Origin of the sequence: Wocania arenilitoris, assembly GCF_021728535.1 — a bacterium.
Lineage (GTDB): Bacteria > Bacteroidota > Bacteroidia > Flavobacteriales > Flavobacteriaceae > Wocania_A > Wocania_A arenilitoris.
Genome location: NZ_JAKKDU010000011.1, coordinates 1 through 57,671, shown reverse-complemented (window position 1 = coordinate 57,671; position 57,671 = coordinate 1). Strand labels below are relative to the sequence as shown.

The following is a 57,671-nucleotide window of genomic DNA, read 5'->3' as shown; positions in this document are numbered from 1 at the left end:
CCATGGCTCTAGAGGACCAGGAGCAAGGTTGTACGCCAAAGGTATGAAAATTGCTGAACGATTTAGAAAGGATTTATCGCCAGATACTATGAAACAAAATGCATGGATTCCTTTTGAAACCGAAGAAGGCAAATCGTATTGGGAAGCTTTGCAAGTCATTAGAAAATGGACAAAAACTAACCATCAGGTTTTGCATAATTCGGTTGCTGAAGCTTTAGAAATCGATATTGAAAACCGATACTGGAACGAACATAATTTTGTTTTTAAAGATGGTGATTTATTTTACCATGCCAAAGGTGCAACACCTTTAGACGCTAAGTTTATGCCAGATATTACGGGTCCAAGATTGATTCCTTTAAACATGAGCGAGCCTGTGCTGATTGTTGAAGGTGTAACTACAAAAACCAATTTAGGTTTTGCACCTCATGGTGCTGGCAGAAATGTGAGTAGAACACAACATAGAAAAAGCAAAACAGGAACTATTATGCAAATTTTTAAAGAAGAAACTAGAGGTTTAGATGTTCGGTTTTTCTCAAAGGAAATTGATATTACCGAATTACCAAGTGCTTATAAAAATGCACAAACCGTTAGAAACCAAATGGAAGAATATGGCTTAGGAAAAGTTATTGATGAGGTTATGCCCTACGGTTGTATTATGGCTGGCGATTGGCAAAAAAATGCACCTTGGAAAATTAGAAGAGAAAAAAGAAAAAGGAAATGAAAACTCAAGAATTAAATAGCGTCATTCAAAACATAAATAATGAATACTCTACTGATGAGGCTTATATTGGTTTCTTTTATGGTGAAGAAAATGAATTTTCTAGCTATGTTAAAGCAAATAAAGAAGGTTTAATGCTTTATGCAAATTAACTTCTTCAAATTAGTTCGAAATTAGAAGATAGAGAATTAAATAAACAAGCTGTTTTTGAAATATCGTATGATATAGATTTAAAACATTCTGATTTTCAATTCTCTCATGTTGAAGTTTTAAATAAACCTAAAAGTAAACTTGAAGAGCCAAAAAAACATAAGCAGACTTTTAGCGAAAAAATAGGATGCGTGTTTGCTATAACTATAGCCTTATTTGCAGTATTTTCTTTAGTAGTTGGAGTTATTCATGTTCTTGGTTGGCTCTTTTAAAATACATTTTAAAAGCGAGAAGCAGGCTAACAAAATTTAGCCTGCTTTTTTATTTTAAAACACTTCAATTATTATAAAATCCTGTCCTCTAAAAACGACCTCATCTCCAACACTTTTCCCGATTAACAACTTTCCCATTGGTGTATTTGGAGAAATTGCATAAAATTTATTGTTGTCAACTTCTAATTCCCCTGCACTAATGGCCAAATAGTAATTGGCCTTTGTAGTATAAACTACACTTCCTAAACCTATGTTCTTAGACGATTTAGAAATGTCTATTTTAATTAGCGCTTCTTTAATTTTAGAGATTTCAGAAAGCTGATTACCCGCTTTTTCACGTTCTAATTGTAACATAGCACGACCCGTTTCGTGCTTATCCCCTGCGCTACTCTTGGTTTCAGATTGTAAGGATTCTTGAATTTCGTTTATAGTATTTTGAATGGTTTGAAAACGATTATCAACAAACTCAACACATTGGATATATAATTTTTCTTTTAAGGACATAATTAATGTGTTTCCTGCCTACTCAGGAATTAAATCCGCTAATTCTTTACCTACCAAACTTCCGATAGCCACTCCCATGCCGCCAAGCCTTACGCCACAAAACACATTATTTGATACTTGCTTTACAATAGCTTTTTTCTTGCTCCCTGTACCCATTATTCCGCTCCATCTATAGTCGACTTCAAAAGGTATTTCTGGTAAAATTATAGTTTTTAAAAGAGTTTCTAATTTATTTTGAATTAATTGAGTTTCACCAAACTCCGTTGTCTCCTCGGTTTGAAAATCCAGATTTCTCCCACCACCCAATAAAATTCTATTATCAATATTTCTAAAATAATAATAGCCTTTATCTAAATGAAATGTCCCTTTAATATGCAAATTATTTATGGGTTTCGTTATTAATACTTGCGCACGTGCTGGTTTTACTTGTTCTTTAATTAATTGTGATGCAAATCCATTAGTTGTTATTAGTAGTTTAGACGTTGAAAAGTCAAAGTGATTGGTTTTTATCTTTACTGAATCTGAATCTTCAGAAAACGCTTCAACAGTAATACTATTCAATATTTTTATGCCATTTTTCAACACTAAATGCGTTAATGACGCCATCATTTTTCCAGTGTCAATTTGACCTTCAAACTGATTAAAAATATACTGGCTTTGTATATTTTTAAAATTAAAGACATTGCTTTTTAAACTGAACACTTCATCATTAAAAATAAGTTTTAGTAAATTGTTAATACTTTCTTTTTTTGAAAGGCAATCTTCAAATAACTCTGAATCTGCTTTTGTAAATAGTTCAAATCCTCCACACTGTTTATAATCAATATTTGCATCGCCTAAAGTCTGTCGTAAAAGTTTTAACCCATCTATCCTATTTTTTACTAATGCAACAACCTCATCTTCCGAATGGGTTTTTAAATCGTCTAATATTTCGCTTAAACTTCCAAAACATGCAAAACCCGCATTTTTGGTACTAGCGCCTTGAGGAAGTATCCCTTTTTCTAAAATAAGAATATGGGCTTTTGGAAAACGTTTTTTTAGCTGTAATGCGCAATTTAAACCCACAATGCCACTACCAACAATCGTATAATCTACATGTGCTAGCCACGATTTAATTTCCCAATACGATAAGTTCAAAATATTATTTCTTTTCCTGCTCTAAAGCTTGTTTTAGGGCTTCTAATTTTTCAGTATTAATTTCTGCTAAATTATGTTGTTGCGCCCTGTCTTCTTTTAAATTATAAAGTTGATATATTGTGTCTCTTCCAGATTCAATATTTACCCATTTGTTTACAATTCCCCCTCCTTTGTGTGGAGGAATTAAAGCCCAATCACCCTCTCTATATGCCATAATATTATTTTGACCCAGAATAAGTCCATTTCTCCCTTTTGAAGATTTTCCTAAAAAGGCATCTAATATATTTTTGCTATCTGGTGTCATATTGTTCTGGTCTGTTAAAGCTGCAAACGATGCTGTAAAATCCATTTGAGACACCAAAGCGTCTGACACTCCCGGTTTTATGGTGCCTTTCCATCTAATCATAAAAGGCACATGTGTGCCTGCGTCAAAAAGACTATATTTTCCTCCTCGAAGTCCACCTCTAGGAGTATGCTTCCCTATTTTGGTAACAGCATCATCTTTATAGCCGTCATCTAAAACGGGCCCATTATCGCTTGAAAATATAACAATTGTATTTTCTGAAAGTCCTAACTTATCTAACTCATCTAAAAACTGTCCAACAGCCCAATCTGCTTCAACAATAACATCGCCTCTAGGTCCCAAGCCTGATTTACCTACAAAGCGAGGATGTGGTATTCTGGGAACATGTGGTTGGTGCAAGGCATAAAATAAGAAAAAAGGATTGTCTTTATTTTTGTTGATGTATTTAATGGACTCTCTTAAAAAATCATCATTCATATCTTCATCAGTAAATAAAGCTGATTTTCCGCCTTTCATATAACCAATTCTTGAAATTCCATTATGAATACTCATATCATGTCCATGGCTTGGGTGTACTTTTAATAACTCTGGATTTTCTCTGCCTGTTGGCTCGCCATCAAAATTCTTTTGATAACTCACAAAAATGGAATCTTCTTTTGTTAAACCAACAACCTTATGGTTCTCAACATACACTGATGGCACTCTATCATTAGTAGAAGCCATAATGTAGGCGTAATCAAAACCAATTTCTAATGGGCCAGGTGCAATTTTACCATTCCAATCCATATTTTCATCTCCTAATCCCAAATGCCATTTCCCAACAACTCCTGTTTTATAACCTGCACTTTGCAACATTGATGGTAGTGTTTGCTTTCCTAACTCAAAAAGTAACGGTGCATTTCCTGGTAATACCTGTGCTCTTTTTGTTCTAAAAGGATATGTGCCAGATAGTAAAGAATACCTACTTGGTGTACAGGTTGGTGAAGTAGCATAACCATTTGTAAATTTTATTCCTTCATTAGCTATCCTATCTATATTTGGTGTTAATAATTCTGTAGAGCCATAACTACTTACATCGCCAAAACCTAAATCATCTGCATAAATAATAACAATGTTAGGGTGATTTTTCTTTATGTTTTTTTCAGAATCTTTTTTAGAATCATCTTTACAGCGTATAAAAACAATTAAAAAAATTAAACATAAAATTTTGCTAGATACCTTCATACTGCTAAGTGTTTTTAAATTCTAAGTTAAAAAAAACTCCGAAAAGTATTTTTCGGAGTTTTTAATTATTCTTCTATTTGCTTTTCTAATACGAAATCTTCCATAAATTTAGTGGTGTAATTTCCTGCTAAATAATCTGGGTGCTCCATAAGCTGTCTGTGAAAAGGTATGGTTGTTTTTATACCTTCAATTACAAACTCATCTAAAGCACGTTTCATTTTATTAATCGCCTCTTCTCTGGTTTGCGCTGTTGTAATTAACTTGGCAATCATAGAATCGTAGTTTGGCGGAATTGAATAACCTGCATAAACATGTGTGTCTAAACGAACACCATGGCCTCCAGGAGCATGTAACGTTGTTATTTTTCCTGGTGATGGGCGAAAACCGTTAAACGGATCTTCAGCATTAATTCTACATTCTATTGAATGTAAATTTGGTGTATAATTTTTTCCTGAAATAGGAACACCGGCGGCTACAAGAATTTGCTCGCGAATTAAGTCGAAATCAATAACCTGTTCGGTAATAGGATGCTCTACTTGTATACGTGTATTCATTTCCATAAAGTAGAAATTACGGTGTTTGTCAACCAAAAATTCTACCGTTCCCGCGCCTTCGTATTTAATGTATTCTGCTGCTTTTACTGCTGCTTCTCCCATTTTTTTACGCAATGCGCTTGTCATAAATGGCGAAGGGACTTCTTCGGTTAATTTTTGATGACGACGTTGCACAGAGCAATCTCTTTCAGAAAGATGGCAAGCTCTTCCTGTTGAATCGCCTACTACTTGAATTTCTATATGCCTTGGTTCTTCAATAAGCTTTTCCATGTACATATCGTCATTTCCAAAAGCTGCTTTGCTTTCTTGTCTTGCAGAATCCCATGCGTTTTTAAGATCTACTGGTTTCCAAACGGCACGCATGCCTTTACCTCCACCACCGGCAGTAGCTTTAAGCATAACAGGATAACCTACTTCTACAGCTAATTTTTCGCATTCTTCAAAATCAGCTATAATACCTTCACTTCCAGGTACACAAGGTACACCAGCAGCTTTCATCGTTGCTTTTGCAGTTGCCTTATCCCCCATTTTAGAAATCATTTCTTCAGAAGCCCCAATGAATTTTATTCCATGCTCTTCACAAATTTTAGAAAATTTAGCATTTTCAGACAAAAATCCATATCCTGGGTGAATTGCATCAGCATTAGTAATTTCTGCAGCAGCAATAACATTTGACATTTTTAAATAAGATTCGCTACTTGCTGGTGGACCAATACAAACGGCTTCATCAGCAAATTTAACGTGTAAACTGTCGGCATCAGCTGTCGAATAAACCGCAACGGTTTTAATGCCCATTTCTTTACAGGTTCTAATAACACGTAATGCTATTTCTCCTCTATTGGCAATCAGTATTTTTTTAAACATAACTTATAAACATTTAAAATTTCAAATTCCAAATTTCAATAAAATTGAAACTGTTTTTTGGAATTTTAAATTTGGTTATGATGGATCTACTAAAAATAAAGGTTGGTCGAATTCTACTGGTGAAGAATCGTCAACTAATATCTTAACTACTTTTCCTGAAACTTCAGATTCTATTTCATTGAAAAGTTTCATTGCCTCAATAATACAAAGTACATCGCCCTCTGCAATGGTTTGTCCTACCTCAACAAATAATGGTTTATCTGGAGATGGTTTTCTGTAAAACGTTCCTATTATTGGAGATTTTATAGTAATATATTTTGAATCGTCACTTGCTGGTGTAGCTAATTCTTGAGCAGGTGCCGCTGGTTGAGCAGCAGCTGATTGTGCCACTTGGGGTGCTTGAGGAATTTGAGGTATTTGAGGTACAGCAGGAACTTGATGTACTATTGTAGTGTCTGAATCTGATCCTGTTTTGATGGTAATTTTAACATCATCCATCTCCAATTTAACCTCGCTAGCACCAGATTTGGCAACAAACTTAATTAAGTTTTGAATCTCTTTAATATCCATATTTTACTTATTATTAGTGGTTAGTTTTATGAATTATATGCCCATTTTAAATAAATTGAGCCCCAATTAAATCCGCCTCCAAAAGCGGCAAATATCAAATTATCGCCTTTTTTTAATTGCGATTCGTAATCATTTAATAGCAAAGGTAAGGTTGCTGATGTTGTATTGCCATACTTGTGTATGTTCATCATTACCTTTTCTTCTTCTAAATTAATTCTGTTGGCGGTAGCATCAATAATACGTTTGTTTGCCTGATGAGCCACTAACCAATCAACGTCATTTTTGGTTAAGTTATTTCGTTCTAATATTTTTACCGTGGCATCTGCCATATTAAAAACTGCATTTTTGAATACAGTTCTCCCTTCTTGAAATGCACAATGTGCCCCTTTTTCTATAGCTTCAAAAGTTATTGGGTATGATGACCCCCCATAAGTAGCTTGTAAAAACGCTCTACCTGTTCCGTCGCTCCTTAAGTATTCATCTTGAAGCCCTAAATTTTCCTCATTTGGTTCAAATAAAACAGCACCCGCTCCATCTCCAAAAATAATACACGTTGCTCTATCTTTATAATTAATTATAGACGACATTTTATCTGCTCCTATTAAAAGCACATTTTTATAGCGTCCAGATTCAATGTAACCAGCAGCTACAGACATACCAAAAAGAAAACTTGAACACGCAGCATCCATATCAAATGAAAAGGCATTTACAGCTCCTATTTCTGAAGCCGTAAAAGCCGCTGTTGAAGCTGCTTTCATGTCTGGTGTTGCAGTAGCAACTATAACAAGTTCAATATCTTTTGGGTCTATACCTCTTTTTTTAATAAGATCTTTAGCTGCGTTTATGGCCAAAAAAGAAGTGCCTTTGCCTTCGCCTTTCAGTATGCGGCGTTCTTTTATTCCTGTTCTAGTGGTTATCCACTCATCGTTTGTATCAACCATTGTTTCAAGAATTTGATTGGTTAATACATATTCTGGCACATATGCGCCTACAGCTGTAATTGCCGCTGAGGTTTTACTCATAACTTTATAGTTAATTTGACCAAAAAAACATTAAAATTGGACAAAAACATTAAAAATTTCGTGAAAACTACTAAATTTTGGTGTAATAATACACAAAATTATTGTTTTTGTGATTTAGAAAAACAATATCATAAAAAAACGCTCAATGTGAGCGTTTTATATTATGTGTGCATAATTTATGCTACGTTTTCTACTTCTTCTGAGTTATCAATTAAAACTTGACCTCTGTAGTATAATTTTCCTTCATGCCAATGCGCTCTGTGATATAGGTGAGCCTCTCCAGTTGTTGGGCATGTAGCAATCTGTGGCGCAGTTGCTTTGTAATGTGTTCTTCTCTTATCTCTTCTTGTTTTTGAGATTTTTCTTTTAGGATGTGCCATTTTTTATTTTATTTATCCGTTAATAGTTTCTTTAATGTATTCCACCGAGGGTCAATTTCCTCGTTAGTATCTTTGTTTTCTTTAAGCTTTGGACTTAATTCTTCTAGTTTTTCAAGTATTTCTGAATTTAATGTGCCATCTTCAATTCCAGGATGTACACGCTTAATTGGTACTGCCAATACAATTAATTCGTAAATGTATTGTTGAATATTAATTTCGTAAGTTCCATGAGGAACAATAAGAATATCAATATTTTCATCATTGTATTCCTCACCAAACTTAACCACTAAATCAAACTCATTCTTAATGGTTTGATTAAAGGGCTCGTTTGTTAAATCGCAATTAATATTTACATAACCCGAAGTTTTAAAATGTAATTCTAGTAGTGTTGTTTTCTTTTCTAATTCAACATCAACTTGAATCTTTACATTATTAAACTCCTCATACTCAAAATGCTCAAAGAACGCTTGTTCAATTTTATATTCAAAATGATGTTTTCCTATCTTTAACCCTACAAATGGAATTGTAAACTCTTTCAACGGCTTCATTATCACATCTATTTTGAGCCTGCAAATATATAACTTTTTTGTTTATGCAACCTTACTTATAAACATTTTTTTGCTCAGTTTTTTTTGGCGCTTTTTTTAATGGATTTGAGGTAATCTGCTCATAATCAGATCTATTTTTAAAAATCTGTATCGCTGTAAAAACAGCTTCTTTAAAAGAGTTTTCGTCTGCTTTACCTTGTCCGGCAATTTCAAATGCCGTACCATGATCTGGAGAGGTTCTTACTTTATTTAATCCAGCGGTATAATTTACGCCTTGACCAAAAGATAATGTTTTAAAAGGAATTAAGCCTTGGTCATGGTAAGAAGCTATAATGGCATCGAAGTTTTTATAGTTATTAGAGCCAAAAAAACTATCTGCAGCATAGGGTCCGTAAACCAATTTCCCTTCTTCTTTAATTTTTTTTAGTGTTGGTCTTAAAACTGCATCGTCTTCATTTCCAATAACACCATTATCGCCAGTATGTGGGTTAATGCCTAAAACAGCAATTTTAGGTTTTCTTATTTTAAAATCTTTCTCAAGAGATTTATAAACTGTATTTACTTTCTCTATTATTAATTCTTCCGTAATATGCTCAACAATGTCTTTTACTGGCACGTGATCTGTTAAAAGCCCCACTCTTAAAGCATCATTTACCATAAACATAAGGCTATCTCCTTCTAGCTCTTGAGCTAAAAAATCGGTATGCCCAGGAAAATTAAAAGATTCTGATTGGATGTTATGTTTATTTATTGGCGCAGTCACCAAAACATCAATATTACTGTTTTTTAAAGCTTTAGTCGCCGTTTGAAGTGATTTTATTGCATATTCTCCAATTTTAACATCTTCTTTACCAAATTCAATTTTTACTGGCTCGTTCCAACAATTAAACACATTAACTTTTCCGTGAGCTAATTGTTTAATATTATTAATATTATTAAAGTGAATTGCCGACTTAAAATGTGTTTTTAAAAAAACAATTGTTTTAGCTGAAGCAAAAATTACTGGTGTGCAGAAATCTAAAATTCTATGGTCTTCAAACGTTTTTAAAACTATTTCGCCACCTATTCCATTTAAATCTCCAATAGATATACCTACAATTATATTTTCTGCTTTCTTCATAAAAAAGACAACTTTTGTTTGTAATTTTGATGTTGCAAATTTAACCAAATAAACAGATAAAAATATGTTTACAGGAATTATTGAAGATGTTGGTGTTGTTACTGATTTAAAGAAGGAATTAAATAATCTACATATTTCAATTCAAAGTATGATTACTGCTGAGTTAAAAATTGACCAAAGTGTTTCGCATAATGGCGTTTGCTTAACCGTTGTTGAGATTAATAATGATGAATATACGGTTACCGCTATTAATGAAACTTTAGAGAAAACTAATTTGGAAACCTTAAAAATTAACGATAAAGTAAATCTTGAACGCGCCATGAAACTTGGTGATAGACTTGATGGACATATTGTTCAAGGCCATGTAGACCAAACTGCTGTTTGCACAAATATTAAAGAAGAAAATGGCAGTTGGATATTTACTTTTAATTACGACTCTAAACTAAATAATATCACTATTGAAAAAGGGTCTATAACCATTAATGGCACTAGCTTAACAGTTGTAAATTCTAAAAAGGAAAGTTTTAGTGTTGCTATAATACCATACACTTACGAGCACACAAATTTTAACACTTTTAAAATTGGTACGGTTGTAAATTTAGAATTTGATGTTTTAGGAAAATACGTTACTAAGCTCCTAGAAATGAACTTGTTTAGAAAATAATACTACCTTTTAATTAACTTTTTTGCTCCATAAAATATGGCAAAACAGACACCAGCAAGTATTCCGCCATCAATGGGGGTACCAGGTGGTGGTGGTGGTCCTGGAGGCGGAGGCCCACTTCCCTGAGCAACACACACAAAACTTATTAATACAAATAAGATTGAGGCAAATATTCTTTTATTTTGTATTGTCATTGGTACGCAAATGTATAAAAAAAGCAAGTTAGCAAAACAAATATACTCTTTTTTGCAAAAAAACCATCTGTGAAATGCTAAAAAATCCGATTAAATGCAATTTTAATAAGCAACTAATAGGTAAAATAACGTGCTTTTTATTATAAAATTATATGAGCTAAAAATGATCCCTCAATTTTTCTCTTTACAAAACAAATATATATAATTTAAAAGGAAAACAAAATTATATATAGGTTTGGTTAGCAGAATATTATAAATTAAAAAGAAGTCGTCTAAAAAGTAATTTTTAGGCGATTTTCTTTTTGATTATTTTTAGCTTATTGTTTTAGTTTTCAATATTTATTACGATTCCCTTTTAAATAAATATCAAATTAAAGGAAGTTCTATACAAAACAATCTTTTAAAAACAATAAATACGTATGCCGATAGTACTAAATTAAAAGTGGTTAGCTTTTTAGAGCCTCATGTATTTGCCAATAACTGTCTAACTATAAAAACGCATCAATTTACTGTTCAAGTAGATTACAATACCATTCTAAAACTTATACATCTTCTGGAGCAACAAAATAAGTTTGGAGAAATTATTAACCTATATTTTGAAAAGAAAAAAAACTTTAAAACAGGTAAGTATTACTTGCAAGCTCATGTATTGTTGAGGAGTTTTGGATAATTTTTTTAAACAAGGTTTGAGCATATATTTGAGCTCTACAAAAAAAGCCTTGAGTAATCGCGTGATTATCAAGGCTTTACAGTCTCTAAAAGTGGTCCCACCTGGGCTCGAACCAGGGACTTTCTGATTATGAGTCAGATACTCTAACCAACTGAGTTATAGGACCGAAATTGGAGTGCAATATTACTACTTATTTTAATTGTTAGCAAGAAAAATTATCTCTTTATCTCTTGGCATAACTCAATTAAAACACCATTTGAAGATTTAGGGTGTAAAAAAGCTACTAACTTGTTGTCTGCACCATTTTTTGGTGTTTCGTTTAATACTTTAAAACCTTCTTTTTTTAGACGTTTAATTTCGGTTTGTATATCATCTACATCGAAAGCAATATGATGAATACCCTCCCCTTTTTTCGCAATAAATTTAGTGATAGGGCTGTCATCATTTGTGCCTTCTAGTAATTCAATCTTATTTTCGCCTATTTTAAAAAAAGATGTTTTTACTCCTTCGCTAGCAACTTCTTCTACTTTATAATGTGCTTTTCCAAATAGCTTAGAGAACAATTCGCTAGATTTTTCAAGGCTTTTTACAGCAATACCTATATGTTCAATTTTATTCATTGTTGTTGTTTGTGTCATTTCCTAGAAGAAGAAAATCTTATTATTAAATCTAAATTTTATTTCAAAATACGAAAATCACTTATAAAAGCAAGATAATCTTTAAATATCTGTTATTTTTACAACCTAATAGTAATTTATTCTGTGGAACAAGAAAGTCAAAGACAAAAAAAAATAGCATCAGTTTTACAACGCGATTTAGTTGATGTTTTACAACGTGCTGCTACGCAAGGTGGCATGCAAGGTGTTTTAATTTCGGTTACCAAAGTAAAGGTTACTGTAGACCTTTCTGTAGCTAAAGTGTATTTGAGTATTTTCCCTAATAACAAAGCTAAAGAGCTCGTTGAAGGTATAAAATCTAATACGGCTTTAATTCGTCATGAATTGGCTCAACGCACCAAAAAACAATTAAGGCGCATGCCGCAATTGGAGTTTTTTATAGATGATTCTTTAGAGTATATCGATCTAATAGATAAATCTTTAAAAGATGGAGACAACCCAATAAAAGATCCTTCTTTTCTTGAAAAAAGAAAAAAATCTTAGTTTTTAAAAAGAACCTAACACGGTATATTTACTCCTCTATTTTTAGAGTAAAGCTCATTTTTCTTTTTATATTTAAAGGCATGAATGTTTCACTATATATAGCACAACGTTATTTACGCTCAAAAAGCAGTAACAATGCCATTAACATTATTAGTATTATTGCCATTATAGGTATTATTTTAGGTGCTGCTTCGTTGTTTATAGTGCTTTCTGGTTTTGCAGGTTTAAAAGATTTTACTTTACAATTCTCTACAATTGTCGACCCCGATTTAAAAGCTGAAACGGCTACAGGAAAGTCTTTTGTTATTACTGGAGAGGAGCTTAATAAACTAAATGATTTAGATGATGTTGCTGTGTTTTCAAAAGTTATTGAAGAACGTGTTATTGTAGCTTCAAACGATAAAAACTATTTCGCAACCATAAAAGGTGTTGATGCTAATTTTAAAAACGTTGTTGCAATAGATTCGATTATTAGCCAAGGTAGTTGGCTCGATCAAAAAACCAATCAAATTGTAGTGGGTTGGGGCATTTCAAACAATTTGTCTTTTGGTGTTTTAGATTATGCCAAAGCTATAAACCTATATGTACCAAAACCTGGAAGAGGTCAAATAACCTCTGCTAAAAATGCCTTTAAGACAGTTAACGCCATTAATGTTGGCGTGTTTGATATTAATGAAAACTTAAACGACACCTATGTTTTTGCTTCTATAGATTTAGCACAAAATCTTTTAAACTATAAGCCTAATCAAGTGTCGTCAATAGAGTTTAAATTAAGCAATGGTGCTGATGAGATTGAAGCAAAACAAAACATTCAAGCCATTTTAGGCGATAAGGTTGTTATAAAAAACCGTGCGCAACTAAACGATGCTTTATACAAAATGCTAAATAGCGAAAACCTAGCAGTATATTTAATATTTACACTCGTTTTAATCATTGCCCTATTTAACGTTATTGGTTCCATAATCATGATGATTTTAGATAAAAAGAAATCACTCAACACGCTTTTTAATTTAGGTGCTACCATAAAAGATATTCGCAAAATATTCTTTTTTCAAGGTGCTTTAATGTCGGTTTTAGGCGGACTCGTTGGTTTAGGTTTAGCATTAATAGTTTTAGTGCTTCAAAACATGTTCGATTTAGTTATGATAACACCATCCTTAGCTTATCCTGTAACCATAAAAACTAAAAACTTTTTTATAGTACTAATAACCATTTCTGTTTTAGGCATTCTAGCATCAAAAATAGCATCAGCACGTATTACAAAATCACTAGTACAAGCACAATAATTAAAAAAAAATTAATCCGTGAAAATTAATATAATTCGTGTCTTGTAAAAAACCTACTCCGTAAACTCATACCCAGCAAACTTATCCAATACCTCATCAAAAGCTGCAAATACATCTTTAGAATCATCGCTAGTTACCATTTTCATGCGGTATTCTTTAAAGTGCGGAATCCCTTTAAAGTAATTGGTATAATGACGACGCGTTTCAAAAACGCCTAAAATTTCGCCTTTCCAATCAATCGACATTTGTAAATGACGTCGCGCAGCTTCTACACGTTCTTCAAGCGATATAGGTGCTAAATGCTCGCCTGTTTTAAAATAGTGCTTTACTTGTTTAAAAAACCAGGGATTACCAATACTAGCACGACCAATCATGGCGCCATCTAATCCGTAAGTATCGCGCATTTCCATGGCACGTTCTGGACTTGTAATATCGCCATTCCCAAACACAGGAATATGCATTCTTGGGTTGTTTTTAACTTCGGCAATAGGTTTCCAATTAGCATCCCCTTTATACATTTGAGCACGCGTGCGCCCATGAATAGCAATGGCTTTACAGCCTACATCCTGCAAACGTTCAGCAACCTCAACAATTTTTATAGAGTCATGATCCCAACCCAAACGTGTTTTTACGGTAATGGGTAAATTGGTGCGTTTTACCATTTCAGCAGTCAACTTTTCCATTAAACAGATATCTTTTAAAATACCTGCGCCAGCACCTTTACTCACTACTTTTTTTACAGGGCATCCAAAATTAATATCAATAATATCGGGGTTGGATTTTTCAACAATATCAATGGTTTGCAACATACTGTCAAGATTTGCTCCAAAAATTTGAATACCAACTGGTCGTTCTTTTTCATAAATATCTAACTTCATAACGCTTTTGGCTGCGTTACGAATTAAGCCTTCGCTACTTACAAACTCGGTATAAACAACATCAGCACCTTGCTCTTTGCATAACGCACGAAATGGTGGGTCGCTAACATCTTCCATTGGCGCTAAAAGCAATGGGAAATCTGGGAGTTCTATGTTGTCTATTTTAACCATTATATTTTATATTGGTGTCAAAATTAAGGCTTTTTATTAAAAAGACCTTTCTGGTTCATAAATCTCAGTCCTCTGATTAAAAAAACATCTATATTTGCACATTCCATCAAGGATATATAGAATACTTTATGAAGAATATCAGAAACTTTTGCATTATTGCACATATTGATCACGGTAAGAGCACGCTTGCAGACCGCTTATTAGATTTTACGGGTTCAGTAACTGCCAGAGAGCAACAAGATCAGCTATTAGACAGTATGGATTTAGAGCGCGAACGTGGAATTACAATCAAGTCGCATGCTATTCAAATGGATTATGAATATGAAGGAGAAAAATACATTCTAAATTTAATTGATACTCCTGGTCATGTAGATTTTTCATATGAAGTATCTCGTTCTATAGCTGCGTGCGAAGGCGCTTTATTAATTGTAGATGCAGCACAAAGCATACAGGCACAAACTATTTCTAATTTATACTTAGCTTTAGAAAACGATTTAGAAATTATTCCCGTATTAAATAAAGTCGATTTACCAAGTGCTAACCCAGAGGAAGTAACTGATGATATTGTAGATTTATTAGGTTGCGACCCAGAAGAAGTCATTCATGCAAGTGGGAAAACAGGTTTTGGTGTCGATAATATTTTAGCAGCCATTATTGATCGTGTCCCTGCCCCAAAAGGTGATCCAAATGCACCTTTGCAAGCCTTAATTTTTGATTCCGTTTACAATACTTTTCGTGGTATAGAAACTTATTTTAGAGTGTTTAATGGCGAAATTAAAAAAGGGCAGCACATTAAGTTTGTCGCTACAAATAAAGATTACTATGCTGATGAAGTAGGAACTTTAAAACTTAACCAAGTAGCAAAACAAAGTGTAAAAACTGGCGACGTTGGCTATTTAATTACAGGAATTAAAACGGCTAAAGAAGTAAAAGTAGGTGATACCATTACCGATTTTGCGAAACCAACAACCAATATTATTGAAGGTTTTGAAGATGTAAAACCTATGGTATTTGCAGGTATTTATCCTGTTGATACTGAAGATTATGAGGAACTTCGGGCTTCTATGGAAAAATTACAACTTAATGATGCCTCTTTGGTATTTCAGCCAGAAAGTTCTGCGGCATTAGGTTTTGGTTTCCGTTGTGGGTTTTTAGGTATGCTTCACATGGAAATTATACAAGAACGCTTAGAGCGTGAGTTTGATATGACTGTGATTACTACCGTTCCCAATGTTTCTTACCATGCATTTACCAATAAAAATCCAGATGAGATCATTGTTGTAAACAATCCTTCTGATTTGCCCGAACCTTCTACGTTAAATCGTGTAGAGGAACCTTTTATTAAGGCAACTATTATTACAAAATCAGACTTTGTTGGTAATGTTATGTCGTTATGTATTGAAAAACGTGGGCTCATTGTAAACCAAACCTATTTGACTACAGAACGGGTTGAATTAACTTTTGAAATGCCATTAGCAGAAATCGTTTTTGATTTTTATGACAGATTGAAAACCGTTTCTAAAGGCTATGCCTCTTTTGATTATCACCCAATTGGGATGAAACCTTCAAAATTGGTGCGTTTAGATATTTTATTAAATGCGCAATCTGTCGATGCTTTATCTGCACTAATTCATGCTGAAAATGCACAACATATTGGGCGTAAAATGTGTGAGAAATTAAAGGAACTCATCCCGCGCCAGCAATTTGATATTCCAATACAAGCTGCTATTGGAGCCAAAATTATCTCTAGAGAAACCGTTAAAGCCTTACGTAAAGACGTAACAGCTAAGTGTTATGGTGGTGATATTTCGCGTAAGCGTAAACTTCTGGAAAAACAGAAAAAAGGTAAAAAGCGTATGCGACAAGTGGGTAATGTAGAGATACCTCAACAGGCGTTTATGGCTGTTTTAAAGTTAAATGATTAAAACGCCTATTTAAAAAATTAAAATTATATAAGACTTTGATTATTAATATCTTATTTTTTTAAGTTTTAATAATTAGATATTCAAAATTATATTTTTGCTTAAAAACATGCTTTTCCAATAGACATTAATACAATATTTTTGTAAGTTTATAATCGCACGCCCAATTTCGTTTTAAATAAAACTTGCTAAAACAAGCAAAATTTATATAATTACATCTTAAGTAATCATTTTATGAAAGCACTTTTTTTTACTAGAGAATTTCCACCTTATGTTTATGGTGGCGCTGGAGTTCATGTTGAATATTTGGCTGCTGAATTAGCAAAATTAATCCATGTAGATGTTAGGTGTTTTGGCGACCAAGATTCTAAAAATGACACCTTAAACGTTAAAGGTTTCCCTTTTGAAGATGGTGTTTTTAAAAATGCTGATGATAAGTTAAAATCTGTTTTTAAAACATTAAGCACATCGCTTCATATGAACACGAATGCTATTGATGCCGATGTTGTACATTGCCATACATGGTATGCTCATTTTGCTGGCATTATTTCAAAATTATGCTATGGCACGCCTTTAGTAATAACAACGCATTCGTTGGAGCCCTTGCGCCCATGGAAACGCGAGCAGTTAGGTAGAGGTTATGATGCGTCTTCTTGGGTTGAAAAAACGGCTATTGAAATGGCAGATGCTCTTATTGCTGTATCAGAAGAAACTAAAGAAGATGTTTTAAAACATTTTAATGTGGATGAAGATAAAGTTAAAGTTATCTATAATGGTATCAATCTTCAAGAGTATGTGGTTACTAACGAAACATCAACTTTAGATGAATATGGTATAGATAAAACAAAACCCTATGTACTTTTTGTAGGCAGAATTACTAGGCAAAAAGGTATTATTCATTTAGTAAACGCCATAAAATATATAGATGCTGATACACAAATAGTACTTTGCGCTGGTGCACCAGATACGCCAGAGATAGGTAAAGAAATGGAAGATGCTGTTAATGAAGTTAAAAAAACTAGAGATAATATCATTTGGATTGACAAAATGCTTGACAAAAAAGAGGTTATTCAATTATACTCTCATGCTGATGTATTTTGTTGCCCTTCTATTTATGAGCCTTTTGGAATTATAAATATTGAGGCCATGGCTTGTAATACTGCGGTGGTTGCAAGTGCTGTTGGCGGTATAAAAGAAGTTGTGGTGCAAAATGAAACAGGGGTTTTAATTCCTTTAGAACAACAAGATGCCGCTCCTTTTGAGCCTGTGAATCCAGATAAATTTTCAAGAGATTTAGCTAACGGAATTAATACCGTTATAAGTAACGATGAGTTAAGAAACGCCATGGCGGTAAACGGACGAAAACGTGTTGAAGAACATTTTGATTGGGTAGCTATTGCTAAACAAGTTGAGGCGCTCTACAAATCTTTAATATAATATCAACTAATCACTATAAACAACTATTATGATAAATAACAAAGTTTTATCGATTATTTTAGGAGGCGGACAAGGCTCAAGATTATATCCATTAACAGAGAAAAGATCTAAACCAGCAGTTCCTATTGCTGGAAAATATAGATTGGTTGACATCCCTATTTCAAACTGTATTAATGCAGATATAAAACGCATATATGTGTTAACCCAGTTTAATTCTGCATCATTAAATCGCCATATAAAAAACACCTATCATTTTAGTTTTTTTAGCTCTGCTTTTGTAGACGTTTTGGCTGCTGAGCAAACCCCAGATAACAAAGGGTGGTTTCAAGGTACTGCAGATGCTGTTCGCCAAAGCATGCATCATTTTATGAGACACGATTTTGAGTATGCCTTAATCCTTTCGGGCGATCAATTGTATCAAATGGATTATGATGCCATGATACAAGCCCATGAAGAAAGTGGTGCAAAAATATCAATTGCCACCATTCCAGTTAACAAAAAAGACGCTACTAGTTTTGGAATTTTAAAATCTGATGACAACAATGTAATTACCTCTTTTATTGAAAAACCTGATGCTAGTTTATTACCAGATTGGACATCAGAGGTAAGCGACGAAATGAAAGGCCAAGGCAGAAATTATCTAGCCTCAATGGGTATATACATTTTTAATAAGGATTTGCTTATTGAATTGATGAAAGACAAATCGACCATAGATTTTGGCAAAGAGATTATTCCAAAAAGCATAGACAAACACAAAACCCTAAGTTATCAATATGAAGGATATTGGACAGATATAGGAAATATAGATTCTTTTTTTGAAGCCAACATTGGTTTAACTGCCGATATTCCAGATTTTAATCTTTACGACAAAAAGAAGCGCATCTACACACATGCCCGAATGTTACCAACTTCAAAAATAGCTGGAACCATGTTAGAAAAAGCAGTTATAGCCGAGGGATGTATTATAAGCGCTGCTAAAATAGAGCAATCTGTTATCGGCATTCGCTCTAGAATTGGAGACGAATCTACTGTTATTAATACCTATATGATGGGGTCTGATCATTATGAAACTCTTGAACAAATTAATAATGATAACATAGAAATTCTTATGGGTATTGGTCAACGTTGCTTTATTAAAAATGCCATTATAGATAAAAATTGTCGCATTGGTGACGATGTTAGAATTAATGGCGGAAAACACCTTAAAGACAAAGAAACCGACATGTATGTTATTAAAGACGGCATAGTTGTCTTAAAAAAAGGCGCTATTATTCCAAAAGGTTATGTTATTTAACCATTTTATGAGACTAACTTATTAAAAACCAGGTGTTTTATCAAGGTTTACGATACTTTTTCTAGTAAAGTCATTACTTTATTCACTAATTTTGTGCACCTTTTAAACCATACATTATAATGCAAAACCAAAGGAGAGTTGTTATAGATTATGTGTCGCCTAAAATTAATAATGGCGAGTTTTTCATTAAAAGAATAATTAATGAAGTAGTAAATATTGAAGCTCATATTCTAGCAGATGGGCACGATGTTCTTGCTGCATCAATACTTTACAAACACAAAAAGGCAAAAAAATGGAGCGAAACTCGCCTTTATTTAGATGCAAACAACGAGTGGAAAGGGTCTTTTACAGTTGAAAAACAAGGGTTTTATACCTATAAAGTTGAAGCTTGGGTAGATTATGCTCTTAACTGGCAACATGGTATTGAAAGAAAAATAGAAGATGGTCAGCATGTAAAATCTGAATTATTAGAAGGTATTGAACATCTTAAAGCTATAAAAAGTAGTGTTGATAAAAATGATTCGTTTTATTTTGATTACCTCATCAATATTTTTGCTAATGAAGAAAACTATGATGAAGCAATAAATGAAGCGCAAAGCGAAAGGTTACATGATATTTTTACTAAGTACCCTCAAAAAATATTAGCAAACACATCTGACGAATATAAAGTTTATGTAGATAGAAAAAAAGCGCGTTTTAGTACGTGGTACGAGTTTTTTCCGCGCTCAGCTTCAGAACACAAAGGTGTTCATGGTACGTTTAAAGATTGCGAACGTTTATTGCCAAGAATTGAAAAAATGGGCTTCGACACCTTATACTTACCTCCTATTCATCCCATTGGAGAAGTAAACCGAAAAGGTAAAAATAACACCACCGAAGCTTTTGATGGCGATGTAGGTTCTACCTGGGGTATTGGCTCAAAATTTGGCGGGCATAAAGACATTCATCCAGAACTAGGAACTATTGATGATTTTAAAGCACTAATCCAAAAAGCAAAAGCACATAATATTGAAATTGCTATGGATTATGCCTTACAAGCAGCTCCCGATCATCCTTGGGTAAAAGAGCACCCAACATGGTTTAAATGGCGTCCAGATGGCACTGTTCAATATGCTGAAAACCCCCCAAAAAAGTATCAAGATATTTTACCTATTTATTGGGAAACGAAAGATTATAAAGCCCTTTGGCAAGAGTGCTTAGATATTCTCTTATATTGGATAGATTGCGGAATACATGTGTTTAGGGTAGATAACCCGCACACCAAACCCTTCTACTTTTGGCATTGGATTATAGAAAATGTAAAAGCTAAACACCCCGATGTTATATTTTTAGCCGAGGCATTTACTGCCCCAAAAGTAATGCAACAATTGGCAAAACAAGGCTATACACAATCTTATACCTATTTTACCTGGAGAAATTCTAAACAAGAACTTACAGAATACGTTGAAGAATTAACCAAAGGAGAATCTCGAGAATATATGCAGCCTAATTTTTGGCCAAATACTCCAGATATTAACCCTTTTCATTTACAAGGCGCAAACGAATCTAAACACATACAACGTTATGTTTTAGCGGCTACTTTAAGTTCTAGTATTGGAATTTACGGTCCAGTTTACGAATATATGTTAAGCGATGCCTTACTTGGGCGCGAAGAATATAACAACTCTGAAAAATTCCAATTTACCCACTATGATTGGATTATTGAAAACAAACTTATCACTGTTATTTCAAAAATCAATCACATAAGACATCAAAACGAAGCCCTTCAACAAACAAACAACATTAAGTTTTGTTACATCGAAAACAATAATTTATTAGCATTTTATAAATGGAATGATGCCAAGACAAATCAACTTTTAATCATTATAAGTTTAGACGATTATGGCATGCAACAAGGCACTGTTCAAGTTCCGTTGCAAGATTTAGGAATTGATGGTAATCAACAATTTCAAGTTAAAGATTTAATAACTAATAGTAGTTATAATTGGCAAGGCGAGTGGAATTTTGTTGAATTGCATCCAACCTTACCGTTTCATATTTTTAAAATAAATAAATAACTCTTACATGGCACAAGTAAAACCTTATAGCTTATTTACAGATTTTGATATTAACTTGTTTAAAAGCGGAAAACATTACAGACTTTATGAAAAATTTGGATCGCATATTGTAACGGTTGATGGAATTGAAGGCACGTATTTTGCTGTTTGGGCACCATCGGCAAAACAAGTTTCTGTTGTTGGTGATTTTAATTATTGGATAGAAGGCGAGCATCAATTAAATGTGCGTTGGGATTCTAGTGGTATTTGGGAAGGCTTTATTCCTATGGTAGGAAAAGGCACCACATATAAATATAAAATACAAAGTAATAATAACGATATAAAAACTGAAAAGGCAGATCCTTATGCAAGGCGTTGTGAACATCCACCAAGTACAGCATCCATTGTTTGGGACGATAATTACACGTGGAAAGACAAGGCTTGGATGAAAAACCGTAAAAAAAGTAATGCTTTAGATGCACCATACTCAGTTTACGAAGTCCATTTAGGATCATGGAAAAAACATGTTGAAGAAAACCGCTTTATGTCTTACTATGAATTGGCTGATGATTTAGTAAACTACGTAAAAGACATGAACTTTACCCATGTAGAGCTTATGCCAATTATGGAATATCCTTACGATCCGTCATGGGGATATCAATTAACAGGTTATTTTGCACCTACATCTCGTTTTGGCTACCCAGAAGAGTTTAAATATTTAGTTGATAAATTACACCAAAATGGTGTTGGTATTATTTTAGATTGGGTACCATCTCACTTTCCTGAAGACGCACATGGCCTTGGTTTTTTTGATGGCTCAAATCTATATGAGCATCCCGACAAACGAAAAGGCTATCACCCAGATTGGAAAAGTTTAATTTTTAATTACGAAAGAAACGAGGTTAGATCCTTTTTAATAAGTAACGCTGTTTTTTGGTTGGAACAATACCATGCCGATGGGTTGAGAGTTGATGCTGTGGCTTCCATGTTGTTTTTAGACTACTCGAGAGAAGATGGCGAATGGGAGCCTAATATTCATGGAGGCAGAGAAAACCTAGCCGTAATTGACTTCTTAAAAGAGTTGAATGAAGAGGTATATAAATCGTTTCCAGATGTTCAAACTATTGCAGAAGAATCAACCGCATTCCCTATGGTTTCTAAACCAACTTTTATTGGCGGTTTAGGGTTTGGAATGAAATGGATGATGGGTTGGATGCACGATACCTTAGAGTATTTTGGCAAAGACCCTATATACAGAAAATATCATCAAAACGATATTACGTTTAGTTTAGCTTATGCTTTTACCGAAAACTTTATGCTACCGCTTTCACACGACGAAGTTGTATATGGTAAAAACTCTATTTTAGGCAGAATGCCTGGTGATGAGTGGCAACGTTTTGCTAACCTGCGTCTATTATATGGTTATATGTTTACACATCCGGGAACAAAACTCCTGTTTATGGGTAGCGAATTTGGGCAATACAACGAATGGGATTTTCAAGGAAGTTTGGATTGGAATTTATTAGAATTTAATCCACATAAAAATATTCAAAACTATTATAAAGCACTTAATAAACTTTATAAAACCACCCCTGCACTATACGAAAAAGGATTTAGTAGCGAGGGGTTTGAATGGATAAGTTTTGACGATCATGAAAACTGTGTTATATCATACATCAGAAAAGGATACGAAGCAGAAAACGATATTATTGTCGTGTGCAATTTTACTCCATCTGTTAAAGAAAATTACAAAATAGGCGTTCCTATAAAATCGAAAATTAAAGAAATATTTAATAGTGATGCTAAAGCGTTTGGTGGTAGTGGTATAGGCAACCCAAGACAAATTACCGCTAAAAAAGAAGCATGGAATGGTAAAGCATATTCAGCAGAAATTACACTTTCTCCTCTTAGCGTTTCTGTTTTTAAATTTAAAAAACAATAATCTACTTGCATAAAATGTAATTAATAGCTCTATTACTTATGTTTTGCGCAAATAAACCTGTGTTTTTTTGTTAAAAAAATGTAACAAAAATTTAATGGTTTTAGTACTTTGGTCAATTAAATAAATTGCTGATTATACATGATTTTAAATACACAATTAGAATATAAAGGAGACTTATTTCCTGCTAATATAACAAACTATAAAAAAGATGTAGATGTACTGCATTTTTCAACCACAAATAACGTTATTCTTCAACTTACTGTTTTAAGAGATAGTGTGTTACGGTTTAGATATACTACCATTGGTAAATTTGATAATGATTTTTCTTATGCTATTGATGAAAACGCAAGCAGAGGTTATAATCATTTAGAAATAACTGATGATAAAGAAAAGTATATTGTTACAACATCAAAATTAATCTGTCATATTTATAAAGCCGATTTAAGAAAATCAATCTTTGATGCTATAGATAATGCCCTTATTTGTGAAGACGAAAAAGGCTTCCATTGGGAAGAAAGTTACGAGTTGGGTGGCGACATTGTTAAAATGAGTAAAGCTTCGCAGAACGGAGAAAGTTATTATGGTTTAGGAGACAAACCAAGTCATTTAAATTTAAAAGGAAAACGTTTTGAAAATTGGGCAACCGACTCTTATGCATATGGCAAAGATACAGATCCTATTTACAAAGCCATTCCGTTTTATACAGGTTTACACAACAATAAATCTTACGGCATTTTTTTTGATAATTCCTTTAAAACCTATTTCGATTTTTGTCACGAACGCAGAAATGTTACCAGTTTTTGGGCACAGGGTGGAGAAATGAATTATTACTTCATTTATGGGCCTAAAATGCAAGATGTTGTTACTAGTTATACAGATTTAACTGGTACTCCTGAGTTGCCACCACTTTGGGCATTGGGCTACCACCAATGTAAGTGGAGTTATTATCCTGAATCAAACGTTAAAGAAGTCACTGCAAAATTTAGAGAGCTACAAATTCCTTGTGATGCTATTTATTTAGACATCGACTATATGGAAGGGTTTCGTTGCTTTACATGGAGCAAAGATTATTTTCCAGACCCAAAACGTATGGTTAAAGAACTTGCCGATGACGGATTTAAAACCGTGGTAATTATTGACCCAGGAATTAAAATTGATAATGAATACAGTGTTTTTAAAGACGCTTTAGATAAAGATTATTTTTGTAAACGTGCCGATGGCCCTTACATGAAGGGTAAAGTATGGCCTGGAGAATGTTATTTTCCAGATTTTACAAGAGCCGAAGTACGTAAATGGTGGGCAGGGTTATTTAAAGAGCTTATTGAAGATGTTGGTGTAAAAGGTGTTTGGAACGATATGAACGAACCTGCTGTAATGGATGTTCCTGGTAAAACATTTCCTAATGATGTAAGGCATGATTACGATGGAAACCCTTGTAGCCACCGAAAAGCACATAATATTTACGGTATGCAAATGGCGCGTGCTACTTACCATGGATTAAAAAAATTCAATTATCCAAAACGCCCATTCGTAATTACACGATCGGCATACTCTGGTACGCAGCGCTATACCTCAACTTGGATGGGAGATAACGTAGCTACTTGGGAACACTTACAAATAGCTAATATTCAAGCACAACGTTTAGCTTTATCTGGATTCTCATTTGCTGGATCTGATATTGGTGGATTTGCAGAACAACCAAATGGCGAATTGTACGCACGCTGGATTCAACTTGGTGTTTTTCACCCATTTTGTAGAACACACTCCTCTGGGGACCATGGCGATCAAGAACCTTGGGCGTTTGATGAAGAAATAACAGATATTGTTCGAAAATTCATTGAAATTAGATACCAATTACTACCGTACTTATACACCTCATTTCATCAATATTCTCAAGACAATGTGCCAATGCTAAAATCGTTAGTATTATTTGATCAAGAAGACACTCAAACACACTACAGAACAGATGAGTTTATATGTGGTAACCAGCTTTTAATTTGCCCAATAAACGAGCCAAATGCCAAAGGAAGACGCATGTACATTCCTAAAGGCGATTGGTTTAATTTCTGGACTAACGAGCTAATTTCAGGAGGTAAAGAAACTTGGGTAGATGCCGATATTGATAGTATGCCCATTTTTGTAAAAGCAGGGGCTATAATTCCTAAATACCCTATACAACAATATGTTGGCGAAAAAACAATTGACGAATTAACTCTTGATGTTTACTATAAACAAGGTAAAGAAGACTCTGAACTTTATGAAGATGCTGATGATGGTTACGATTACACCAAAGGACGCTATAGTTTAAAGAAATTTAATCTAGCTGGAACCAGTGATAAATTAATCATTAGAATTCATAAAAGAGGAAAGTATATTACTTCTTATGATACATTCAAAATTAATTTAATAGGATTGCCTTTTAAGGTAAAGTCTATAAAAGTTGATAACGAATATGTCGATTTAAAAGATGTTAAGTTTAATGGTAATAACTCGCTTGTTGTTTCAAAAGAGTTCACAAATCTTCAAATAAAAGGATAGAAAATGCTTAAAAATTTTAATAAAAACCTCATTTTAATAATTCCAATGAGGTTTTTTTATGTTTTAGTAATATTAAAATGGCTTTCCTAAATACACCAACTGAAACCCTTCATTAATAGTATCAATCTCTAAATTATAAGACGATATAATGTGTAGTTCTCCTTCATTATCTTTAATAAATAAAGGGATTATATCTTTATCGGCATTACTTATCTTAATTAAGCTTTCATAATGTTCTTTATCTTTTAAATCAATCTCTTGTATTGATGGGTGTCTTCGTGTTAATTCGGTTAAAGCATTAAAATCATCCGTATGCGAAAACAAACCTTCTCTTGGATTGTTGTTTTCATCTAACATTTCGTTTGTTGTAACCAACCTAAATGACCCGTTTTCACCAAACTGCTTACTAAATTTATCAATAGCATATTTATTAATACTAGAGTTCCCTGTTAATGCCATTAAGTAGCCAACATCATTTAATTCAATATTATCCATTAATGTGTCTGAATAAATATTAGTAGTTATAGCTTCTAACCCTAATTCTTTTGCTTTTGTAATATTTCTTTCGTTGCTGTCAATAAGCACAACATGTCTTCCGTTTGCTTCAAGGTAATGCCCCAAAAGCCGAGAAATTTTTGACGCACCAATAATTAAAATGCCTTCAGATTTTGTTAAAAATACACCAACTATTTTAGCAAATAAACGAGCTGTGGTAGCGTTTAACAAAACAGTTCCTAAAACAATCATAAACACCAAAGGTGTAATATATTCTGCGCCTTCAACACCTTGTTTTAAGAGCTTGCTACCAAATAAAGATGCAATTCCAGCAGCAACAATTCCTCGTGGCCCAACCCAACTAATAAACAGTTTTTCATTAATCTTTAAGTTTGATCCAAGCGTGCTTAAAAAAACCGCCAATGGCCTAATAACAAATACAACAATAGTAAAAAGAATAGCTGTTTTCCAGGTGTAAAGCAGCATTAAATCTTCAATGTTAATATTTGCTGCTAACAGGATGAATAAAATAGAAATTAATAAGACGCTTAAAGACTCTTTAAAATAAAGCAACTCTTTTAAGTTTTCTAATTTACTGTTACCCAATACCATACCCATAACCACAACAGCTAAAAGTCCAGATTCGTGTGCAAAAATCTCAGATTCAACAAAAACCAGTAATACCGTTGATAGTGATACTACATTTAATAAATAATGAGGAATAAGCTTTTTATTAATTACAAAGGCTAAAGCGTGTGCAAAAGTAAATCCAAAGGTTGTGCCAAAGAGGATAATTTTACCGAACTCCATTAATGCGGTTTTAGTAAAACCACTGTCGCCGCCAACACTAATAAACTCAAATACTAATACAGCCACTAAAGCGCCTATAGGATCTATTAAAATACCTTCCCACTTTAGTACTGCAGAAACATCTTTTTTAAGGGGGATATTTCTCAATATTGGCGTTATTACAGTTGGTCCAGTAACAATAATAAGTCCAGAAAATAAAAAGGAAAGTTCCCAACTTAAATCAAAAATAAAATGAGCCAATATACCTGCTCCAAAAAAAGTAATCGCAGAACCCAAAGTAATTAATTTAGTAATTACAGGGCCTACATTTTTTATTTCTGAGCGTTTTAAAGTTAAACCGCCTTCAAAAAGAATTATGCTTATAGCGAGCGACACAAAATAATATAATCCTTCGCCTGGGAAAAGCCCTTTTTCTCCATTCCAAATAGGCTCAATCCATTTCGCGCCATCGTCACTTAAATATTCTGCGGCAATAGGGCCAACAAATAATCCTATTAAAATTAAGGGTAAAATAGCAGGGATTTTAAATTTCCATGCTACCCATTGTGCTAATATTCCTAAAATAATAATCCCTGCTAATTCTAACATAAAGTTTTTTTAAAACACTAATTTAAGTAAAACAGATGATTCCATGTTTTTAAAAAATACTATCTTTCAAGTTTTGTGTAAATTTTTATAAAAATTGTGTCTTTAAAACCCTTTAAAAGTATTGGTATTGGTGTAGCTTACTCGCCCAACTTAAAAGCAAACATCTTTGAGGCTGCGAGGTTATGTGTTTTTTTTGGTTCAAAACTATTTTTAATTCATGTTGGCGAAAAATCTGAAGATAAAATAGCAATGCTTAAAGTTATTCTTAAAAGTTTTGAAAAAGACAACTTAGAATACGAGGTTGTTTTTAAAACGGGAAAGCCTGTTGATGTTATTTTATCGACTACTGAAGAAAAAAAAATAGATCTTTTAATTCTTGGAGCAGTACAACGCGAACGTTTTTTAAAATACTATGTGGGCTCAATTGCTCGAAAAATTACACGACAAGCAAAATGCTCTGTTTTATTATTAATTAAGCCTTCGGTTGAGCGTTTACCTTGTGAGCATATTGTAGTTAACGGTTTAAAAGATCCAAAAACTGAGCAAACCATTAAAGTGGCTTTTTATGTTGCAAAAAAGCTGAAATCTGAAAAGATTACTATTGTTGAAGAAATTAAGCAAGATCAAATTTCTGTAAAAGTAGATGATGATAAATCCTTAAGACGAGCTAATATTATTAAAGAACGTATTAGACTTAGAGAAAATTCAAGAATAAATGAAATTATAAGTCATATACCAGATGCATACACTAAAAATAAAACTATAAAGCTACAGCCTATTTTTGGTAAAAAAGGATATTCTATTGGACATTATGCACAAATTTCGCGTGCCGATTTACTCGTAATGAACGCTCCAATTAAAATGACCTTTTGGGACCGATTATTTCCACATGATATTGAACATATTTTAACTGAATTACCAACTGATGTGTTAATCCTTCAATGAGTCCGAAAAAAAATAACATAAAAGACTTTTTAAAAGACTTACCTAAAAATATATTTTCTGGTTTTGTGGTAAGTCTTATTGCGTTGCCTTTGGGCTTAGGACTTGCTATGGCTAGTGATGCACCACCAATAGCGGGTATTATAGCGGCTATAATTGGTGGTATTGTGGTTTCTATTTTAGGAGGAAGCCATGTTACCATTGCTGGACCAGGAAATGGTTTAGTTGGAGTGCTTTTAATAGCCATTTCTACTTTAGGGTTAGAAAACGCTTATGTTGCTATTATTTTTTCTGGAGTACTTTTAATGGCACTTGGTTTTTTTAGAATGGGTACACTTGCCGATTTTTTTCCGTCATCTGCTATACAAGGTATGCTTGCTGCTATTGGGCTTATTATTTTAGGAAAGCAGTTTCATATTATGCTTGCGCACAAAATAAAAAGAGAGGATACGGTTGATTATCTTTTTGAAATTCCCTATTCTATTAATGATGCTATTCATTACGAAAATAAAGGCTTAATTTTTGCCGCTCTTGCCGGTGTAATAAGTTTAGCTATTATGCTTTTTTATTCAAAAATTAGAAATAAATATTTACAACTTATTCCCGCACCAATGTGGATAGTTCTTTTATCCATTGGGTTTAGTTATTATTTCGAATTTGGTTTGCATGAGCCTAACCCTATAGCAAAAGAATATATGATTTCTGGAATTCCATCCATTCAAAATATAATTGCCGACATACCAACCCCTAATTTTAGTAGTATTTGGTCTTTATCTTTTTGGGGAAGCGTTTTAGCATTAACACTTATTTCTGGAATAGAATCGCTTTTAAGCATTAAAGCTGTTGATAAATTAGATCCTGAAAAAAGGCGCTCCAATGTAAATAAAGACTTAAAAGCTTTGGGTTTAGCCACTGTTGGCAGTGGATTTTTAGGAGGGTTAAATGTAGTAACTGTTATTGCGCGTAGTTCTGTTAATGTAAATAATGGTGCTAGTAATAGGTCGTCTAACTTTTTCCATGCTGTTTTTTTAATTCTTTTTGTTGTTTTGTTTAGCACACAACTTACCAGAATTCCATTACCTGCTTTAATGGCCATATTAGTATATACAGGTTATAAATTAGCATCTCCAAGCGTAATTACTAAAATATTCTCAATAGGTAAAGAACAGCTCATTATCTTTTTCATTACCTTAATTGTCACTTTAAAAATTGGATTAATTACAGGCATTATTGCTGGCGTTATTGCTACTTTAATTATTCATTTTATAATAAATAAAAGTGTTGCTTTATTTTTTAGAAATGTTTTAAAGCCCAACGTTTTAATGTTTAAAGAAACAGGCAGTGAAAACAATTTTTATGTAAGTGTAAAACACTTTTGTAGCTTTCTAAATTACTACAAACTTAAAAAACAATTGGATGCTGTACCTGAAGATGAGGATGTTATTGTAGATTTTTCAATGTGCGAATTTGTAGACCATACCGTTATGGAAAACATGCATAGCTACCAAGAATTATTTAATAAGCGCGGTGGGCATTTTGATGTTATTGGCTTAGATATGCACGACTCAAATTCTAAACACCCATTTGCTTTAAGGCGTATGCTTCCTGTGCCAAGAATTATTAAAAACAGTTTAACAAGGCGCCAAAGCAATATGGAAGCTTTAGCAAAAGATTACCTCTTTAACTATAGTCCTAAAAAAGAAAAAGAGGTGTCTTTTTTAAATCATTTTCAGTTTTTCAGTACCAAACACATCAACCATATTTACAATAAATTATCGCTTAAAGAAAGTACTGTTTGTATGTTTGATGTTGAGTTTTCTGAAGGTGAGTTTATTGCTAAAGAAGTGGTGCGCTCAACCATGCTTTACATAGAACTAAATGATAGTATTCCTGAGTTTACTTTAGACAAAGAGGGGTTTTTAGAAAAAGTGTCGGCCTTTGCTGGCTTTAAAGATATTGATATTGAAAACCACGACGATTTCTCTGATCGTTTTTATTTACAAGGTGAAAATAAAACAGAAATAAGCAAGTTTTTTAACGACGATGTTACTCATTTTTTTGAAAGCAATCCATACTACCATGTAGAATCTAATGGTAAAGCTTTACTCGTTTTTGGAAAAGAACGGTTGGCAAGTTTAAAAGAAATTAAAGCTTTATTCGATTTTGGTAAGCGTCTTAAAGAGGTTATTGCTTCTGTTTAATTTTCTTAATTTATTCTTAACCTTTTCGATGGTTCATAATAGATTTCTTAATTTTACATTGCTATGAATTTATACCCAATAAGTGCTGGAAATTTTAAATTAGATGGTGGTGCTATGTTTGGTGTTGTACCTAAATCGTTATGGCAACGAAGCAACCCTGCCAATGCTAATAACATGATTGATATTGCTGCGCGATGTTTACTTATTGAAGATGGTAATCGCCTTGTTTTAATAGATACAGGTATGGGTGATAAGCAATCGAGTAAGTTTTTTGGCTACTATCACCCATGGGGAAATGATACTTTAAATAACTCGCTTAAACAACACGGGTTTCATCCCGATGATATTACCGATGTGTTTATGACGCATTTGCATTTTGATCATTGCGGAGGAAGCATTACATGGAATAACGATAAAACGGGTTACGAAACAGCTTTTAAAAATGCATATTTTTGGAGCAATAAAAAACATTGGCAATGGGCAACCCAACCCAACAGACGCGAAAAAGCATCGTTTTTAAAAGAGAATATTTTACCTATGGAAGAAAGCGGGCAATTAAAATTTATAGCACTTCCTGAAGAGGATATAGTTAAAAACTCCGAGCTTGGATTCGATATTTTTTTTGCCAATGGACATACCGAAAAACAAATGATTCCTATGATTAACTACAAAGGTAAAACCATTTGCTTTATGGCAGATTTACTCCCAACAGCTGGCCATTTACCCATTCCTTATGTAATGGGTTTCGATACTAGGCCACTGTTAACTTTAGATGAAAAAGAAAAATTTCTTAATATTGCAGCAAATAATAATTATTACCTGTTTTTAGAGCACGACGCCCATAACGAAATTATTACCGTAAAACATACCGAAAAAGGCGTGCGTTTAGCAAATGTTTTATCAACAAAAGATATATTTAATTAACTACTAATTTATTAAAAAATGGACATAAAAAAATCATTCATATTATCAGCTTTTATAGTTTCAATTTTTTACGGCTGTGGTACTGCCGATATTTTATCAACACCTGTAGAAAACATTGATACTATTCCTTTAAAAGTTTCTGAGCTTACAGAATATGAAAAACAAAATTGGGGGCATTTAGATTTAATAAAAGACACCATACCTGGAATGAGTGTAGATAAAGCTTACGCTGAAATTATTAAAAACAAAAAAGGAAAATCTGTAATTGTAGCTGTTATAGACTCTGGAATTGATATTGACCACGAAGATTTAAACGGTATCGTTTGGACCAACCCAAAAGAAATTCCTAATAACGGAAAAGACGATGATAAAAACGGATATGTTGACGATGTACATGGTTGGAATTTTTTAGGAGACGGTTATGATGAGCAATTAGAATTTGTACGTATACTTGCTAGTGGAGATACCAGTAACCCTGATTATAGTAGAGCCCAGACCGAATACGATACCGAATATCAAAAATATACTAGTTATAAAAATAATTACGAGCAAACATCGCAACAAGTTAAAGTAGCAGACGAGGGCATAAAAAAGCATTTAAATAAAACAAAATATACAAAAGCCGATGTTAATGCTATTAAAACAGAAGACCAAACACTACAACAATATGTATCAATAGTTAAGTATGTGTATAGTCTAGACATGGAATCTGTAGACGATTTTATAAAAGAATTAAATGATGGTTTAGCTCAAATTAACGAGCGTTTAAACAATAACCTTAACAAAAACTTAAAAGGACGTAAAACAGGAGATAACCCTGACGATCTTAACGATAATCTAGGTTACGGCAATGGCAATGTTAAACCCGTTAAAAAAACCGAAAGTCACGGCACACATGTAGCAGGCATTATAGCAGCCGAAAGAAACAATGGTAAAGGCGTAAATGGCGTAGCTAATAATGTAAAAATAATGAGTATTCGTGCAGTACCTAATGGTGATGAATACGATAAAGATATTGCTTTAGCAATACGTTATGCTGTAGATAATGGCGCGAAAATCATAAACGGGAGCTTTGGTAAAAGCTATTCTCCGCATAGCGACTGGGTTAGAGACGCTATAGCATATGCAGGGAAAAATGATGTGCTTTTTGTTCATGCGGCAGGAAATGATAGTAAAGATGTTGATGTACACTCTAACTTCCCAGATGATAACAATGGTGGTGCTGAGGTATCAAATACTTATATTAGAGTTGGTGCTTTAACACCTAAATACGGATCGGGTGTAATAGCTAGTTTTTCTAATTATGGTAAAAAAAATGTAGATGTTTTTGCTCCTGGAGCTAAAGTCTATTCTACAACACCAGAAAATGAATATGATACTAAAGGAGGCACCTCTATGGCTGCTCCTGCTGTTGCTGGTGTTGCAGCTTTAATTCGTTCTTATTACCCAAAATTAAGTGCCGCTCAGGTAAAACAAATCCTTATGGATTCTGGTCTTGCAATTAAAACTAAAGTTGTTGTAGGTGGAGATACTAATAATGTTAAACCTTTTGCAGATTTAACGTCGTCTGGTAAAGCTGTTAATGCATACAACGCATTAATTATGGCATCAAAAATGTAAAACATAGCATTAATAAAAAGAAGCTCCCTTAAAAGTGAATTTTATGTTATATTGAGCCTGTCGAAATATTTTAACATACTCATAATCAATATAAGTTTCGATAAGCTTAACTTGACAAATTGAATGATAATGACTTTTAAGAGAGGCTTTTTATTATTATTTACTTCAAATTAAAAATGTTATTCAGCTAAAAATAATATATTATGAAATTAATGCTCCCTTTTTTCTGTTTTCTACTAATACTCTCTTGTAATAGCCAAAAAAATATTATTGTTGCGCAAGCACCAACTTCGCCTTCGCCTCCATCAACTCAAAATTCTGGATATTGGCAACAACATGTAAATTATAAAATGGAAATTGATATGGATGTAAACACCTATCAGTATAAAGGAAAACAGCAATTAATATATACAAACAACTCTCCAGATGTGTTAAACAGGGTTTACTACCATTTATATTTTAATGCTTTTCAACCAGGTAGTGAAATGGATGTTAGGTCTAGAACCATTGCAGATCCTGATGGTCGTGTAGGCGACAGAATTAGTAAATTAAAACCTAATGAAATTGGTTATATTAAAGTTAATGCTTTAAAACAAAACGGAGTTAATACCAAGTACAAAACCGTTGGTACTGTTTTAGAGGTTGATTTAGCAAAACCTATTCAACCAGGAGAAAAGGTTTCGTTTGATATGCTTTTTGATGCCCAAGTGCCCGTGCAAATTCGTCGTTCTGGGCGACATAATAAAGAAGGTGTGGCATTATCTATGGCGCAATGGTACCCTAAATTGGCAGAATACGATTTTGAAGGTTGGCATGCAGACCCATACATTGCCAGAGAATTTTATGGTGTTTGGGGAGACTTTGATGTAAAGCTTACTATTGATAAAAACTATATTGTTGGTGGTACAGGTTATTTACAAAACCCAAACCAAATAGGTTATGGCTACGAAACAGCAATAGTAAACAGACCTGATACTAATAAACTCACATGGCATTTTAAAGCACCAAATGTTCACGATTTTACTTGGGCTGCCGATCCAGATTATATTCATGATACTGTGCAAGTTCCTAATGGTCCTAAGCTTCATTTCTTTTATAAAAGCACTATGTCAAAAGAAAAACTAAAAAATTGGAAAAAACTACAGCCAAAATCGATTGAATTAATGCACTATTTTAGCACTCATATTGGTAACTATCCCTACAAGCAATATTCTATCATTCAAGGGGGAGATGGTGGTATGGAATATGGTATGTGCACATTAATTGTTGGTAGTGGTAAATTTAACGGTTTGCTTGGTGTAACAGCACACGAAATGGCACATTCATGGTTTCAGTTTCTATTAGCTACAAACGAAGCCAAACACGAGTGGATGGACGAAGGGTTTACTAGTTATATTGAAGATAAAGCCTTAAATGATATTTTAAATAAAAATAAAGCGAATCCTTTTGAAAACGCATATAAAGCCTATGTTTATTTGGCGAATAGTAGCAAAGAGCAACCACTAACCACACATGCCGATCGTTATAATTATAATAGAGCTTACAGTATTTCTGCTTACAGTAAAGGCGAGGTGTTTTTAGCTCAATTAGGATATATTATAGGCGAAGAAAATTTAAAACAAACCATTAAAAAGTATTTTAACGATTTTGCTTTTAAACACCCAAAGCCGTTTGATATTATAAGAACAGCCGAAAAAATATCTGGTTTAGAGTTAGATTGGTATTATATTGATTTTGCACAAACTACAAATACTATTGATTATAGCATAAAATCTGTTGAAGAAAACACGATAACTTTAGAACGCATTGGTTTAATGCCAATGCCTATAGATTTAACAGTAACATATACAGATGGTAGTACAGAAGATTTTTATATCCCGTTACAAATGATGCGTGGCGAAAAACTAACAAATGCAACTACAATTAAAGACTGGGCTTGGGCTTATCCAACCTACACTTTTAAAACATCTAAAAATGTAAAATCTGTTCAAATTGATCCTGCGGAAATGATGGCAGATGTTAATAAAGAAAATAATAAAGGATAAAATGAACTACCTCGACGCAAGCATGCGAGGTATCAAAATAACTTCAACTGTGAAGTATGTATTTTTTCATAACTCTGACTATTTCCTTGTCCTTGAACATATTTCTTAATAACTTCTTCATTTGCATATTGACCAACTGTGTTAATATAATAACCACTTGTCCAAAATTTTCCACCCCATAAAAACCTCTTTATTTCTGGATGTAATCTGAAAATTTCTCTAGCTATCAAACTCTTAATCGTGTTTGATATTTTCTTTGCAGACATCATAGGAACACTTTGAATCAAAAAATGAACGTGGTCCTCATCACAACCTATTTCTAAAAAATGTACCTCATAACGCGCCGATATTTCTAAACATATATTACGCAACGTTTGTGAAACTTCTGCTGTCAAAACTTTTCTCCTATATTTTATCGGACAAACCAAATGATATAAGAACAAACTTTTATTATGACTCTTATGAATATGCTCACTCATAATGCCAAAATTACATATCTTTACGCTACACCCGACGCAAGCATCGGGGAATTCTAATGATTAAAGTAATTTAGAAACACTTTTTTTTATTAATTTTCTGCTTTTCCTATCAAATTAAAATCAAGATGTTTTTTAACTAAATCTGTGTTTTTAACCTTTACAACTACTTCGTCTCCTAGTCGATACATGTTTTTAGTATTTCTGCCAACCATAGCGTATTGGTCTTGATCGAAAGCATAATGATCGTCTTTCATATCACGAACACTTACCATACCTTCGCATTTATTAGATATAATTTCCACATAAATTCCCCAATCTGTAACACCTGATATTACGCCAACAAATTCTTGATCTTTATGGTCTTCCATAAAACGAATTTGCATGTATTTTATAGAATCTCGTTCTGCTTTAGTGGCTAAATATTCCATATTACTGGAATGCTTACATTTTTCTTCGTAATTATTTTCATTAACAGATTTTCCACCATCTAAATAATGTTGTAATAAACGATGTGCCATAACATCAGGATAACGTCGGATAGGTGATGTAAAATGACTGTAATAGTCAAATGCTAAACCGTAGTGCCCAATATTTTGTGTGGTGTATTCTGCTTTACTCATACTTCTTATTGTAAGCGTGTCTACTAAATTTTGTTCCTTTTTACCATTAACTTCCTTTAATAAGTTGTTTAAAGAAGCTGTGGTGCTCTTTCTGTCTTTAAAATTAAGTTTATACCCAAAACGACTTACTACATTTTGTAATGCCGCTAACTTACTATCATCTGGTTCATCATGTACACGATACACAAATGTTTTTTTAGGACTTTGTTTTCCTATAAATTCAGATACTTTTCTATTAGCTAACAACATAAATTCTTCAATTAATTTATTAGCATCTTTACTAGTTTTAAAAAAAACACCTTCAGGATTATTATCTTTATCTAAATTAAATTTTACTTCAACTTTATCAAAAGAAATAGCACCATCACGCATACGTTTGTTTCTCATAATTTTAGCTAGTTTATCTAAAGTTATAATTGCTTTTGCTAAATCTGGTGTGGTGTTGTATGCTTTCCCAGTAAGGGATATTTCTTGTGGTATTGTAGTATTAATACTTATAACTTCGATATCCTCAGTCACCGCAATATTATTTTCGATTATTGCTTGCGCTTCTTCATAAGCATAACGTGCATCACTATACGTTACGGTTCTACCGAACCATTGGTTTTTAATTTCTGCTTTATCATTCATTTGAAAGACTGCAGAAAAGGTATATTTCTCTTCATGCGGACGTAATGAACAAGCATTGTTTGATAATACTTCTGGAAGCATAGGAACTACCCTATCTACTAAATAAACCGATGTTGCGCGCTCGTAAGCTTCTTCATCTAAAATGGTTCCTTCTTGTAAATAATGCGATACATCTGCAATATGAATTCCTATTTCATATAAACCATTTTCTAAAATTTTAAAAGATAAGGCATCATCAAAATCTTTTGCGTCTTTAGGATCTATAGTAAACGTTAAATCTTTACGCATATCTCTGCGTTTTGCAATTTCTTTTTCTGTTATAGAGGTATCTAATTTATTTGCAAATGCTTCAACTTCATTAGGGAATTCGTGTGGTAATCCGTACTCAGCTAAAATGGAATGAATTTCTGTATTGTGTTCTCCTGGTTTTCCTAAAATCTTTTCAACTTTACCATATGGAGAATCTGCATTTTCTGGCCAATCTTCAAGTTTTACTAAAACTTTATCACCATCTTCGGCTTTCATTGTTTTATTAATAGGTACAAAAATATCTTTATACATTTTAGTACTATCAGGTATTACAAAAGCATAATTACTGTTTTTTTGAATTTGTATAACACCAACATATTCAGATTTAGCGCGTTTAATAATATTAGTAATTTCGCCTTCTAATTTACCTCGCTTCCTGCGTTTATAGGCGTAAAATTCTACTTCGTCGCCATCTAAAGCTTTGTTTATATTATTTGATGCTATAAACACATCATCTTCAAAATCATCACAAATAATATACCCATTTCCTTTAGCTGCTAAATCTAAAATACCTGTATGGTATTCAGTATTTACAATAGCTTTAAACTTACCACGTTCTACTTGTTGTATCTCTTGTTTTGCTGCTAGTTTAGTTAAAGTTTTTATAATTTGATTTCGGCTACTAGCATCATTCACACCTAGTTTTGCAGCTATTTGTTTATAATTAAAACTTTGGTTTCTTTCTTTTTTTAATATACTTAAGATTGTATTTGTAAGGTTGGAAATCCCTTTTTCTCTGGACTTCCCTTTTCTTTTTTTACTCATTTAATTTTGTAATCATTTTCAATTCCTAAGGTATAGGAAATTATGTTATTTAATAGCATTGTACAGGTGAAGAAATTGCTATTTATTTTTACAAAGTTAGGGTTTATAATTTTAATACCAATTTTTTAACTTTAAATATAGTTATCCACATTATATATTATATAATAATTTTCTTTTATAAATTTAAAAAAATAAATAATGGTTATTATAGTATGTTAATATGTGGTATAACTTTTTTAAGGTTTATTTTGATATGTGTTTTATTAAATATTATTGATATAAAGTTAACAGTTATTTAAACGATAACTATCTAAAATTTAGATGGTTTTATTTTTCTATTCACAACTGTTTATATCTTACTTAACAAGTTATATTTAATAAAAATATTTAGTATTTGTTTTATAAATATACATTTTAGTGCTAATAACTTTACAAAAAATTTACATTAACTTATTTGGATGTTTCTTTAATGTTATGGATTGAAAAAATAAACGAATTCTCCTAATTTTAGTTTTATAAACTAATAAACAGTTATTAACAAGTAATGAATATATTAATTGACAACTATTATAATTATTACCTTTGTATTATAACTAACTAATATATAAAAAATGACAATTTCAATAGGTAACGATCACGCAGGAACAGATTATAAATTTGCTATAAAAGAGCATTTAGAATCTAAAGGAATTAAAGTGAAAAACTTTGGTACTGATGCTAATGATAGTGTAGATTATCCAGATTTTGTGCATCCTGTTGCTGAAGCTGTTGAAAATAAAGAATCAGATTTTGGTATTTTAATTTGCGGTAGTGCAAATGGTGTAGCTATGACGGCTAACAAGCATCAAAATATTAGAGCGGGTTTATGTTGGAACAAAGAAATTGTTAGTTTAATTAGGCAACATAATAATGCTAACATATTATGTATTCCAGCACGATTTACAGCAATACACCAAGCTATTGAAATGGTTGATACGTTTTTAAATACGGATTTTGAAGGCGGAAGGCACCAAAATAGAGTGAATAAAATTCCTTTATCATGCTAAATGAGTCATAACCACTCTCATAATCACTCACATTCTCATACCGATTTAAAAGGCAGAAATCTTTTTATATCTATTCTATTAAATATTGTTATTACTGTTGCGCAAGTTATTGGTGGCTTAATATCTGGTAGTTTAGCGCTTTTAAGTGACGCATTGCATAATTTTAGCGATGTTGTATCTTTAATTATAAGCTATATAGCAGAAAAACTTTCTAAACGTAAAGCATCATTTCAAAAAACATTTGGTTATAAACGTGCCGAAATATTAGCAGCTTTTATAAATGCCGCTACTTTAATGATTGTTGCTGTTTTATTAATTATTGAAGCTGTTGAGCGCTTTCAGAATCCACAAGAAATAGAATCTAATTTAGTAATATGGTTATCTGTTATAGCTATTTTAGGTAATGGTTTTAGTGTGCTTTTATTAAAAAAAGACTCTGAAGCTAATATGAATATGAAAAGTGCATATCTGCATTTATTAACAGATATGATGGCGAGTATTGCGGTATTAATAGGCGGTTTATTAATGAAGTATTATCAATTATATTGGGTAGATAGTGTACTTACTTTTATAATAGCTTTATATTTAATTTGGATGGGTTTTGATCTGTTAAAAAACTCAACCAAAGTACTCATGTTGTTTACTCCAGAATCTACACCTATAAATAAAATTGTTGAAGAAATTAATGCTTTTAATAGTATTAAAAATGTGCACCATGTTCATATTTGGCAGTTAAATGAAGAAGAAATTCATTTAGAAGCCCATATAGATTTTAATGAAGATATAACCTTATCTCAATTTGATACTATTTTACAAGATATTGAAGCTTTATTATTTAGTAAATACGATATTAATCATGTAAATATTCAGCCAGAGTTTGGAAAAGATGATGTAAAAGATGTGATTGTGCAGGATTAATACGAACGTTATTCCTAGGAGGCACGATGCGGGAATCTGTTTAAGATAGTTTCTTTATTTAAAGAGATTGCCACGACTTTTTTAAAGTCTCACAATAACGAAAAAAGTATAAAACATGTTAGAAATAAAAGTAAAATCTTTTCAAGAATTATCAATATATGAGTTGTACAGTTTACTTCAATTACGTAGTGAAGTTTTTGTAGTAGAGCAAGATTGCGTATATCAAGATTTAGATGGAAAAGATAGAAAAGCACTACATGTTTTAGGTTTAAAAAACAATAAAACTGTATGTTATACGCGAATTTTTAAACCTGGTGATTATTTTAATGAAGCTAGTATTGGAAGGGTAGTAGTCTCTAAAAAAGAACGTAAACATAAATATGGTTATGATATAATGAATGCTTCAATTGATGCTATAAAAAAACATTTTAACGAAACAAAAATTAAAATTTCAGCTCAAGTTTATTTAAGTAAGTTTTATAATAATTTAGGGTTTAAAGAAACAGGAGATGAGTATCTTGAAGATGATATTCCCCATATTGCTATGATACGTCAATAAGCTATCTTTTTAAAGCAAAATACCCTCTTAAAACTTCGTTATTATTTAAGGTTATTTTATACCAATAACTATCAACAGGTAAAAGTTTACCATTTAAAGTACCATCCCAACCTTGAGAAGAAGGGCGTAAAAATTTTAATAATTTTCCATACCTGTTATAAATAGAAACACTATTTATACTATTATTAGCATCAATAACATTCCAATAGTCATGATTACCATCGTTATTAGGTGTAAAGTATTTTGGAATAAAATAATCCACATTTTCTTGAGTAATAGTAACCGTAAAAGAAGATTGGTTACTATTGCAAATCGTTTCATTATAAATATAAATGGTTTGAGAACTAGTTATAATGCTTCCAGGCATTAATAATACTCCGTTTCCAAAAGGCGCTGTACGATACTCTCCATTATTTAAAACAGGTAAAGTATAACTTTGGCCAATAAAGTTTTGTAATGAATCAACAGGAACAAAACTTGTGCATTCATTTAAATCACTAACAAAGTTTGAATACGGGTGTGGTCTCCAATTAATGTAATCTATTGAAGCATCATCAACTACAACACAGCTTAAATTTGGATTAAATTCAAAATCTACAACACTTTCAGTTGTGCCATTTTTTATATCTAACCAACACAAATTATTATCACTACAATCTAAATTTACTAATGTTCTATTATTAGACATGTCTAGTTGAGTAAGTTGATTGAACTCACAGCTTAAATCGCTCAGTAATATATTTTCGGTAACATCTAAACTGGTTAATAGGTTATTAAAGCATAACAATACTCGTAAATTAAGATTGTTTGTAACATCTAAACTAGGTATTTGATTTAAGCCGACATCTAAAAAAGTTATGTTTGGGTTTTGAGTTACATTAATACTCGTCAATAAATTATTTCTAGCAATTAAAGTATTTAGGTTAGCATGAGGTGTTACGTCTAAACTAGGTATTTGGTTGTTATTACACACCAAAACAGTTAAGCTTAAATTTTGAGATATATCTAAACTGGTTAAAAGATTATTACCACAAGTTAAAGAAATTAAATTAGTATTGTTAACAACGTTAATATTGGGAATTTGGTTAAAGTCGAACCAAAGAATTTTTAGCTCGTCAAGCGCAGAAACATTAAGCGATGACAACATGTTGTTATTACAATATAATTCTGTAATATTTAAATTAGATGAAACATCTAAACTTAGAAGATTATTATCAGAACAATCTAGAATAGATAATGCTGTAAAACCCTGAAGACCAGTTAAATCAGTAATGTTTAACTCAGAAATATCTAACTCAGTTACAGTATTAATATTAGCAGTGGGTACAAAATCATCTAAAGCACCAGTGTCGTAACCTAAATTTATTAAAGCTTGTTCAAAATTATCATCTGGAACAAAGGTGTTTTGAGAAATACAATAACCACTTATTAAAAAGAAGCATAAGCTGATAAAGTTGATTTTATTAACCATACGTTTTTAATTCTCGTTTCCCACATAAGTAATTAAAATTTCTACACGTCTGTCAAATTTTGGGTCGCCCCCAAGAGGAAATTTTCTTCGCATACCCATATAACGCATACGTTTTTTATCCACACCTTTTTTTGCAAAATAATTATATACATATTTTGCTCTTGCTTCAGATAAGTTGCGTTTTTTTGTTTTTCTATCTACCGCATCTCTGGAAAATTTGGTACAACAAACATGACCCTGAATAGTAAAATAAATATCGTCTCGTTCTACTAAAGCCTTAGCTATTGATGTTAGAGTTTTTTTAGAATCTGGAGTTACTGTAGCATACCCTGTTTTAAATAAAATATTTTCAAACACTATTTTATCACCAACCTTAAGTTCGCTTTTTATTTGTTCAGGGACATCTTTCTTTTTAACTGTTTGTGCTATTGGTTTTTCTTCAACAATAACTTTAGGTTTCGGCTGCACTATAATTTCCACCTTTCGGTTCAAACCTCTAATTTTTACTAGGTTTTTTTCGTTTACTATTTTGAGCAAAACTTCGCCTTTTCCGTCAACATTGGTAATTAAAGACTCGCTTATTTCGTTATTTGAAAAAATAGATTTTATAGCATCAGCCCTTTGTTGAGACAGCTTTAAGTTATAATCATCAGCACCAATATCATCACAAAAACCATATATAGAAATCGATTCAATATCAACATCTGTTAAAGTTGAAATAAAGAGCAGTAATCTATTTTCTTCGGTAGGTGGCACATCATATTTATCTGTATCAAAATAAACATCATGTGTGAGTTTGTTTTGAGAGGAAGCTATGTTAAAGCATAGTATAATTAATATTATTTTAAATAATTTATTCATTACTGGGGAATAGAATATGGCTATAAATATACTGTTTTTAATTAAAAAAGTGCATTTATAAGGTTGTGGTAGCGTTTGTTAAAAGCTTTTAACGTCTTTATTTTAAGTAATTTGAATATGTTGAGGGGTCGCCTAGTATTTCGGTTGCTTTTTTTATTTTAGGGTCGTTTATTTTATAATAGTCATATAATCCTTCTCTATGAACATATCGTTTTACTATTTCTTCGGTTAAAAGCGCTAATAAATAGTCCTTATTCTCATCAATAGCTTTTGTTTTTGAAGTGTTTAGGTTAGATATTAAGGTGTTGTAATCAGTTTCAATATCATCATTTAAATTTTCTTTTGTAGCCGCTTCAAAAACCCTGTAAAGTGCTTTTTCTGTTTGTGTTATAAATGAAAAATTATTAGTTCTTAAATACTTTTTGAAACTTAAAAAATCGGAATTCGACAGTTTAAAATTATTTATATCTGTAATTTTATTGTTATAATAATATTGGGTAGCAAAGTCAAATATTAAGTTATCATTAGCTAAAGCATTAATAATAGCAGAGTTTTTAATTACGCCTAAGTTTTCATCTGGAAAAACACCGCCACCATCAAAAACTTTACGACCGTTTTTAGTTTTGTATTCGTTATAATTTTCTTGTTTTACTCTAACGGCTTCGCCTTTTTCGTTTCTATTCCAATAATCTAAAGATTGTATGCATCTGCCAGAAGGTGTATAATATCTTGATATAGTTATTTTAACCTGTGTACCATAAGTTAGTAGTTTAGGGCGCTGCACCAAACCTTTACCAAAGCTTCTAGAGCCAACAATAACAGCACGATCTAAATCTTGTAGAGCACCAGAAACAATTTCGCTAGCTGATGCGCTACCACCATCAATTAAAACCACCAAAGGGATTTCGGTATCAATAGGTTCTTTTTGTGTGTAATACGTTCTGTTATATTTTTTTACTTTAGATTTTGTGGTTACTACTAGTTGTCCTTTAGGCACAAATAAATTAACAATTTTAATAGCTTCGTTTAATAACCCACCAGGGTTTCCGCGTAAATCTAAAATAATACGTTTTGCACCCTGAGCTTTTAAATCTCTTAGCGCATAATTGGTTTCATGAGCTGCTTTATTGTTAAACTGAGATAAAACTATATACCCAGTTTCATTATTAACCAGAGAAAAATGAGGAACCGCATTAATCTCTACTTCGGCCCTATTTATTGTAGCAGTTTTAGTTTGATTTTGACGCTTATAAGTAACTTCAACAGAAGTTCCTGGAGCACCTTTTAGTAAATTACCAGCATCATCTTTATAACTTTCAATAACAGTATTACCAACTTTTATAATTTCATCTCCAGCTTTTAGTCCAGCTTTATCTGCAGGATAATCTTTATACGGCTCTACAATAAGCAGCTTATCTTTAAAGGTTCTCACCTTGGCACCTATACCAATATAATCTCCTGTATTGTTTATTCTAGCCGCCTCAACATCTTGTTCGTTTAAAAAGTTGGTGTAAGGATCTAAGTCTGCTAACATACTTTTAATAGCGGTATCCATTAAATCACCAGGGTTGGTTTCGTCAACATAATTCATGTTGAGTTCTTTAAATAAAGTGGTAAAGATTTCTATTTGTTTAGCAATTTCAAAAAAATCATTTTTAAAAGCAGAACCAGTAAAAAGAATGGTAAATGCTAAAGCAGGAATTAGTAGTTTCTTTTTTAGAACATTTTTCATTTTATTATTTCTTTTTTTTGAGCCATTTTTTAATTAAAAAGAATAAGATTATAAGAATAATTATAAACGGCCAAATATGTAATATACCTATAAAAAACATAGATAATCCATTGAAACCAGATTTAATGGCATTCCACATTTTTGTTCCATAGGAAATTGTTACACGACTTTCGGCGGTGTGTTTATAGAATTCTATGTTTAAAGTACTTAAAGCAACTTTGTTTGTAAGATATTTTAATCGACCTTGTTTAGCTTCAATTTCTTCTCTAATTTTAGATAACTCTTTTTCAATCTCAAGAATTTCTTTAACGTTTTTTGCTTTCGAAAGCAATTCTAAATAACGTTTTTCTAAGGTTTGTTTGGCTTTTAGCCTCGCTTCTAAATCTATAAACTCTTCGGTTACATCTTTTGAAGATACTCTTTTGGTGTCAAAAAACTCAACACGATTACTTATAGAATCTATAGTTTTTTGAAAATTATTTATTGGTATTCTAATGGTTAAACTTCTGGTAATTCTGCTATAAGACTTGTTTGATTGATCGTCTTGAATAAACCCTTTATTTTGAATTATAAATTGTTTGATTTGATTATAGGTTTTATCTAAATTTTGAGTTTCAAAATGTAAATAAGATTCTTTAATGATTTGTTGTTTTATAGCTTGTGGTGATGAAGAAATTAAACCGTTTATAGTTGGAGATCGTTCTGCATAAAGAACATCTGCAGATGCCATATTATATTCTTTTGATGCTTCATTATTGGATGGTGCTTTAGAGCACATTAAAGGAAGTATTAATAAAAATAAGTAAGAGAGTAATTTCATAAATGCTATTTTATTATTCAGAAACCGTATCTAAAAACTTTTCAAACAAGCGTTTCATTGTGGTTTCAACTTGTGTAAATGTGGGTTTATCTTTGCCAATGTACAAAATCATAAACGCATATTGTGTTGTAATGTTGTTAAAAAAATCAGCTTTATTTAGCCTATAAACTTCTCTTAATAAACGTTTTATTCTGTTTCTATCTACAGCGGTTTTAAAGTTTCGCTTACTTACCGAAACACCCGTTTTTGCAACAATTTTATCTTCAAAACGGGTTTGTAAATACACTAAACGCAACGGAAAAGCCGAAACCGATTGCCCTTCTGTAAACAGTTGGTCTATTCGTTTTTTGCTTTTAAGTTTTTCTTTTTTAGGATAAGAGCCTGTCATTTACTGATATTATAAACACAAAAATAGGAATAAGAATTAAAACGTTAGCGCCAATATTTTTATATGATAAAAATCATTCTTTATTTAGCAGAGGTACAGTAATTTAACCTTTCAATAATTTTAAATATTATGGGCGATTTAAATATTAGAAAACTAAGCAATAAAAAAGATAAAGCACATTATATACATCATTTAATGAACGATATTGAGGCGTTAGAAATGATGATTAGCAAAGGCTTAATTGAAGAAGCGCCTATTCGAATTGGCGCAGAACAGGAGTTTTGTTTAGTTGATAAAAACTTTTTACCAACCAACAATGCTTTAGATGTTTTAAAAACAATAAATGATGATCACTTTACCACCGAAATAGGTAATTATAACCTTGAAGCAAATTTAGATCCTTTAGAACTTAGTGGTAATTGTTTTTCAGAACTGCACAAACAACTTGATGAGCTACTTAAAAAGGCAAAAGAGGTTGCGGATAAAAAAGACACTAAAATTGTTTTAACTGGTATTTTGCCATCCTTTACTATTGATAGTATTACTGAAGATAAAATGACACCAATAAAACGTTATTCGGTATTAAATGATGCTATAAAAGAAACCAGAAAACAAAATTTTAGTATTCACATTAAAGGTGTAGATGATTTAAATTTATTGCACGATTCGGTTATGTTAGAAGGCTGTAATACGAGTTTTCAAATGCATTTACAAGTCAATCCAAATACTTTTATTGATAGCTATAATTGGGCTCAAGCGATTTCAGGCCCCGTTTTAAGTGCATGTACCAATTCGCCCATATTATTCGGAAAAGAATTATGGAGCGAAACCAGAATAGCTCTTTTTACCCAAAGTGTAGATACACGCGCAAATTCTTTTTTATTAAACGAAAGACAATCTCGTGTTAGCTTTGGTAATAATTGGCAAACAGGCTCAATAGCAGATATTTTTAAAGATAACATTTCACGTTTTAGAAGCTTTGTCACATCAAATTTTATAAAAGATAGCCTAGAAATGTTAGAGAATAACGAAACCCCAAAATTAAGTGCGCTTCAATTGCATAATGGCACAGTCTATCCTTGGAATCGGGTTTGTTACGGAACAGGTAATGGGAAACCACATTTACGCATAGAAAACCGATATATTCCTTCAGGACCAACAACTAGAGATGAAATTGCTAATATGGTTTTTTGGGTAGGTGTAATGCTGGGACAACCAAAACAGTATAAAAACATTCATGAAAAGTGGAGTTTTAAAGATGTAAAAACAAACTTTTTTAATGCGGCACGATACGGAATGGCGGCACAGTTTTATTGGAATGGTAAGTATGTTTCTTGTTTCGATTTAATTAGAAACGAATTGTTGCCAATGGCGTACAAAGGACTCTACAGCGCCGGTATTTCTCCAAAAGATGCAGAGTATTATTTAAATATTATTGAAAATAGAATTAAAAGCTATAACGGTGCAGAGTGGCTAACTAGAAATTATAGATTTTTAAAAACTAAACACAACAGATACGAATCTATGCAAATATTAACTGCTAAATTATACGAAAAACAAGAAAAAGGATATCCTGTATCTACTTGGGGCATGTTAAAAACAGATTATGAACCATCTATTATAGATAACAGAACTGTTAAGCATATTATGAGTACCGATGTTTTTTCAATTGATAAACATGATAGCGTTGAGCTAGTATTAAACATTATGAAGTGGAAAAACATTCATCATATGCCTGTTATTAATAGCAACAGAGAGATTATAGGTCTCATTTCTTGGGCGGGCGTAAAAAACTATATAGATAACATAGAAGAACAACACGATTCTGTAAAAAAGATAATGAATACTAATGTCATTACAATTACTGAAAACGAGCCTATAGAGATTGCTAAAAGCCTAATGAAAGAACACAATATAAGCTGTTTACCAGTTATTAAATATGGTAAATTAAATGGTTTAATTACGCTAAATGATTTTGATAAATGATTAAAGAAGAAAACCAAATAATTGAAAAACCAGCAACTATTAACAGAATAATTGGTAAAATTAAAGGTAACAAAAAGGGATCAACCGTTGTGTTTTTTGGTGGCATTCATGGCAACGAAAAAGCAGGAGTAAATGCCTTAAAGCATGTTTTTAAAAAGATAAAATCTAAAGATGTAAAAGGAACAATTTATGGTATTTCGGGCAATATAAAAGCACTTAAAACAAATCAACGCTTTATTGATGAAGATTTAAACAGACTTTGGATGCCACTGCAAATTGAAACCATTCATAAAAAAGCACAACTAAATAACGAAGAGCAGGAAGTTGTTGAATTATTTAAACTACTACAAACTATTTTTAAAGAAGAAAGCGGCCCGTTTTATTTCATAGATTTCCACACAACTTCTAGTATATCTTTACCATTTATAACAATTAACGACGCGTTAATTAACAGAAAATTTTCTAAGCTGTTTCCTGTACCAATTGTTTTAGGTATTGAAGAGTTTTTAGATGGACCACTTTTAAGTTATATTAATCAATTAGGTTATGTATCTTTAGGTTTTGAAGCAGGACAACACGATTTAACAACATCTACAACTAATTGCATTGCATTTGCTTTTTTAACACTGGTTCATACAGGCAATGTAGAAAAAGAAACCCTTTTAGGTTTTAAAGAGCATTACAATATTTTAAAAAAGGAAGCAGAACAGATAAAAGACGTTTTTGAGGTAATATATCAATATAAAATTGAACCTAATAAAGACTTTAAAATGCTTAAAGGTTTTAAAAGTTTTCAAAATATTAAAAAAGGAATTCCTTTGGCGGTTAGTAATAACAAGCAAATTTTATCAAAGCATAATGCCAAAATTTTTATGCCATTATATCAAACCAAAGGAGATGATGGGTTTTTTATTATAAAAATTATTAAACCGTTTTACTTAAAATTATCTGCCGTATTAAGACGCCTTCGTTTTGATGAACTTTTAGTTTTTTTACCAGGTATTTCGTGGATAAATCACAAAAAAGGCGCATTAGTAGTCAACCTTAAAGCCGCTAAATATTTAGCAAAACCACTCTTTCATTTGTTAGGTTATAGAAACAAACAAATTGATAAAACACATTTAAGACTGTACAGTCGAGAAAAAGAAGCAAAAACTAGCGTTTATAAAAAAGAAGCTTGGTATAGATAGATGATTTTATGAGACTTTTGAATGTGTTTTATTTATTCAATCAGAATGTTTAGTAAACCTACATCATAACAAACACCGCTTTTTTCATATTACTCTTTTGTGAATACTTTTAATTTCTTTGTTTCTATTACTGGTATAGCAGTTAAAGTTTAAAATTTTTGCAAGTTAGCGTTAGTCGTCAATTGCGCTAAATACTCATTATGGGCTTTAATAATTGTAATTTTTTCATAAATAAAATAACAACGGAATAATTATTGATAATTTAGCGTTATGTTAAAAACCCTTACAATTATATTATGAAAAATTTACTTTCAATTTTAGCTATTTTTATTGCAACTCTGGCAGTAGCACAAAACCCAATAGAAAAATCAGTTGGTGAATTCTCAGAACTTAAAGTTTACGATTTAATAGAGGTTGAACTCATAAAATCTAAAGAAAATAAAGTGATTATTTCTGGCGATAATACTAATGATGTAGTTCTTAACAACAAAAACGGAAAGCTAAAGATTAAAATGAATTTAGAAGAAATTTTTGATGGCAACAACACAAAAGTAAAACTGTATTATACTTCTATACAAGTAATTGATGTTAACGAAGGTGCACATGTACATTCAAAAGATAAAATAAAGCAGTTTGAAATTGATTTAAAGGCGCAAGAAGGCGCAAAGATAGATGTTAAATTAAATGTTAGTTACGCCAATATTAAATCTGTTACTGGAGGAGTAATAATAACTTCTGGAAAATCAAAAAACCAAAAAGTATCATTGTTAACAGGAGGTGTTTACAAAGCAGAAGAATTAATAACAGACAATACAGAAGTTGCTGTTAGAGCCGCAGGAGAGGCTTATGTAAATGCATCTAAATTGGTTGATATTAAAATAAGAGCTGGAGGCGATGTGTTTATTTACGGAGATCCAGAAAATGTAAATGAAAGCAGCGTTTTTGGCGGTCGTGTAAAACGTATGAATTAAAAGTTTAATTATATTTTAAACCCACTGTTTGAGGTGGGTTTTCTTTTTTAAATACTGTTTAAAAGACATTTAATAATCATAAAATATTTCTTTACTTTGTGTAAACCTTCTCTCAATGATGTTTGATGATATTTTAGCAGCGATACCTTTTGGTTTTATATTAGCCTTTACAATAGGACCAGTGTTTTTTGTGCTTTTAGAAACCAGCGCAACAAAAGGGTTTAAAAGCGCTTTAATTTTTGATTGCGGCGTTATGTTTGCCGATATTCTATTCATTATCATTGCTTTTTACAGTACCAATAAGCTATTAGAAAAAGTAAAAGATGATCCTAGTTTTTTAATTTTTGGTGGCGTTTTATTAGTTACTTATGGTGTTATTTCTTTTATAAAAACCTCAAAATCATTTCGAGAAATTGTTAGAGAATATCATAAAGTTGAAATAAAAAAAGGCTATGGCAAACTTTTTTTAAAAGGATTTTTACTTAATTTTATAAATATTGGCGTTTTATTAGGTTGGGTTGCATTTATAGTACTGGGAAACTCATTAACTGAATCAAAAGATGGTGTTGTCGTTTTTTTATCCACAATACTTATTGTTTATTTTTTGATAGACTTGGTTAAAATAGCATTAGCAAAAAAATTAAAAAACCAATTAACACCAAGGCTTATTTTTAAGACAAAAAAAATAATAGCATTAGTAATTCTTGGCTTTGGGGTTTTACTTTTGGTACAAGGTTTTTTTCCAGATGAACAAAAAAGAATAAAAGACAAATTAGAACAAATAAATCCAATAAAAGACAAATTATCAGACTAGCAGGTAAGCACTTTTTTTAAATGATTAAAATTTATAAAAACAAAAAAGAGATACTTTTAAAAAACATCTCTTTTTGTTGAGGCGTCGAGCGGATTCGAACCGCTGTAGAAGGTTTTGCAGACCTCTGCCTAGCCACTCGGCCACGACGCCTTAATATTTTACTATTAAATTGTGTTTAATGTTGTCTTGAGAGGGAATCAAAAACTTGCTGCAAATGTAAAAAAAAATATGACTTTTCCTTACAAAATGTTATTTTTTACGCTTATCAGTCATTTTTATCGTTACACGCTCAACATCGCCACCAATAGGTGGGTTTAGTTTGCTAATACTAACTGATGCTTTTTTCACTAAACCATCCTCATTAAAGATTCTATCTAAAATACGTCTTGCTACTGTTTCTAGTAGTTTAGAGGGCTTATTCATCTCTTCTTTAATCACTCGATTTAAAAACACATAGTCAACTGTGTCCATTAATTTATCTGTTTTTGCAGATTGCTGTAAATTAGCCTTAACCTGCAAATCTACACGATAATCACTGCCTATTTTTGTCTCTTCTTTTAAGCAGCCATGATAAGCAAATACTCGAATATTTTCAACTTTTATAATTCCCATCAGATGTCATTTTAAGTCATCAAAATTACCTAATTTTGCACAATATTTTGTTTAATATTATTAGTTTTTAAAAGCTATTAAATAGAGTTGCCAATTTTTATGTCTGAAGAAAAAAAACCACTAAATTTTTTAGAGCAAATTATAGAAGAAGATTTAGCCAATGGTATGCCTAATAACGAGTTGCGTTTTCGTTTTCCACCAGAACCAAATGGATATTTACATATTGGTCATACTAAAGCCATAGGAATTAGCTTTGGTTTAGGTGAAAAATACAATGCACCAGTAAATTTAAGATTTGATGATACTAATCCAGCTAAAGAGGAGCAAGAATATGTAGATGCTATTAAGCGAGATATTAAGTGGTTGGGATATACTTGGGCTAATGAGTTGTACTCGTCAGATTATTTTCAGCAACTTTACGATTGGGCAGTTTTACTTATTAAAGATGGAAAGGCTTATGTAGATTCACAATCTAGTGAAGCTATGGCAGAACAAAAAGGAACGCCAACCCAACCCGGAGTTGATGGTCCTTACCGAAGTAGGGGTGTTGATGAAAATTTAGATCTTTTTAAGCGCATGAAAGATGGTGAATTTGAAGAAGGCACTCATATTTTACGTGCAAAAATTGATATGCAGCACACTAATATGCTGATGCGCGACCCAATTATGTATCGTATTTTAAAGAAGCATCACCACAGAACAGGAAACGATTGGTGTATTTATCCCATGTATGATTGGACTCATGGCGAAAGTGATTACATTGAACAAATTTCACACTCACTTTGTTCGCTTGAGTTTAAACCTCATAGAGAGCTTTATAACTGGTTTAAAGAACAGGTTTACACCTATAGCAAAGACAAATATCCAAAACTGCCTAAACAGCGAGAGTTTGCACGTTTAAATTTGAGTTATACTATAATGAGTAAACGCAAATTATTGCAATTGGTAGAAGATGGTATTGTAAACGGTTGGGATGACCCAAGAATGCCAACTATTTCTGGCTTGCGTCGTCGTGGTTACACGCCAAAAGCGCTAAAAAAGTTTGTAGAAACAGCAGGTGTTGCAAAAAGAGATAATGTTATAGATGTTTCGCTTTTAGAGTTTTGTATTCGTGAGGATTTAAATAAAACTGCTCCGCGCGTTATGGCTGTTTTAAATCCTATAAAACTAGTAATAACAAATTATCCAGAGGATAAAGTAGAATGGTTAGATGCCGAGAATAATCAAGAAGATAATAGTGCAGGTTATAGAAAAGTGCCATTTTCTCGTGAATTATATATTGAAAAAGAAGATTTTAAAGAAGACGCTGGAAATAAGTTTTTTAGATTAAGATTAGGTGGCGAAGTAAGGCTTAAAAACGCCTATATTATTAAAGCAGAAAGCGTAGTAAAAGATTCTAATGGAAATATTACCGAAGTACATTGTACATATAGTGAAGACACTTCAAAAAAAGTAAAAGGAACTTTGCATTGGGTCTCTATACAACATGCTATAAAAGCTGAGGTTAGAGAATACGATAGGCTGTTTATGGATGAAGCTCCAGATAGCCATACCGATAAAACGTTTTTAGATTTTATTAATCCAAATTCACTAAAAGTAATTGATGCTTTTATTGAACCTAGTTTAAAAGAAGCTAAAATTGGCGATAGGTTTCAGTTTCAACGTTTAGGCTATTTTAATGTTGATTCTATTGGAGAAAAATTAGTATTTAACAAGACTGTTGGATTAAGAGATTCTTGGGCAAAAAAAACTAGTGCTGAGCATAGTCGAAGTAAGCCTAAAAATAGCATGAATCAAAACCAAGAAAAACTGCAGCAACAAAATCAACGAAAAGCAATTAGTGTCATTCAGCAATTGGGAAAAAAATATACAAATCTCCCTGAAGAAAAACAGTTAAAAGTTAAATCTGAAATTCAAGAATTAGCTAAAAATGTCTCGTATGAAGATTTAGAACCATTGTTTAATACAGCGGTAAAAAAAGCAGGAACTCGTATAGCTGCAACGTTAACTTTAGGTGTTTTACTAGAAAATGGATTAGAGCGAAACGAGGCTATAAATAATTTTATTTCTAAAGCTTTAGAAGATAAAAACGAGTTGTTAGTAGCCGAAGCTGAAGCACTTTAAGTACTATAAAGTGTTAAAACTTAAACACATATTTTAATTTTAGTTATATTTATCTTCTAACTAAAACTAAAAACATATGGAAATGCCAATTAACCTTATAGCAATCCCAATTGCTGCAGTTGCTGCATTAGTTGTGGGATTTATATGGTACAACCCAAAAGTATTTGGAAATGCATGGATGCAAGCTTCTGGAATGACAGAAGAAAAAATGAAAGGTGGAAATATGGCTAAAATATTTGGATTAGCTTTATTTTTTGCTGTATTACTAGCCGTTCAACTTATGCAAATGACAAATCCCCAATGGGGAGCACTAGGAATGGTAGGAGGAGACCCAACTAATGCTTTACCATCGTTTGAAGCCTTTATGGCAGATTACGGAACAGCCTTTAGAACATTTAAACATGGCGCGCTACATGGTACATTAGCAGGAATCTTAGTTGCGCTTCCAATTATTGGGACTAACGCTTTATTTGAACGTAAAAGTGCTAAATACATTTTTATAAACGCCGGATATTGGATTGTTACTCTTGCGGTTATGGGGGCGATACTTTGTGGAATGTAAAAATTTTGTAATTTTTTAACACATTTAAAGACTGAGGTATTTAACTTCGGTCTTTTTTCTTTTGTATTGATACATTATAAACTATATACTACAGTTAATAAACTTCCCGATTCCTGGGATGTACTTCCAAATTATGATATTTTTTTAAAAAAAGCATTTTTAAAAACACTTGAATCATCATCTCCAAGCAATATAACATCGTACTATTTAGCTGTTTTTAATGCCAAAAAACTAGTTGGTATTGCTATTATACAGCGCGTAGAAATGTATTTGGATGATATATTTAGAAAGACTTCAAGCAATATTATTAAAAAATCTGCAAAGCAATTAGTATCAAAAATCATAAAAGGAAATGCATTAATTGTTGGTAATTTAATGCATACAGGGCAACATGGAATTTACTTTAATTCGCTAGAAATTTCGCAAAGTGAGTATTTAATGCAACTTGAAAAAGCATTAAGCCATTTAACAACCAAAATTAAATCTGAGTTTAATAAAAAGATACGCATCATTGCTTTTAAAGATTATTTTGAAAATGATACGATTCATGAAAGCTCAGAATTTTTTAAAGTCAATAATTTATACAAAGTACAAGTTCAGCCAAATATGATACTTGCTATTTTAGATACTTGGAAAACACCAGAAAACTACATAGCATCATTCAATAAAAAGTATTATAGACGCTATAAAACGGCTCGGAAAAAAGCTACAAATATTGATTGTAAAGAGCTAAACGAAGAATTTATTAAAAACAATTCTGATACTATTTTTAAACTGTATGAAACTGTTTCGGATAATGCAGGTGTTAATTCGTTTAAGTTGCACAAAAAACATTTTTATAAACTAAAGGTAAACTTAGGTGAAAAATTTAAAGTTTTTGGTTTCTTTTTAAATGAAGAATTGGTTGGGTTTTATACTTTAATTTTAAATGATGACGTTTTAGAAACGTACTTTTTAGGTTACAACAAAGACTTGCAGAAAAAGTATCAAATGTATTTAAACATGCTGTTTAATATGGCGTTTTTTGGTATTGAAAACAACTTTAAAACCATTGTCTATGCTAGAACCGCAATGGAAATTAAAAGCTCAATTGGAGCAAAACCCAAAACAATGCATGTGTATTTAAAGCACACTAATAATTTTATTGCCAATACGGTTTTAAAGTGTATTGTAAAATACATGAATCCAATAAAAAAGTGGGAAGAAAGACATCCGTTTAAAGCGGATTTAATTTAGTAATATAATCCGTTATCTAAAATCGATTTTACCGCTTTTTTTTCGTGAGCAACTAGTTTATTGTAAACATCTTTACTAAGGTTAGATTTAACTCCAACAAACTCCAATTCAAAAGGGTTTAAGATTTCATTAAAAATTAATTTTACCCTTTCTAAATGATATTCTGAGGTAATAATTGTTAGGTGCACATTGTCTAATTTTTCTACAACAGGTTTAATTTTTACAGCATCGTCAACGGTATTTGATGATAATGCGAAGTCTAAAAAGGCGTCCTTAGGAATTCCATTTTTAATTAAATATGCTTTAGAATATTCAGCATGAGGTTTACTAGATGTATTAAAATGATCACCCCATCCACCAGTACAAAGCACAAAACTACCTTTGGTGTATAAGCTAGCACAATAGTTTAATCTACTTCTAGATATATCACTTAAAACCCCTTCAGGAGAATTAGGAGATCCTAAAACAATTAAAGTATTTTTCTTCATGGTTTAAAGTAACAAAATAAAACCCTCTAAAAGATGATTCTAGAGGGTTTGTTTATATTAAAAAGAAAATTTATTCGTTCTTCTTCTTAGCGTTTTTCATGGCTTCACCAATTTGGTTACTTGCTGCAAAACTAGCAACCATATCATTTAGCATATTGCTTCCGGCTTGTGGTGCATTTGGCAAAAGAATTAAATTACTATTAGTTTCTTCACCTAATGATTGTAGGGTATCGTAATGTTGAGTAACAACAATTAATGCAGAAGCTTCTTGACTATTAATACCAACACGATTTAAAACTTCTACCGACTCCTCTAAACCACGCGCAATTTCACGACGTTGGTCTGCAATACCTTGACCTTGTAAACGCTTGCTTTCAGCCTCGGCTTTTGCTTTTTCAACAATTAAAATACGAGCAGCATCACCTTCAAATTGTGCAGCTATTTTTTCACGCTCAGAAGCATTAATTCTATTCATGGCTTCTTTTACTTGAGCATCAGGATCAATATCGGTTACAAGAGTTTTAATAATATCGTAACCATAATCGATCATAGCATCGTTCAATTCAGCTTTAACCGCAATAGCAATATCGTCTTTTTTAACAAACACATCGTCTAGTTTCATTTTAGGTACTTCGGCACGCACTACATCAAAAACGTAAGATGTAATTTGATCGTGCGGATAATCTAATTTATAAAAAGCATCATAAACCTTATCGCGAATTACTTTGTATTGTACTGATACTTTTAAGCGAACAAACACATCGTCTAAAGTTTTAGTTTCAATGATAACATCAAGTTGCTGAATTTTTAAGCTTAATCGACCAGCAATTCGGTCTACTAAAGGAATTTTCATTTGCAAACCAGAATGACGAATGATTTGAAATCTACCAAAACGTTCAACAATCACAGCGGTTTGTTGCTTAACAATAAAGAAAGCAGAGATTAATATGATTAATCCGAAAAGGATAATAGGAATAAAAAATAAGTTCATAATAAATACATTAAAATGGTTAGAAAAATTAAGATACAAAAATTATACTATATTTGGCTGTTTATTACCCAAATGATGAAATTTAAACAACCTTTCTTATTAGTAGCGCTTTTACTGTGTTTTGTTACAAAAAGTTTTTCGCAAAAAGGAAATTATAGTATTAGCAATGGTATTGGTATAACAGGAGGAATTACTCAATTTAATATTACCACCGATAACTTTATAACTAATTCATCGAACGGATTTTCAGGTGGGCTGTCTTCAACTGTTGATATTCCTAACAGATGGTATAATATTAGTTTTGGTATGCAACTTTCTGAAAGTAGTATTGATATTTCTGCAAGACCAACGCAATTAAGTAATAGCAACCCCAATGAATTTATTGATTATAAAATGTTTGCAGCTCAAGTAGCAATGCTTATGCATATAAAAGTAGCGCCTAATTATTTTACTATTGATTTGGGTCCTATGCTACAATACAACGGAAAATTAGAGCTTAAAGATGAAAGCAAGAAAAGCTATTATATTAATAATTACAGCAATTTAACTGCAGAAAACATTACAAATATTTCTCAATTTAATATTAATGGCGTAATTGGCGCATCGGTTGGAATTAAAAACCTTAAGCTTAAAGCCCAATACATTTATGGGTTTACAAATATTCTAAACAAATTAAACTCTAAAACTGTTGATGCTTCTGGTGGTGATTCTAAGTTTAAAGGAAACCAAACGATGTTGGTTTTGGGAGCTGTGATTTCGTTTTAGTTGTTGTTTTTTGGAAAGTTTCGTTTAATGCAATCTCCCTACTAAAAAATCAGTTGAGTTTTTTTGCTAACGAATCGTATCTTTATGGAGGCTCCTTGTCGAGGCCGGTTTTCGCATTGGTACATTTAAGTCCGACCGCAATCAAGGTTC

51 protein-coding genes and 2 tRNA genes (1 of these 53 running past the window's edge) are annotated in these 57,671 nt (G+C 32.1%); 28 read left to right on the top strand and 25 right to left on the bottom strand.

Annotated elements, in window-relative coordinates; translation table 11 throughout:
* On the top strand, nt 1-721 hold the 3' portion of the coding sequence (locus L3X37_RS10320; protein ID WP_237240101.1) for an RtcB family protein. The gene continues 668 nt to the left of window position 1, outside the view; only the last 721 of its 1,389 coding nucleotides appear in the window; the start codon falls outside the window, past its left edge; the stop codon is at nt 719-721.
* Nucleotides 718-870 carry a hypothetical protein gene (locus L3X37_RS10315; RefSeq protein ID WP_237240100.1) on the top strand — a complete coding sequence of 51 codons (153 nt, stop codon included), beginning with the start codon at nt 718-720 and terminating at the stop codon, nt 868-870. The genes L3X37_RS10320 and L3X37_RS10315 overlap by 4 nt, the downstream gene beginning before the upstream one ends.
* Nucleotides 871-1,194: 324 nt before the next feature.
* On the opposite strand, the gene L3X37_RS10310 is transcribed toward L3X37_RS10315, so the two are convergent.
* From L3X37_RS10310 to pdxA, 9 genes are all read right to left on the bottom strand, one after another.
* Nucleotides 1,195-1,644 carry a GreA/GreB family elongation factor gene (locus tag L3X37_RS10310; RefSeq protein WP_237240099.1) on the bottom strand — a complete coding sequence of 150 codons (450 nt, stop codon included), beginning with the start codon at nt 1,642-1,644 and terminating at the stop codon, nt 1,195-1,197.
* An 18-nt stretch (nt 1,645-1,662) separates the two neighbouring features.
* Entirely contained in the window at nt 1,663-2,781 is a 1,119-nt protein-coding gene (locus tag L3X37_RS10305; protein ID WP_237240098.1) for an NAD(P)/FAD-dependent oxidoreductase, read from the bottom strand.
* Between the two features lie 4 nt (nt 2,782-2,785).
* Nucleotides 2,786-4,309, bottom strand: coding sequence for a sulfatase family protein (locus tag L3X37_RS10300; protein ID WP_237240097.1), 1,524 nt, complete (start codon nt 4,307-4,309; stop codon nt 2,786-2,788).
* A 65-nt stretch (nt 4,310-4,374) separates the two neighbouring features.
* Nucleotides 4,375-5,727, bottom strand: coding sequence for an acetyl-CoA carboxylase biotin carboxylase subunit (accC, locus tag L3X37_RS10295; RefSeq protein WP_237240096.1), 1,353 nt, complete (start codon nt 5,725-5,727; stop codon nt 4,375-4,377).
* 75 nt (nt 5,728-5,802) lie between these two features.
* Nucleotides 5,803-6,297 (bottom strand): acetyl-CoA carboxylase biotin carboxyl carrier protein, encoded by a 495-nt coding sequence (accB, locus tag L3X37_RS10290; protein WP_237240095.1) that lies wholly within the window; start codon nt 6,295-6,297, stop codon nt 5,803-5,805.
* A gap of 26 nt (nt 6,298-6,323) precedes the next feature.
* Nucleotides 6,324-7,319, bottom strand: coding sequence for a beta-ketoacyl-ACP synthase III (locus tag L3X37_RS10285; protein ID WP_237240094.1), 996 nt, complete (start codon nt 7,317-7,319; stop codon nt 6,324-6,326).
* A gap of 176 nt (nt 7,320-7,495) precedes the next feature.
* Nucleotides 7,496-7,699 carry a 50S ribosomal protein L32 gene (rpmF, locus tag L3X37_RS10280; RefSeq protein ID WP_034042489.1) on the bottom strand — a complete coding sequence of 68 codons (204 nt, stop codon included), beginning with the start codon at nt 7,697-7,699 and terminating at the stop codon, nt 7,496-7,498.
* An 8-nt stretch (nt 7,700-7,707) separates the two neighbouring features.
* Nucleotides 7,708-8,247 (bottom strand): YceD family protein, encoded by a 540-nt coding sequence (locus tag L3X37_RS10275; protein WP_237240093.1) that lies wholly within the window; start codon nt 8,245-8,247, stop codon nt 7,708-7,710.
* A 52-nt stretch (nt 8,248-8,299) separates the two neighbouring features.
* Nucleotides 8,300-9,367, bottom strand: a complete 1,068-nt coding sequence (gene pdxA, locus L3X37_RS10270; RefSeq protein WP_237240092.1) for a 4-hydroxythreonine-4-phosphate dehydrogenase PdxA — start codon at nt 9,365-9,367, stop codon at nt 8,300-8,302.
* A 64-nt stretch (nt 9,368-9,431) separates the two neighbouring features.
* On the opposite strand from pdxA, the gene L3X37_RS10265 reads away from it, so the two are divergent.
* Entirely contained in the window at nt 9,432-10,031 is a 600-nt protein-coding gene (locus L3X37_RS10265; protein ID WP_237240091.1) for a riboflavin synthase, read from the top strand.
* Nucleotides 10,032-10,033: 2 nt separating this feature from the next.
* Here the strand turns inward: L3X37_RS10265 and L3X37_RS15420 are convergent, their stop codons facing one another.
* Nucleotides 10,034-10,093 carry a hypothetical protein gene (locus tag L3X37_RS15420; protein ID WP_369409894.1) on the bottom strand — a complete coding sequence of 20 codons (60 nt, stop codon included), beginning with the start codon at nt 10,091-10,093 and terminating at the stop codon, nt 10,034-10,036.
* 574 nt (nt 10,094-10,667) lie between these two features.
* Between L3X37_RS15420 and L3X37_RS10260 the strand changes: the two genes are divergently transcribed.
* Nucleotides 10,668-10,895, top strand: a complete 228-nt coding sequence (locus L3X37_RS10260; RefSeq protein WP_237240090.1) for a hypothetical protein — start codon at nt 10,668-10,670, stop codon at nt 10,893-10,895.
* A 92-nt stretch (nt 10,896-10,987) separates the two neighbouring features.
* On the opposite strand, the gene L3X37_RS10255 is transcribed toward L3X37_RS10260, so the two are convergent.
* Nucleotides 10,988-11,061, bottom strand: a tRNA-Ile gene (locus tag L3X37_RS10255).
* Nucleotides 11,062-11,110: 49 nt separating this feature from the next.
* Nucleotides 11,111-11,515: a methylmalonyl-CoA epimerase gene (gene mce / locus L3X37_RS10250; protein ID WP_237240089.1), complete on the bottom strand. Its 405-nt coding sequence runs from the start codon at nt 11,513-11,515 to the stop codon at nt 11,111-11,113.
* A gap of 141 nt (nt 11,516-11,656) precedes the next feature.
* On the opposite strand from mce, the gene rbfA reads away from it, so the two are divergent.
* Together rbfA and L3X37_RS10240 are read left to right on the top strand one after the other, a co-directional pair.
* Nucleotides 11,657-12,055, top strand: a complete 399-nt coding sequence (rbfA, locus tag L3X37_RS10245) for a 30S ribosome-binding factor RbfA (RefSeq protein ID WP_237240088.1) — start codon at nt 11,657-11,659, stop codon at nt 12,053-12,055.
* 80 nt (nt 12,056-12,135) lie between these two features.
* On the top strand, nt 12,136-13,341 hold the full coding sequence (locus L3X37_RS10240) for an ABC transporter permease (protein ID WP_237240087.1): 1,206 nt from the start codon (nt 12,136-12,138) through the stop codon (nt 13,339-13,341).
* A 53-nt stretch (nt 13,342-13,394) separates the two neighbouring features.
* Here L3X37_RS10240 and dusB read toward each other — a convergent pair whose 3' ends face one another.
* The gene (gene dusB, locus L3X37_RS10235) at nt 13,395-14,390 is read right to left on the bottom strand and encodes a tRNA dihydrouridine synthase DusB (protein ID WP_237240086.1); all 996 of its coding nucleotides are present in this window, start codon (nt 14,388-14,390) and stop codon (nt 13,395-13,397) included.
* 128 nt (nt 14,391-14,518) lie between these two features.
* Between dusB and lepA the strand changes: the two genes are divergently transcribed.
* From lepA to L3X37_RS10205, 6 genes are all read left to right on the top strand, one after another.
* Entirely contained in the window at nt 14,519-16,315 is a 1,797-nt protein-coding gene (lepA, locus tag L3X37_RS10230) for a translation elongation factor 4 (protein WP_237240085.1), read from the top strand.
* 231 nt (nt 16,316-16,546) lie between these two features.
* Complete coding sequence (glgA, locus tag L3X37_RS10225; protein ID WP_237240084.1) at nt 16,547-17,749, top strand: glycogen synthase; 1,203 nt, start codon at nt 16,547-16,549, stop codon at nt 17,747-17,749.
* A gap of 28 nt (nt 17,750-17,777) precedes the next feature.
* Complete coding sequence (locus L3X37_RS10220) at nt 17,778-19,043, top strand: glucose-1-phosphate adenylyltransferase (protein WP_237240083.1); 1,266 nt, start codon at nt 17,778-17,780, stop codon at nt 19,041-19,043.
* 119 nt (nt 19,044-19,162) lie between these two features.
* Nucleotides 19,163-21,100 (top strand): alpha-1,4-glucan--maltose-1-phosphate maltosyltransferase, encoded by a 1,938-nt coding sequence (locus tag L3X37_RS10215; RefSeq protein ID WP_237240082.1) that lies wholly within the window; start codon nt 19,163-19,165, stop codon nt 21,098-21,100.
* 7 nt (nt 21,101-21,107) lie between these two features.
* A complete protein-coding gene (gene glgB, locus L3X37_RS10210) occupies nt 21,108-23,021 on the top strand; it encodes a 1,4-alpha-glucan branching protein GlgB (RefSeq protein ID WP_237240081.1) in 1,914 nt (637 codons plus the stop codon).
* Between the two features lie 138 nt (nt 23,022-23,159).
* Nucleotides 23,160-25,559 carry a glycoside hydrolase family 31 protein gene (locus L3X37_RS10205; protein WP_237240080.1) on the top strand — a complete coding sequence of 800 codons (2,400 nt, stop codon included), beginning with the start codon at nt 23,160-23,162 and terminating at the stop codon, nt 25,557-25,559.
* A gap of 72 nt (nt 25,560-25,631) precedes the next feature.
* Here the strand turns inward: L3X37_RS10205 and L3X37_RS10200 are convergent, their stop codons facing one another.
* On the bottom strand, nt 25,632-27,452 hold the full coding sequence (locus L3X37_RS10200) for a cation:proton antiporter (protein WP_237240079.1): 1,821 nt from the start codon (nt 27,450-27,452) through the stop codon (nt 25,632-25,634).
* Between the two features lie 96 nt (nt 27,453-27,548).
* Between L3X37_RS10200 and L3X37_RS10195 the strand changes: the two genes are divergently transcribed.
* The 5 genes from L3X37_RS10195 (at nt 27,549) to L3X37_RS10175 (ending at nt 35,184) form a co-directional block, all read left to right on the top strand.
* Complete coding sequence (locus tag L3X37_RS10195; RefSeq protein ID WP_237240078.1) at nt 27,549-28,397, top strand: universal stress protein; 849 nt, start codon at nt 27,549-27,551, stop codon at nt 28,395-28,397.
* Entirely contained in the window at nt 28,394-30,595 is a 2,202-nt protein-coding gene (locus L3X37_RS10190) for a SulP family inorganic anion transporter (RefSeq protein WP_237240077.1), read from the top strand. The genes L3X37_RS10195 and L3X37_RS10190 overlap by 4 nt, the downstream gene beginning before the upstream one ends.
* Before the next feature lie 63 nt (nt 30,596-30,658).
* Nucleotides 30,659-31,519, top strand: a complete 861-nt coding sequence (locus tag L3X37_RS10185) for an MBL fold metallo-hydrolase (protein WP_237240076.1) — start codon at nt 30,659-30,661, stop codon at nt 31,517-31,519.
* An 18-nt stretch (nt 31,520-31,537) separates the two neighbouring features.
* Complete coding sequence (locus tag L3X37_RS10180; RefSeq protein WP_237240075.1) at nt 31,538-33,139, top strand: S8 family peptidase; 1,602 nt, start codon at nt 31,538-31,540, stop codon at nt 33,137-33,139.
* A 212-nt stretch (nt 33,140-33,351) separates the two neighbouring features.
* On the top strand, nt 33,352-35,184 hold the full coding sequence (locus tag L3X37_RS10175) for a M1 family metallopeptidase (protein WP_237240158.1): 1,833 nt from the start codon (nt 33,352-33,354) through the stop codon (nt 35,182-35,184).
* A gap of 32 nt (nt 35,185-35,216) precedes the next feature.
* Here L3X37_RS10175 and tnpA read toward each other — a convergent pair whose 3' ends face one another.
* Both tnpA and rnr read right to left on the bottom strand, forming a co-directional pair.
* Complete coding sequence (tnpA, locus tag L3X37_RS10170) at nt 35,217-35,663, bottom strand: IS200/IS605 family transposase (protein ID WP_237240074.1); 447 nt, start codon at nt 35,661-35,663, stop codon at nt 35,217-35,219.
* Nucleotides 35,664-35,752: 89 nt separating this feature from the next.
* Nucleotides 35,753-37,987 carry a ribonuclease R gene (rnr, locus tag L3X37_RS10165; RefSeq protein WP_237240073.1) on the bottom strand — a complete coding sequence of 745 codons (2,235 nt, stop codon included), beginning with the start codon at nt 37,985-37,987 and terminating at the stop codon, nt 35,753-35,755.
* 611 nt (nt 37,988-38,598) lie between these two features.
* Here rnr and rpiB point away from each other — a divergent pair.
* The 3 genes from rpiB to L3X37_RS10150 all read left to right on the top strand — a co-directional run bounded on the left by rpiB (nt 38,599) and on the right by L3X37_RS10150 (nt 40,510).
* Complete coding sequence (rpiB, locus tag L3X37_RS10160; RefSeq protein ID WP_237240072.1) at nt 38,599-39,033, top strand: ribose 5-phosphate isomerase B; 435 nt, start codon at nt 38,599-38,601, stop codon at nt 39,031-39,033.
* Nucleotides 39,034-39,951 carry a cation diffusion facilitator family transporter gene (locus tag L3X37_RS10155; protein ID WP_237240071.1) on the top strand — a complete coding sequence of 306 codons (918 nt, stop codon included), beginning with the start codon at nt 39,034-39,036 and terminating at the stop codon, nt 39,949-39,951.
* Between the two features lie 115 nt (nt 39,952-40,066).
* On the top strand, nt 40,067-40,510 hold the full coding sequence (locus L3X37_RS10150; protein ID WP_237240070.1) for a GNAT family N-acetyltransferase: 444 nt from the start codon (nt 40,067-40,069) through the stop codon (nt 40,508-40,510).
* Between the two features lies 1 nt (nt 40,511).
* On the opposite strand, the gene L3X37_RS10145 is transcribed toward L3X37_RS10150, so the two are convergent.
* The 5 genes from L3X37_RS10145 to rnpA all read right to left on the bottom strand — a co-directional run bounded on the left by L3X37_RS10145 (nt 40,512) and on the right by rnpA (nt 45,782).
* Nucleotides 40,512-41,981: a T9SS type B sorting domain-containing protein gene (locus tag L3X37_RS10145; RefSeq protein ID WP_237240069.1), complete on the bottom strand. Its 1,470-nt coding sequence runs from the start codon at nt 41,979-41,981 to the stop codon at nt 40,512-40,514.
* Nucleotides 41,982-41,987: 6 nt separating this feature from the next.
* Complete coding sequence (locus tag L3X37_RS10140; RefSeq protein WP_237240068.1) at nt 41,988-42,842, bottom strand: OmpA family protein; 855 nt, start codon at nt 42,840-42,842, stop codon at nt 41,988-41,990.
* A 97-nt stretch (nt 42,843-42,939) separates the two neighbouring features.
* A complete protein-coding gene (locus L3X37_RS10135) occupies nt 42,940-44,574 on the bottom strand; it encodes a S41 family peptidase (protein WP_237240067.1) in 1,635 nt (544 codons plus the stop codon).
* Between the two features lie 4 nt (nt 44,575-44,578).
* The gene (locus tag L3X37_RS10130) at nt 44,579-45,394 is read right to left on the bottom strand and encodes a DUF4349 domain-containing protein (protein ID WP_237240066.1); all 816 of its coding nucleotides are present in this window, start codon (nt 45,392-45,394) and stop codon (nt 44,579-44,581) included.
* A gap of 13 nt (nt 45,395-45,407) precedes the next feature.
* Nucleotides 45,408-45,782 (bottom strand): ribonuclease P protein component, encoded by a 375-nt coding sequence (gene rnpA, locus L3X37_RS10125; protein ID WP_237240065.1) that lies wholly within the window; start codon nt 45,780-45,782, stop codon nt 45,408-45,410.
* Nucleotides 45,783-45,911: 129 nt separating this feature from the next.
* Between rnpA and L3X37_RS10120 the strand changes: the two genes are divergently transcribed.
* The 4 genes from L3X37_RS10120 (at nt 45,912) to L3X37_RS10105 (ending at nt 50,743) form a co-directional block, all read left to right on the top strand.
* Complete coding sequence (locus L3X37_RS10120) at nt 45,912-47,768, top strand: CBS domain-containing protein (RefSeq protein WP_237240064.1); 1,857 nt, start codon at nt 45,912-45,914, stop codon at nt 47,766-47,768.
* Complete coding sequence (locus tag L3X37_RS10115) at nt 47,765-48,958, top strand: succinylglutamate desuccinylase/aspartoacylase family protein (protein ID WP_237240063.1); 1,194 nt, start codon at nt 47,765-47,767, stop codon at nt 48,956-48,958. Before L3X37_RS10120 ends, L3X37_RS10115 begins: the two co-directional genes overlap by 4 nt.
* 296 nt (nt 48,959-49,254) lie before the next feature.
* Nucleotides 49,255-49,929, top strand: a complete 675-nt coding sequence (locus L3X37_RS10110; protein ID WP_237240062.1) for a head GIN domain-containing protein — start codon at nt 49,255-49,257, stop codon at nt 49,927-49,929.
* A 118-nt stretch (nt 49,930-50,047) separates the two neighbouring features.
* Nucleotides 50,048-50,743 (top strand): LysE family translocator, encoded by a 696-nt coding sequence (locus L3X37_RS10105; protein WP_237240157.1) that lies wholly within the window; start codon nt 50,048-50,050, stop codon nt 50,741-50,743.
* A 79-nt stretch (nt 50,744-50,822) separates the two neighbouring features.
* Here the strand turns inward: L3X37_RS10105 and L3X37_RS10100 are convergent.
* Both L3X37_RS10100 and folB read right to left on the bottom strand, forming a co-directional pair.
* Nucleotides 50,823-50,893, bottom strand: a tRNA-Cys gene (locus L3X37_RS10100).
* Between the two features lie 99 nt (nt 50,894-50,992).
* The gene (gene folB, locus L3X37_RS10095; protein WP_237240061.1) at nt 50,993-51,355 is read right to left on the bottom strand and encodes a dihydroneopterin aldolase; all 363 of its coding nucleotides are present in this window, start codon (nt 51,353-51,355) and stop codon (nt 50,993-50,995) included.
* Nucleotides 51,356-51,454: 99 nt separating this feature from the next.
* Between folB and L3X37_RS10090 the strand changes: the two genes are divergently transcribed.
* The 3 genes from L3X37_RS10090 to L3X37_RS10080 all read left to right on the top strand — a co-directional run bounded on the left by L3X37_RS10090 (nt 51,455) and on the right by L3X37_RS10080 (nt 55,277).
* On the top strand, nt 51,455-53,479 hold the full coding sequence (locus L3X37_RS10090) for a glutamine--tRNA ligase/YqeY domain fusion protein (protein ID WP_237240060.1): 2,025 nt from the start codon (nt 51,455-51,457) through the stop codon (nt 53,477-53,479).
* 82 nt (nt 53,480-53,561) lie between these two features.
* Entirely contained in the window at nt 53,562-54,041 is a 480-nt protein-coding gene (locus L3X37_RS10085; RefSeq protein ID WP_237240059.1) for a DUF1761 domain-containing protein, read from the top strand.
* Between the two features lie 66 nt (nt 54,042-54,107).
* The gene (locus tag L3X37_RS10080) at nt 54,108-55,277 is read left to right on the top strand and encodes a GNAT family N-acetyltransferase (RefSeq protein WP_237240058.1); all 1,170 of its coding nucleotides are present in this window, start codon (nt 54,108-54,110) and stop codon (nt 55,275-55,277) included.
* Here L3X37_RS10080 and L3X37_RS10075 read toward each other — a convergent pair.
* Complete coding sequence (locus L3X37_RS10075) at nt 55,274-55,765, bottom strand: YdcF family protein (protein WP_237240057.1); 492 nt, start codon at nt 55,763-55,765, stop codon at nt 55,274-55,276. The genes L3X37_RS10080 and L3X37_RS10075 overlap by 4 nt on opposite strands.
* Before the next feature lie 70 nt (nt 55,766-55,835).
* Complete coding sequence (locus L3X37_RS10070) at nt 55,836-56,756, bottom strand: SPFH domain-containing protein (RefSeq protein WP_237240056.1); 921 nt, start codon at nt 56,754-56,756, stop codon at nt 55,836-55,838.
* 75 nt (nt 56,757-56,831) lie between these two features.
* Between L3X37_RS10070 and L3X37_RS10065 the strand changes: the two genes are divergently transcribed.
* Nucleotides 56,832-57,521, top strand: a complete 690-nt coding sequence (locus L3X37_RS10065; protein ID WP_237240055.1) for a porin family protein — start codon at nt 56,832-56,834, stop codon at nt 57,519-57,521.
* The last annotated feature ends 150 nt before the right edge of the window (nt 57,522-57,671 follow it).

What these genes read in the sequence shown, in the direction of transcription:
- L3X37_RS10180 (WP_237240075.1), top strand. Translation starts at nt 31,538, where the DNA reads ATGGACATAAAAAAATCATTCATATTATCAGCTTTTATAGTTTCAATT.
- L3X37_RS10110 (WP_237240062.1), top strand. Translation starts at nt 49,255, where the DNA reads ATGAAAAATTTACTTTCAATTTTAGCTATTTTTATTGCAACTCTGGCA.
- L3X37_RS10310 (WP_237240099.1), bottom strand. Translation starts at nt 1,644, where the DNA reads ATGTCCTTAAAAGAAAAATTATATATCCAATGTGTTGAGTTTGTTGAT.
- glgB (WP_237240081.1), top strand. Translation starts at nt 21,108, where the DNA reads ATGGCACAAGTAAAACCTTATAGCTTATTTACAGATTTTGATATTAAC.
- L3X37_RS10140 (WP_237240068.1), bottom strand. Translation starts at nt 42,842, where the DNA reads ATGAATAAATTATTTAAAATAATATTAATTATACTATGCTTTAACATA.
- rpmF (WP_034042489.1), bottom strand. Translation starts at nt 7,699, where the DNA reads ATGGCACATCCTAAAAGAAAAATCTCAAAAACAAGAAGAGATAAGAGA.
- accB (WP_237240095.1), bottom strand. Translation starts at nt 6,297, where the DNA reads ATGGATATTAAAGAGATTCAAAACTTAATTAAGTTTGTTGCCAAATCT.
- rnr (WP_237240073.1), bottom strand. Translation starts at nt 37,987, where the DNA reads ATGAGTAAAAAAAGAAAAGGGAAGTCCAGAGAAAAAGGGATTTCCAAC.
- L3X37_RS10190 (WP_237240077.1), top strand. Translation starts at nt 28,394, where the DNA reads ATGAGTCCGAAAAAAAATAACATAAAAGACTTTTTAAAAGACTTACCT.
- pdxA (WP_237240092.1), bottom strand. Translation starts at nt 9,367, where the DNA reads ATGAAGAAAGCAGAAAATATAATTGTAGGTATATCTATTGGAGATTTA.
- L3X37_RS10220 (WP_237240083.1), top strand. Translation starts at nt 17,778, where the DNA reads ATGATAAATAACAAAGTTTTATCGATTATTTTAGGAGGCGGACAAGGC.
- L3X37_RS10075 (WP_237240057.1), bottom strand. Translation starts at nt 55,765, where the DNA reads ATGAAGAAAAATACTTTAATTGTTTTAGGATCTCCTAATTCTCCTGAA.
- L3X37_RS10090 (WP_237240060.1), top strand. Translation starts at nt 51,455, where the DNA reads ATGTCTGAAGAAAAAAAACCACTAAATTTTTTAGAGCAAATTATAGAA.
- glgA (WP_237240084.1), top strand. Translation starts at nt 16,547, where the DNA reads ATGAAAGCACTTTTTTTTACTAGAGAATTTCCACCTTATGTTTATGGT.
- lepA (WP_237240085.1), top strand. Translation starts at nt 14,519, where the DNA reads ATGAAGAATATCAGAAACTTTTGCATTATTGCACATATTGATCACGGT.
- L3X37_RS10135 (WP_237240067.1), bottom strand. Translation starts at nt 44,574, where the DNA reads ATGAAAAATGTTCTAAAAAAGAAACTACTAATTCCTGCTTTAGCATTT.
- L3X37_RS10105 (WP_237240157.1), top strand. Translation starts at nt 50,048, where the DNA reads ATGTTTGATGATATTTTAGCAGCGATACCTTTTGGTTTTATATTAGCC.
- tnpA (WP_237240074.1), bottom strand. Translation starts at nt 35,663, where the DNA reads ATGAGTGAGCATATTCATAAGAGTCATAATAAAAGTTTGTTCTTATAT.
- L3X37_RS10155 (WP_237240071.1), top strand. Translation starts at nt 39,034, where the DNA reads ATGAGTCATAACCACTCTCATAATCACTCACATTCTCATACCGATTTA.
- mce (WP_237240089.1), bottom strand. Translation starts at nt 11,515, where the DNA reads ATGAATAAAATTGAACATATAGGTATTGCTGTAAAAAGCCTTGAAAAA.
- rpiB (WP_237240072.1), top strand. Translation starts at nt 38,599, where the DNA reads ATGACAATTTCAATAGGTAACGATCACGCAGGAACAGATTATAAATTT.
- L3X37_RS10185 (WP_237240076.1), top strand. Translation starts at nt 30,659, where the DNA reads ATGAATTTATACCCAATAAGTGCTGGAAATTTTAAATTAGATGGTGGT.
- L3X37_RS10085 (WP_237240059.1), top strand. Translation starts at nt 53,562, where the DNA reads ATGCCAATTAACCTTATAGCAATCCCAATTGCTGCAGTTGCTGCATTA.
- L3X37_RS10120 (WP_237240064.1), top strand. Translation starts at nt 45,912, where the DNA reads ATGGGCGATTTAAATATTAGAAAACTAAGCAATAAAAAAGATAAAGCA.
- L3X37_RS10315 (WP_237240100.1), top strand. Translation starts at nt 718, where the DNA reads ATGAAAACTCAAGAATTAAATAGCGTCATTCAAAACATAAATAATGAA.
- L3X37_RS10240 (WP_237240087.1), top strand. Translation starts at nt 12,136, where the DNA reads ATGAATGTTTCACTATATATAGCACAACGTTATTTACGCTCAAAAAGC.
- L3X37_RS10065 (WP_237240055.1), top strand. Translation starts at nt 56,832, where the DNA reads ATGAAATTTAAACAACCTTTCTTATTAGTAGCGCTTTTACTGTGTTTT.
- L3X37_RS10300 (WP_237240097.1), bottom strand. Translation starts at nt 4,309, where the DNA reads ATGAAGGTATCTAGCAAAATTTTATGTTTAATTTTTTTAATTGTTTTT.
- L3X37_RS10130 (WP_237240066.1), bottom strand. Translation starts at nt 45,394, where the DNA reads ATGAAATTACTCTCTTACTTATTTTTATTAATACTTCCTTTAATGTGC.
- L3X37_RS10115 (WP_237240063.1), top strand. Translation starts at nt 47,765, where the DNA reads ATGATTAAAGAAGAAAACCAAATAATTGAAAAACCAGCAACTATTAAC.
- L3X37_RS10070 (WP_237240056.1), bottom strand. Translation starts at nt 56,756, where the DNA reads ATGAACTTATTTTTTATTCCTATTATCCTTTTCGGATTAATCATATTA.
- L3X37_RS10275 (WP_237240093.1), bottom strand. Translation starts at nt 8,247, where the DNA reads ATGAAGCCGTTGAAAGAGTTTACAATTCCATTTGTAGGGTTAAAGATA.
- accC (WP_237240096.1), bottom strand. Translation starts at nt 5,727, where the DNA reads ATGTTTAAAAAAATACTGATTGCCAATAGAGGAGAAATAGCATTACGT.
- rnpA (WP_237240065.1), bottom strand. Translation starts at nt 45,782, where the DNA reads ATGACAGGCTCTTATCCTAAAAAAGAAAAACTTAAAAGCAAAAAACGA.
- L3X37_RS10150 (WP_237240070.1), top strand. Translation starts at nt 40,067, where the DNA reads ATGTTAGAAATAAAAGTAAAATCTTTTCAAGAATTATCAATATATGAG.
- L3X37_RS10200 (WP_237240079.1), bottom strand. Translation starts at nt 27,452, where the DNA reads ATGTTAGAATTAGCAGGGATTATTATTTTAGGAATATTAGCACAATGG.
- L3X37_RS10215 (WP_237240082.1), top strand. Translation starts at nt 19,163, where the DNA reads ATGCAAAACCAAAGGAGAGTTGTTATAGATTATGTGTCGCCTAAAATT.
- L3X37_RS10175 (WP_237240158.1), top strand. Translation starts at nt 33,352, where the DNA reads ATGCTCCCTTTTTTCTGTTTTCTACTAATACTCTCTTGTAATAGCCAA.
- L3X37_RS10145 (WP_237240069.1), bottom strand. Translation starts at nt 41,981, where the DNA reads ATGGTTAATAAAATCAACTTTATCAGCTTATGCTTCTTTTTAATAAGT.
- L3X37_RS10285 (WP_237240094.1), bottom strand. Translation starts at nt 7,319, where the DNA reads ATGAGTAAAACCTCAGCGGCAATTACAGCTGTAGGCGCATATGTGCCA.
- L3X37_RS10265 (WP_237240091.1), top strand. Translation starts at nt 9,432, where the DNA reads ATGTTTACAGGAATTATTGAAGATGTTGGTGTTGTTACTGATTTAAAG.
- folB (WP_237240061.1), bottom strand. Translation starts at nt 51,355, where the DNA reads ATGGGAATTATAAAAGTTGAAAATATTCGAGTATTTGCTTATCATGGC.
- dusB (WP_237240086.1), bottom strand. Translation starts at nt 14,390, where the DNA reads ATGGTTAAAATAGACAACATAGAACTCCCAGATTTCCCATTGCTTTTA.
- L3X37_RS10205 (WP_237240080.1), top strand. Translation starts at nt 23,160, where the DNA reads ATGATTTTAAATACACAATTAGAATATAAAGGAGACTTATTTCCTGCT.